Origin of the sequence: Nocardioides luteus, from assembly GCF_015752315.1 — a bacterium.
Classification (GTDB): Bacteria; Actinomycetota; Actinomycetes; order Propionibacteriales; family Nocardioidaceae; genus Nocardioides.
Window position 1 is genome coordinate 1,824,782 of the sequence record NZ_JADOVJ010000001.1, and the last position, 55,736, is coordinate 1,880,517.

Annotated in this window: 51 protein-coding genes and 1 pseudogene (1 of these 52 cut by a window edge); 31 read left to right on the forward strand and 21 right to left on the reverse strand. The window is 68.7% G+C overall.

Annotation, left to right across the window (positions count from 1 at the left end):
* On the forward strand, nucleotides 1–240 hold the 3' portion of the coding sequence (locus HD557_RS08760) for a CU044_2847 family protein (protein WP_196873600.1). The gene continues 93 nt to the left of window position 1, outside the view; 240 of the gene's 333 nt are visible here — the last part of the coding sequence; its start codon lies off the left edge, out of view; it ends in the stop codon at nucleotides 238–240.
* The gene (locus HD557_RS08765) at nucleotides 240–1,862 is read left to right on the forward strand and encodes an STING domain-containing protein (protein WP_196873601.1); all 1,623 of its coding nucleotides are present in this window, start codon (nucleotides 240–242) and stop codon (nucleotides 1,860–1,862) included. The genes HD557_RS08760 and HD557_RS08765 overlap by 1 nt, the downstream gene beginning before the upstream one ends.
* Before the next feature lie 32 nt (nucleotides 1,863–1,894).
* On the opposite strand, the gene HD557_RS08770 is transcribed toward HD557_RS08765, so the two are convergent.
* Genes HD557_RS08770 through HD557_RS08790 form a run of 5 tightly spaced genes read right to left on the reverse strand, consistent with a single transcriptional unit; the run spans nucleotide 1,895 to nucleotide 8,931 of the window.
* Nucleotides 1,895–3,490 carry a long-chain-fatty-acid--CoA ligase gene (locus tag HD557_RS08770; protein WP_196873602.1) on the reverse strand — a complete coding sequence of 532 codons (1,596 nt, stop codon included), beginning with the start codon at nucleotides 3,488–3,490 and terminating at the stop codon, nucleotides 1,895–1,897.
* Between the two features lie 35 nt (nucleotides 3,491–3,525).
* Nucleotides 3,526–4,890: a flavin monoamine oxidase family protein gene (locus HD557_RS08775; RefSeq protein ID WP_196873603.1), complete on the reverse strand. Its 1,365-nt coding sequence runs from the start codon at nucleotides 4,888–4,890 to the stop codon at nucleotides 3,526–3,528.
* A 4-nt stretch (nucleotides 4,891–4,894) separates the two neighbouring features.
* Nucleotides 4,895–5,956, reverse strand: coding sequence for an alpha/beta hydrolase (locus tag HD557_RS08780; protein ID WP_196873604.1), 1,062 nt, complete (start codon nucleotides 5,954–5,956; stop codon nucleotides 4,895–4,897).
* Nucleotides 5,953–7,473, reverse strand: coding sequence for a flavin-containing monooxygenase (locus HD557_RS08785; RefSeq protein WP_196873605.1), 1,521 nt, complete (start codon nucleotides 7,471–7,473; stop codon nucleotides 5,953–5,955). The genes HD557_RS08780 and HD557_RS08785 overlap by 4 nt, the downstream gene beginning before the upstream one ends.
* A 15-nt stretch (nucleotides 7,474–7,488) precedes the next feature.
* Complete coding sequence (locus HD557_RS08790) at nucleotides 7,489–8,931, reverse strand: APC family permease (RefSeq protein ID WP_196873606.1); 1,443 nt, start codon at nucleotides 8,929–8,931, stop codon at nucleotides 7,489–7,491.
* 220 nt (nucleotides 8,932–9,151) lie between these two features.
* Between HD557_RS08790 and HD557_RS08795 the strand changes: the two genes are divergently transcribed.
* The 7 genes from HD557_RS08795 to HD557_RS08825 are packed head-to-tail and all read left to right on the forward strand — an operon-like array spanning nucleotide 9,152 to nucleotide 16,919.
* The gene (locus HD557_RS08795; RefSeq protein WP_196873607.1) at nucleotides 9,152–9,811 is read left to right on the forward strand and encodes a hypothetical protein; all 660 of its coding nucleotides are present in this window, start codon (nucleotides 9,152–9,154) and stop codon (nucleotides 9,809–9,811) included.
* Nucleotides 9,804–11,147 (forward strand): glutamine synthetase family protein, encoded by a 1,344-nt coding sequence (locus HD557_RS08800; RefSeq protein WP_196873608.1) that lies wholly within the window; start codon nucleotides 9,804–9,806, stop codon nucleotides 11,145–11,147. The genes HD557_RS08795 and HD557_RS08800 overlap by 8 nt, the downstream gene beginning before the upstream one ends.
* Nucleotides 11,144–11,956 (forward strand): gamma-glutamyl-gamma-aminobutyrate hydrolase family protein, encoded by an 813-nt coding sequence (locus HD557_RS08805; protein ID WP_196873609.1) that lies wholly within the window; start codon nucleotides 11,144–11,146, stop codon nucleotides 11,954–11,956. The genes HD557_RS08800 and HD557_RS08805 overlap by 4 nt, the downstream gene beginning before the upstream one ends.
* Nucleotides 11,953–13,560: a class I adenylate-forming enzyme family protein gene (locus tag HD557_RS08810; protein ID WP_196873610.1), complete on the forward strand. Its 1,608-nt coding sequence runs from the start codon at nucleotides 11,953–11,955 to the stop codon at nucleotides 13,558–13,560. Before HD557_RS08805 ends, HD557_RS08810 begins: the two co-directional genes overlap by 4 nt.
* A gap of 2 nt (nucleotides 13,561–13,562) precedes the next feature.
* Nucleotides 13,563–14,336 (forward strand): enoyl-CoA hydratase/isomerase family protein, encoded by a 774-nt coding sequence (locus tag HD557_RS08815; protein WP_196873611.1) that lies wholly within the window; start codon nucleotides 13,563–13,565, stop codon nucleotides 14,334–14,336.
* Entirely contained in the window at nucleotides 14,333–15,430 is a 1,098-nt protein-coding gene (locus HD557_RS08820; RefSeq protein ID WP_196873612.1) for a zinc-binding dehydrogenase, read from the forward strand. Before HD557_RS08815 ends, HD557_RS08820 begins: the two co-directional genes overlap by 4 nt.
* A gap of 25 nt (nucleotides 15,431–15,455) precedes the next feature.
* A complete protein-coding gene (locus tag HD557_RS08825; protein WP_196873613.1) occupies nucleotides 15,456–16,919 on the forward strand; it encodes an aldehyde dehydrogenase family protein in 1,464 nt (487 codons plus the stop codon).
* An 18-nt stretch (nucleotides 16,920–16,937) separates the two neighbouring features.
* Here the strand turns inward: HD557_RS08825 and HD557_RS08830 are convergent, their stop codons facing one another.
* Nucleotides 16,938–17,546 carry a TetR/AcrR family transcriptional regulator gene (locus HD557_RS08830; protein WP_196873614.1) on the reverse strand — a complete coding sequence of 203 codons (609 nt, stop codon included), beginning with the start codon at nucleotides 17,544–17,546 and terminating at the stop codon, nucleotides 16,938–16,940.
* Nucleotides 17,547–17,742: 196 nt separating this feature from the next.
* Here HD557_RS08830 and HD557_RS08835 point away from each other — a divergent pair, with 196 nt between their 5' ends.
* The 3 genes from HD557_RS08835 to HD557_RS08845 are packed head-to-tail and all read left to right on the forward strand — an operon-like array spanning nucleotide 17,743 to nucleotide 21,272.
* Complete coding sequence (locus HD557_RS08835; RefSeq protein WP_196873615.1) at nucleotides 17,743–19,212, forward strand: MFS transporter; 1,470 nt, start codon at nucleotides 17,743–17,745, stop codon at nucleotides 19,210–19,212.
* A 36-nt stretch (nucleotides 19,213–19,248) separates the two neighbouring features.
* The gene (locus HD557_RS08840; RefSeq protein WP_196873616.1) at nucleotides 19,249–19,941 is read left to right on the forward strand and encodes a transporter; all 693 of its coding nucleotides are present in this window, start codon (nucleotides 19,249–19,251) and stop codon (nucleotides 19,939–19,941) included.
* Nucleotides 19,938–21,272: an NAD(P)/FAD-dependent oxidoreductase gene (locus tag HD557_RS08845; protein ID WP_196873617.1), complete on the forward strand. Its 1,335-nt coding sequence runs from the start codon at nucleotides 19,938–19,940 to the stop codon at nucleotides 21,270–21,272. Before HD557_RS08840 ends, HD557_RS08845 begins: the two co-directional genes overlap by 4 nt.
* Here the strand turns inward: HD557_RS08845 and HD557_RS08850 are convergent.
* Nucleotides 21,262–22,440, reverse strand: a complete 1,179-nt coding sequence (locus tag HD557_RS08850) for an alcohol dehydrogenase catalytic domain-containing protein (RefSeq protein ID WP_196873618.1) — start codon at nucleotides 22,438–22,440, stop codon at nucleotides 21,262–21,264. The genes HD557_RS08845 and HD557_RS08850 overlap by 11 nt on opposite strands.
* Nucleotides 22,441–22,581: 141 nt before the next feature.
* Here HD557_RS08850 and HD557_RS08855 point away from each other — a divergent pair, with 141 nt between their 5' ends.
* Entirely contained in the window at nucleotides 22,582–23,580 is a 999-nt protein-coding gene (locus HD557_RS08855) for an NAD-dependent epimerase/dehydratase family protein (RefSeq protein WP_050800630.1), read from the forward strand.
* A 15-nt stretch (nucleotides 23,581–23,595) separates the two neighbouring features.
* On the opposite strand, the gene HD557_RS08860 is transcribed toward HD557_RS08855, so the two are convergent.
* Nucleotides 23,596–23,967 (reverse strand): nuclear transport factor 2 family protein, encoded by a 372-nt coding sequence (locus HD557_RS08860; RefSeq protein ID WP_196873619.1) that lies wholly within the window; start codon nucleotides 23,965–23,967, stop codon nucleotides 23,596–23,598.
* Nucleotides 23,968–23,998: 31 nt separating this feature from the next.
* A complete protein-coding gene (locus HD557_RS08865) occupies nucleotides 23,999–24,709 on the reverse strand; it encodes an SDR family NAD(P)-dependent oxidoreductase (protein WP_196873620.1) in 711 nt (236 codons plus the stop codon).
* A gap of 63 nt (nucleotides 24,710–24,772) precedes the next feature.
* Here HD557_RS08865 and HD557_RS28935 point away from each other — a divergent pair, with 63 nt between their 5' ends.
* The 4 genes from HD557_RS28935 to HD557_RS08885 all read left to right on the forward strand — a co-directional run bounded on the left by HD557_RS28935 (nucleotide 24,773) and on the right by HD557_RS08885 (nucleotide 27,156).
* A complete protein-coding gene (locus tag HD557_RS28935; protein WP_196873621.1) occupies nucleotides 24,773–25,393 on the forward strand; it encodes a TetR/AcrR family transcriptional regulator in 621 nt (206 codons plus the stop codon).
* A 101-nt stretch (nucleotides 25,394–25,494) separates the two neighbouring features.
* Complete coding sequence (gene wrbA / locus HD557_RS08875) at nucleotides 25,495–26,112, forward strand: NAD(P)H:quinone oxidoreductase (protein ID WP_196873622.1); 618 nt, start codon at nucleotides 25,495–25,497, stop codon at nucleotides 26,110–26,112.
* A gap of 14 nt (nucleotides 26,113–26,126) precedes the next feature.
* On the forward strand, nucleotides 26,127–26,423 hold the full coding sequence (locus HD557_RS08880) for a muconolactone Delta-isomerase family protein (protein ID WP_196873623.1): 297 nt from the start codon (nucleotides 26,127–26,129) through the stop codon (nucleotides 26,421–26,423).
* Nucleotides 26,424–26,547: 124 nt separating this feature from the next.
* Nucleotides 26,548–27,156, forward strand: a complete 609-nt coding sequence (locus tag HD557_RS08885; protein WP_196873624.1) for a flavodoxin family protein — start codon at nucleotides 26,548–26,550, stop codon at nucleotides 27,154–27,156.
* A gap of 10 nt (nucleotides 27,157–27,166) precedes the next feature.
* On the opposite strand, the gene HD557_RS08890 is transcribed toward HD557_RS08885, so the two are convergent.
* Nucleotides 27,167–28,015: an SDR family oxidoreductase gene (locus HD557_RS08890; RefSeq protein ID WP_196873625.1), complete on the reverse strand. Its 849-nt coding sequence runs from the start codon at nucleotides 28,013–28,015 to the stop codon at nucleotides 27,167–27,169.
* Nucleotides 28,016–28,199: 184 nt separating this feature from the next.
* Between HD557_RS08890 and HD557_RS08895 the strand changes: the two genes are divergently transcribed.
* Together HD557_RS08895 and HD557_RS08900 are read left to right on the forward strand one after the other, a co-directional pair.
* Nucleotides 28,200–29,156 carry an MEDS domain-containing protein gene (locus tag HD557_RS08895; RefSeq protein WP_196873626.1) on the forward strand — a complete coding sequence of 319 codons (957 nt, stop codon included), beginning with the start codon at nucleotides 28,200–28,202 and terminating at the stop codon, nucleotides 29,154–29,156.
* A gap of 74 nt (nucleotides 29,157–29,230) precedes the next feature.
* Nucleotides 29,231–29,530 carry a putative quinol monooxygenase gene (locus HD557_RS08900; RefSeq protein ID WP_196873627.1) on the forward strand — a complete coding sequence of 100 codons (300 nt, stop codon included), beginning with the start codon at nucleotides 29,231–29,233 and terminating at the stop codon, nucleotides 29,528–29,530.
* 16 nt (nucleotides 29,531–29,546) lie between these two features.
* Here HD557_RS08900 and HD557_RS08905 read toward each other — a convergent pair whose 3' ends face one another.
* The 3 genes from HD557_RS08905 to HD557_RS08915 are packed head-to-tail and all read right to left on the reverse strand — an operon-like array spanning nucleotide 29,547 to nucleotide 32,454.
* Nucleotides 29,547–30,410 carry an alpha/beta fold hydrolase gene (locus HD557_RS08905; protein ID WP_008357590.1) on the reverse strand — a complete coding sequence of 288 codons (864 nt, stop codon included), beginning with the start codon at nucleotides 30,408–30,410 and terminating at the stop codon, nucleotides 29,547–29,549.
* 47 nt (nucleotides 30,411–30,457) lie between these two features.
* Entirely contained in the window at nucleotides 30,458–31,153 is a 696-nt protein-coding gene (locus HD557_RS08910; protein WP_008357589.1) for an alpha/beta fold hydrolase, read from the reverse strand.
* Nucleotides 31,150–32,454: a YhgE/Pip domain-containing protein gene (locus tag HD557_RS08915; protein ID WP_196873628.1), complete on the reverse strand. Its 1,305-nt coding sequence runs from the start codon at nucleotides 32,452–32,454 to the stop codon at nucleotides 31,150–31,152. Before HD557_RS08915 ends, HD557_RS08910 begins: the two co-directional genes overlap by 4 nt.
* A 30-nt stretch (nucleotides 32,455–32,484) precedes the next feature.
* Between HD557_RS08915 and HD557_RS08920 the strand changes: the two genes are divergently transcribed.
* On the forward strand, nucleotides 32,485–32,730 hold the full coding sequence (locus tag HD557_RS08920) for a hypothetical protein (RefSeq protein WP_040755013.1): 246 nt from the start codon (nucleotides 32,485–32,487) through the stop codon (nucleotides 32,728–32,730).
* Nucleotides 32,731–32,751: 21 nt separating this feature from the next.
* On the opposite strand, the gene HD557_RS08925 is transcribed toward HD557_RS08920, so the two are convergent.
* Nucleotides 32,752–34,002: an MFS transporter gene (locus HD557_RS08925; RefSeq protein WP_008357583.1), complete on the reverse strand. Its 1,251-nt coding sequence runs from the start codon at nucleotides 34,000–34,002 to the stop codon at nucleotides 32,752–32,754.
* A gap of 292 nt (nucleotides 34,003–34,294) precedes the next feature.
* Here HD557_RS08925 and HD557_RS08930 point away from each other — a divergent pair, with 292 nt between their 5' ends.
* Nucleotides 34,295–37,426, forward strand: coding sequence for a BTAD domain-containing putative transcriptional regulator (locus tag HD557_RS08930; RefSeq protein WP_196873629.1), 3,132 nt, complete (start codon nucleotides 34,295–34,297; stop codon nucleotides 37,424–37,426).
* 145 nt (nucleotides 37,427–37,571) lie between these two features.
* On the opposite strand, the gene HD557_RS08935 is transcribed toward HD557_RS08930, so the two are convergent.
* The 3 genes from HD557_RS08935 to HD557_RS08945 are packed head-to-tail and all read right to left on the reverse strand — an operon-like array spanning nucleotide 37,572 to nucleotide 40,132.
* Nucleotides 37,572–38,411 carry an MBL fold metallo-hydrolase gene (locus HD557_RS08935; RefSeq protein WP_008357580.1) on the reverse strand — a complete coding sequence of 280 codons (840 nt, stop codon included), beginning with the start codon at nucleotides 38,409–38,411 and terminating at the stop codon, nucleotides 37,572–37,574.
* A gap of 29 nt (nucleotides 38,412–38,440) precedes the next feature.
* Nucleotides 38,441–38,923 carry a PaaI family thioesterase gene (locus HD557_RS08940; RefSeq protein ID WP_008357578.1) on the reverse strand — a complete coding sequence of 161 codons (483 nt, stop codon included), beginning with the start codon at nucleotides 38,921–38,923 and terminating at the stop codon, nucleotides 38,441–38,443.
* 42 nt (nucleotides 38,924–38,965) lie between these two features.
* Nucleotides 38,966–40,132, reverse strand: a complete 1,167-nt coding sequence (locus tag HD557_RS08945; RefSeq protein ID WP_196873630.1) for an acetyl-CoA C-acyltransferase — start codon at nucleotides 40,130–40,132, stop codon at nucleotides 38,966–38,968.
* Nucleotides 40,133–40,234: 102 nt separating this feature from the next.
* Here HD557_RS08945 and HD557_RS08950 point away from each other — a divergent pair, with 102 nt between their 5' ends.
* Nucleotides 40,235–40,780 (forward strand): winged helix-turn-helix transcriptional regulator, encoded by a 546-nt coding sequence (locus HD557_RS08950; RefSeq protein WP_008357575.1) that lies wholly within the window; start codon nucleotides 40,235–40,237, stop codon nucleotides 40,778–40,780.
* Nucleotides 40,781–40,907: 127 nt separating this feature from the next.
* The gene (locus HD557_RS08955) at nucleotides 40,908–41,795 is read left to right on the forward strand and encodes a hypothetical protein (protein ID WP_196873631.1); all 888 of its coding nucleotides are present in this window, start codon (nucleotides 40,908–40,910) and stop codon (nucleotides 41,793–41,795) included.
* Here the strand turns inward: HD557_RS08955 and HD557_RS08960 are convergent.
* Entirely contained in the window at nucleotides 41,770–42,249 is a 480-nt protein-coding gene (locus HD557_RS08960) for a DUF6326 family protein (protein WP_231380236.1), read from the reverse strand. The two genes, HD557_RS08955 and HD557_RS08960, sit on opposite strands and share 26 nt — an antisense overlap.
* Before the next feature lie 162 nt (nucleotides 42,250–42,411).
* Here HD557_RS08960 and HD557_RS08965 point away from each other — a divergent pair, with 162 nt between their 5' ends.
* The 3 genes from HD557_RS08965 to HD557_RS08975 all read left to right on the forward strand — a co-directional run bounded on the left by HD557_RS08965 (nucleotide 42,412) and on the right by HD557_RS08975 (nucleotide 44,491).
* Nucleotides 42,412–43,551, forward strand: coding sequence for a sensor histidine kinase (locus HD557_RS08965; RefSeq protein WP_196873633.1), 1,140 nt, complete (start codon nucleotides 42,412–42,414; stop codon nucleotides 43,549–43,551).
* Nucleotides 43,548–44,204, forward strand: a complete 657-nt coding sequence (locus HD557_RS08970; protein ID WP_196873634.1) for a response regulator — start codon at nucleotides 43,548–43,550, stop codon at nucleotides 44,202–44,204. The genes HD557_RS08965 and HD557_RS08970 overlap by 4 nt, the downstream gene beginning before the upstream one ends.
* A gap of 62 nt (nucleotides 44,205–44,266) precedes the next feature.
* Nucleotides 44,267–44,491 (forward strand): DUF2630 family protein, encoded by a 225-nt coding sequence (locus HD557_RS08975; RefSeq protein ID WP_196873635.1) that lies wholly within the window; start codon nucleotides 44,267–44,269, stop codon nucleotides 44,489–44,491.
* A 70-nt stretch (nucleotides 44,492–44,561) separates the two neighbouring features.
* Here HD557_RS08975 and HD557_RS08980 read toward each other — a convergent pair whose 3' ends face one another.
* Nucleotides 44,562–45,155: a hypothetical protein gene (locus HD557_RS08980; RefSeq protein ID WP_196873636.1), complete on the reverse strand. Its 594-nt coding sequence runs from the start codon at nucleotides 45,153–45,155 to the stop codon at nucleotides 44,562–44,564.
* A 237-nt stretch (nucleotides 45,156–45,392) separates the two neighbouring features.
* On the opposite strand from HD557_RS08980, the gene HD557_RS08985 reads away from it, so the two are divergent.
* Entirely contained in the window at nucleotides 45,393–46,202 is an 810-nt protein-coding gene (locus HD557_RS08985) for a mycofactocin-coupled SDR family oxidoreductase (RefSeq protein WP_196873637.1), read from the forward strand.
* Nucleotides 46,203–46,227: 25 nt separating this feature from the next.
* On the opposite strand, the gene HD557_RS08990 is transcribed toward HD557_RS08985, so the two are convergent.
* Nucleotides 46,228–46,908: a hypothetical protein gene (locus tag HD557_RS08990; protein WP_196873638.1), complete on the reverse strand. Its 681-nt coding sequence runs from the start codon at nucleotides 46,906–46,908 to the stop codon at nucleotides 46,228–46,230.
* 1,260 nt (nucleotides 46,909–48,168) lie between these two features.
* Between HD557_RS08990 and HD557_RS08995 the strand changes: the two genes are divergently transcribed.
* The 4 genes from HD557_RS08995 (at nucleotide 48,169) to HD557_RS09010 (ending at nucleotide 53,913) form a co-directional block, all read left to right on the forward strand.
* On the forward strand, nucleotides 48,169–49,635 hold the full coding sequence (locus tag HD557_RS08995; RefSeq protein ID WP_196873639.1) for an APC family permease: 1,467 nt from the start codon (nucleotides 48,169–48,171) through the stop codon (nucleotides 49,633–49,635).
* A gap of 142 nt (nucleotides 49,636–49,777) precedes the next feature.
* Nucleotides 49,778–50,617, forward strand: a complete 840-nt coding sequence (locus HD557_RS09000; RefSeq protein WP_196873640.1) for an SDR family oxidoreductase — start codon at nucleotides 49,778–49,780, stop codon at nucleotides 50,615–50,617.
* A gap of 56 nt (nucleotides 50,618–50,673) precedes the next feature.
* On the forward strand, nucleotides 50,674–52,173 hold the full coding sequence (locus tag HD557_RS09005) for a long-chain-fatty-acid--CoA ligase (RefSeq protein WP_196873641.1): 1,500 nt from the start codon (nucleotides 50,674–50,676) through the stop codon (nucleotides 52,171–52,173).
* Nucleotides 52,174–52,851: 678 nt separating this feature from the next.
* Nucleotides 52,852–53,913, forward strand: a complete 1,062-nt coding sequence (locus tag HD557_RS09010; protein WP_196873642.1) for a phosphotriesterase family protein — start codon at nucleotides 52,852–52,854, stop codon at nucleotides 53,911–53,913.
* 604 nt (nucleotides 53,914–54,517) lie between these two features.
* Here the strand turns inward: HD557_RS09010 and HD557_RS09015 are convergent.
* A pseudogene (locus HD557_RS09015) lies at nucleotides 54,518–55,674 on the reverse strand (IS3 family transposase).
* Nucleotides 55,675–55,736 lie beyond the last annotated feature (62 nt).

Sequence of the window (55,736 nt, forward strand, 5' to 3'; positions counted from 1 at the left end):
GAGTTCGGCACCACCGAGACCAGCAGCCGGATCGAGGACGCCTACGGCTCGCTCAAACGGGTACTCCAGGACGTCGCGGCGGACCTCGGCAGCGCGCTCGCGGCCTCGCCCGACGGGCCCAGCACGGTGTCGCTGGAGCTGGCGTTCTCGTTCACCAGCGGCGCCGACGTCTGGGTGATGAAGGCGCAGGGTCAGGGGTCGGTGAAGGCCACGCTGACCTGGGACTTCGACCGGTCGTGATGGAGGTCGGGGAGCTCCTCGCACAGGCGACCTGTGCCGTGCTGGCGGGTCCGGACGGACGTACGATCGGCACGGCCTGGCTGGGCACGGAGGAGGGTCATCTGCTGACCGCCGGCCACGTGGTGGCGCCGCTCGCCGCGCAGGGCGAGGTGTGGGTGAGGTTTCCCGACGCCGATGCCGACGAACGGGCGACGTTCGTGATCCCAGCGGTCCACGACAAGCCCGCCGCGCAGGACTTCGCGGTGCTGAGGCTCGACCGCCCGAACGGCCGGCGGCCGCTACCCTTCACCCTCGTCACGCAGGCCGACGGTCGGGTCCGCGCACGCGGCTACGGCGACAACCTCCGCAGTGCCCAGAGCGGCGGTACGGGCGTACTGACACCGGCCGGCAACTACCTGCGCACCAGCAGCTCGTGGGCCTACTACTTCCAGTACGAGACGACGACCCTGGCGGTCACCGGGTTCAGCGGCGCCGCGGTCTACAGCGATCTCGCCGGCGCGGTGATCGGCATCCAGGTCGAGGCCGAGGGCGGCCGCCAGGCGTTCGCGATGCCACTGGCCCGGATCGTCGACTACTGGGAGGAGATGGTCAGCGCCGCCGTGAGACCGACGCGCGGTCGCTGCGTACTGCTGCAGCCCAGCACGACCACCGAGGCTCAGCGCGACGTCGTCCGGGAGCGGATCCTGCGGCCGGTGCTCGAGCAGCTGAACCTCGCCCTGTACGTCTCGGAGCCCTCCGGGATGCGCGGTGAGGATCTCAAGGAGCTCGAGCTCGCCGACGTCGTGGTCGCCGACATCACCGACGCCGATCCCGCCGTCGTCTACGAGCTCACCGTCGCCCAGGGCCTCGGCACCCCGGACGTCGTCATCCGGGACCGGAGCGCCGAGTCACCGGCCGGCCGCATCTTCGACGTGCTCGACCTGGACCTCGACGATGTCGAGGGGTCCCGGCGTACGGTCGAGCAGCGGTTGCTCGCGGTGAGATCGATCTTCGAGGCGCTGGGGGAGAACGCCACCGCGAACCCGGTGACCACCTTCTTCAAGGCACCCCTGACCCAGATCTCGGTGGCCAACGCCCTCGCTGCCGGATACGCCAGGAACTTCGTGCTCCCCGTCGCCAACGCGCTCCTGGAGATCAGCACCGGGCGAGGGCCGGGCGGGGTGACCGTGGACGGTGTCGAGCTGTCCGCCGAGCGGCTCCGGGACGCCACCGTGACCGTCGTGCTGCCGAAGCGGCTGGAGTGGTGCAGCGACGACTTCATCGACCTCGAGCTCGCCCAGCCGGGCCTGGTCGTCCCGGCGACCGTGTCCTACCCGGACTTCTCCCGGCCGCGGCCGATGAAGTGCCTACCGCTCGTCGATGGCGAGCCGGTGCGACTCCTCGACGTCTTCCCGACCACCCTGGCCGTCGTCGCCGAGTCGATCGACGAGCGCTTCGACGTCGACCCCCACCGGCGTACGAGCGACCACTGGGCTGCGCTGGAGCAGAAGGAGATCGACCGCTTCCAGAGCAAGCTCATCAAGCGCCTCCGCTCGGCCGGCGACCGCCGCGTCGGCCCCCGGTTCCTCCGCGACGTCGTCCGCGTCTCGACAGCCGCCGCGGTCTTCCCGGACCTGACCTGATCCATCGGATGCTGCCGCGGCGGCCCGCCCGATCATCCCTGGGCGGCCCGGTGTCGTGGCGATGCCTGGGTCATCCGTGCCAGCTCGCGCTTGAGGATCTTCCCGGTGGCGGTCATCGGCAGGCTGTCGACGAGCTCGACGATGCGCGGGTACTTGTACGAGGCCATCTGCGCCTTGGACCAGGCGACGAGGTCGGCCGCGGTGAGGGTGGAACCCGGCTGGAGGATCACGAACGCCTTGATCTCCTCCCCGTGACTCTCGTGCGGTACGCCGATGACGGCGGCCAGGCTCACGTCCGGGTGGGTCACGAGGACCTCCTCGACCTCGCGGGGATAGACGTTGAAACCGCCTCTGATGATGAGGTCCTTGGACCGGTCGACGATGTAGTAGAAGCCGTCCTCGTCGCGCCGGGCGAGGTCGCCGGTGCGGAACCAGCCGTCCTCGTCGATCACCTCGGCGGTCGCCTTCTCGCGTCGGTAGTAGCCCTTCATCACGTTGTGGCCCTTGATGGCGATCTCGCCGATCGCGTCGGGCGACCACTCGATCTCCGCCCAGGAGGCCGGGTCGATCAGCTTCATCGCGGCGCCGGGGATCGGCTTGCCGATGGAGCCGGGGCGCGGCGGCTCGCCGTACGGTGCGAACGATGCCACGGGGGACGTCTCGGACAGGCCGTACCCCTCGGCCACCGTGACGCCGAGCCGCTTCTCGACCTCGCGGTGGATCTCGACCGGAAGCGCTGCGCCGCCGGAGACCGCCATGCGGAGGTGCTTCGCCAGGGTTTCCACCTCGGGGTCGCCGTCCAGCGCACCGAGCAGCCCCCAGTACATCGTCGGCACCCCTGCGAAGACGGTCACCGACTCCCTCAGCATCGTCTCGATGACAGGACCCGGCTCGAACCGGGGCAGCATCACGACGGTTCCGCCGAAGGCGAAGCCACCGTTCTGGATGACCGTCTGGCCGAAGGAGTGGAACAGCGGCAGCACGCAGAGGTAGGTGTCCGGCCGGGTCGCGTCGCACCTGAACAGGTCCTTGCTCGCCAGCGCGTTGTCGCGCATGTTGCGGTGGCGCAGCTCCGCACCCTTGGGCTGCCCGGTCGTGCCGGAGGTGTAGAGGATCACCGCGGTGTCGTCCTCGTCGGTGGCGACGGTCTCGAACGAGGACGGCTGACCGGCCACGGCCTGGGCGAAGGTGTCCGCGATCGGCGAGGACGCGGCCGGGTCGGCGGTGATGACGAAGAGCTCCCGGCACGCGTCGACCTGGTCGAACCCGGCCTTGGCCTCGGCGCCGATGGGCAGCTCCGCGGTGCCCTCGAAGGCGAACAGCACCTTCGCGTCGGAGTCGTCGAGGTGGTAGGCGACCTCGCGCGCCTTGAGCAGCACGTTCAGCGGAACGACGACGGCACCCGCCTTGAGGATGCCGAAGTACACGATCGAGAAGTACGGCAGGTTCGGACACATCAGGGCGACCTTGTCGCCGGGCGCGACCCCGCGTTCCACGAGCAGGTTCGCGACGTGGTTCGCCGCGGCGTCCACCTGGCTGTACGTCAGGCGCGTGGAGCCCAGAACCAGGGCGTCGCGGTCGGGATACGTGCGGGCCGATTCCTCGAGCAGGATCGACAGGTTCAGCATGGTGACTTCCTCGGTGGCTTCGTGTGGGAGTGGTGTCAGTGGGAGGAGAGGCTGGCCAGCACCTTGTGCGCGGCCTGCTCGCCGGAGGCGGCGGCGTCGGCCAGCGATGGCATGTCGAGGGCGTAGTCGCCGGCGAGATGGACCGGCCCGAGGTTCTGCTTGAGGGTCTCGAGCGACGCGCGGCCGCCGGGTCCCCAGAACGGCACGACCCGCGGGTGCCGACGGAGGATGCCTGCGTCGACCTTGCCCTCGAGCTCCGGGTAGACCGCGAGCAGGTCCGCGGTGAACCGCGCGACGATCTCCTCGTCGGTGAGCTCGAAGAGCCTGTCGGCCTCGGCGCCGCCCGCGAAGCAGGCCAGCGCGCCGCCGGGCTTGCGGACGTCCCCGCGGCGTACGGCGGCGGCGTGGTTGAAGATCGCCTGGAACGAGCGACCCGGGGTCGAGACCGCGAGGAAGTCGTCCCAGCGCTGTGGCGTGCCGTCCTCGTGGGTGAAGAAGCCGACCACCACGTAGCGGCCGTAGTGGATCGACTCGAAGGCTTTCCGGTACGCCGCCGGCAGCCCGGGCATGATCTTGACCGCGACGTCCGCGGGCACCGCCACGACCGCCCGGCGCGCCCGCAGACGGACGGGCCCGTCCGCGTCCTGATAGTCGACGACCACGCCGTCATCGGTCCACTCCACGGTGCTCACCGGCGAGCTGAGCCGGATCCTGTCGCCGAGGTCCTCGGCGAGGATGTCGGTCAGCGTCTGGTTGCCGCCCTCCGGCAGCGTCAGGTTCGGCACCTTCTCCGGGTCGGTGAGCAGGATGCCCATGGAGAAGACGAACTGCCGGGCGGCGGTCTCCTCGGGCTCACAGCCCATCCACTGACCCGACCAGGACCGCACCATCTCGCGGGTGAGGTCGGAGGAGACGCCCCGCAGGACGAAGTCCGCGCGCCGGCGGTCGAGCTTGGCGCGTACGCGGTTGGCCCACCGGTTGTGCTCGCTCATCTCGAGGAACGGCACGTTCGCCAGGATCCGTGCGCCGACCACGGCGAGGCCGTAGCGGTCGCGCCAGGTCATCTTCGACTTGAACATCAGGGCGAAGGGGTTGGACGTGTCGACCTGCTTGCCGCCGAGGTTCAGGGCGACCGATTTCCCCTCCAGGGTGCCGAGCGGGACCCGGTGTCGGTGGAGGGCGTCGATCAGCGGACCGGTGCCCTCGGTGAACTGGGTGCCGACGTTGATCCAGTAGTCGCCCTTGCGGACGGTGTCGACGCGGCCGCCCGCACGATCGGACGCCTCGAGGACGACGACGTCATGGTCAGCCAGCGTGGTCGCGGCCATCAGGCCGGCCATGCCGGCGCCGATCACGACGACCTCATGGGTCTCCTCGCGGAGCTCGGGTGATGCGGACATGTCGTCAGCTCGCTTTCGTAGCAATGTGTTCGGTGCGGTCGAGTGCCGCCGAGACCGAGGCGACGAGTCGCTCGGTCGCCTTCCGGCAGCTCGGGCTGACCGCGGTGTAGGAGATGTAGCCGTGCACCAGACCTGCCTCGCGCGTGACCTCGACCGGTACGCCGGCCTCGAGCAGCGCGGTGGCGTAGGCCGTCCCGTCGTCGTGGAGCGGGTCGAACCCGGCCAGGTTGACGATCGCCGGCGGAAGCCCGGCCAGGCTGGAGGCCCGGTACGGCGAGACGCGCGGGTCCGCCGTGTCGGTCCCCTCCGGGAGATAGTTCTGGACGAACCAGCCGACCTGCTTGGCCGACAGGGCGGGCGATCCGGCGAACTCGTCCTGCGACGGGCGGTGCTCCACGAGGTCGGTCACCGGCTGGATGAGCACCTGGGCCATGGGCTGCACGGCCTCGCCCCGCACCTGCTGCGACAGGACGGCGGCGATGTTGCCCCCGGCGCTCTCGCCCGCGACGACGATGCGGTGCGGATCGACGCCCCAGTCCGCAGCGTGTGCGACGACGTACCGCCAGGCCACGACCGCGTCGTCCTGGGCGGCCGGAAACGGGGCGTCCGGCGCCAGGCGGTACTCGACCGAGACGACGTCGGCACCGGTGCCGTGCGCGAACATACGCGCCGGCGCGGTGTAGCTCGCGCGGCTGCCGATCACGAAGCCTCCGCCGTGGAAGAAGAGGATCAGCCCTCGCGACGGGGTGCCGTTGCTGTAGCGGGTGAGCTGGACCTCGTCCGAGACCGCGATCTCCTCCTCGACCGCGCAGGGCTCGATACGGGACGCGAAGAGCATCAGGTCGCGCTCCGTCGTGGCCCGGGCCTCGGCTGCGGGAAGGTCGCTGTAGTCCGGTCCGGACTCCCCGAGCTTCATCAGCAGCGCGACATCGGGCGCCATGGTCTCGCCCGCCGCGTTCGTGGCCGGCCTCGCCAGCATCCGCTGAAGACTCGCGGGCAGACGGCTCAGGAAGACGAGGAACGCCCGCTGGAGGCGCTGGCTCGAGGTGACGTGTTCCGTGCTCATGAGGCCACCTCGACGCTGGTCAGGTGAGGGGTCGAGCGCTTCTCGGAGAACCGGATGTCCTCGTGGAGCAGCTTCCCCTTGAAGAGTCGGTTGTCCTTGACGAAGGTCGTGTGCATCTGCCAGGGGACACCGGTGCCCTGGCGCGGGAGCTCCGCCCGGGCCCGCTGCATGTAGCCGGCCGAGAGATCGAAGAGGTCCTGCTTGGGCATGCCCTCCGGCGCGACGGGCAGGGCGATGTCGTAGCCCTTCTCGTCCATCTCGCGGATCACCTCGATGGCGAGGGTGGCGACGTTGCGGATGCGGAGGGTCCAGGTCGCCTTGGTGAAGCCGAGCATCATCGCCCAGTTGGGCACGCCGGAGATCAGCGCGCCGCGGTACAGCACCTGGTCTGCGATCTTGATCGGGGCGCCGTCCACGGTCGGCTGGATGCCGCCCAGCATCTGCATGATCAGGCCGGTCGCCGTGACGATGACGTCGGCCTCGAGCGTCTTGCCGGACAACAGCTGGATGCCCTCGGGGACGAACCGCTCGATCTGGTCGGTCACGACGTCGGCGCTCCCGTTGCGGATCGCCTCGAAGAAGTCGCCGTCGGGCGTCGCGCAGAGGCGCTGCTCCCAGGGGTTGTACGGCGGTGCGAAGTGGGAGTCGACGTCGAACCCCTTCGGCAGCTCCTTGACGGTCATGCTGCGCAGCAGCTTGCGCCCGAAGTTCGGGAACTTCACCAGAACCGTCACGAGGAAGTGGTCGCGCCAGATGTTCTTGAACCGCGTGAGGCGGTAGCCGAGCTTCTTGCCGAAGACCTTCAGCAGGAACTGGGCGATCTTGTCCACCTGGGGCATCGACGCGACGTAGCTCGGGGTGCGCTGGAGCATGGTGACGTGGGCGGCTGCGCCATCGCCGGTCAGCATCGCGGGGAGCATCGTCACGGCGGTCGCACCGCTGCCGATGATGACCACGCGCTTGCCGCTGTAGTCGTAGTCCTCGGGCCAGTGCTGCGGGTGGAGGATGTCGCCCCGGAAGTCCTCGCGGCCCTCGAACCGTGGCTCGAAGCCCTCGTCGTAGTTGTAGTAGCCGGTGCCGCTGAAGACGAACCTGGCCCGGACGACCTTCTCGGACTCGTTGCCCGCCTCGTCGGTCACGGTGACGTGCAGGGTCCATTCCGCGTCCTCGCTGGACCAGTCGGCAGCGGTGACCTTGTGACCCAGGCGAAGGCTCTTGTCCAAACCGAACTCGTCGACGGTTTCCCGGATGTACCCGCGGATCAGGTCGCCGCCAGCGATCGCCTCCTTGTGCAGCCACGGCTTGAAGTCGTAGCCGTAGGTGTGCACCGAGTCGTCGGAGCGGATGCCCGGGTAGCGGAACAGGTCCCAGGTGCCGCCGACCGAGGCGCGGGCCTCGAGCAGGAGGAAGTCCTTGTCGGGGAACGCCTCCGTCAGGTGCTTCGCCACGCCGATGCCGGAGAGGCCGGCGCCGATGACGACGATGTCGGCGTACTCCGTCGCGATGGTCTGGTTCATTGCTGCACTTCCTTCTCAGTGATGGGTCTGGTGACTGGTGGTACGACGGGGGTGGGCGAGGCGGTCGACGGCGATGAACGCGACGAACACCACGGCCACGGCCACGACCGCGACGTACGACATCGCGTCGAGCGGTGGCGCGGGCGGGTTGACGATGCCGTTGAGATACATCCAGACCATCGCGGCGGCACCGAGGACGGCTCCGATGACGGTGAGCGGTCCGAGACGTCCCTCGCGCCGGAGCAGCCGAAGCGCGCCCGCGCAGATGAGCAGGTACGGGACGACCCAGAAGTAGACGATGAGCGTCGCGACCGAGTTGTAGACGCCGACGATGTTGTCGGGATTGAGGGCGACCATGATCAGGATCGCTCCCAGGCCGAGGACGCAGATCGTGACGACGGCGGCCGCGGGGCTGTGGTGGCGTGGGTGGATCCGGCCGGCGCGGGCGGGCAGCAGGCCGTCGGCTGCGAGGGTGGCGACGAAGCGTGACCCGTAGTTGACGAACCCGATGAGGGCCGCGAAGGTGGCGATCGCGAGCACCAGGTCGGTCGCGGTCGCCACCGTGCTGCCGAGCCCGCCCTCGACGGCGAGTGCGGCAGCGGGGGAGGTGCCGGTTGCCAGGGCGTCGCTCGCGGCGACGAGGGCGGGCACCTGCAGCAGGGTCGCCACGACGTACAGGGCGCCCAGGCCCACCGGCACGCACATGACGGCGAGTGGGACGGAGCGTCGTGCGTCTCGGGTCTCGGCGGCGAGCGCTGTGCTGCTCTCGAAGCCGACGAGGAACACAGCGCCTGCGGCGACCCCCTGGAAGATGCCGCTCGGCGTGGCTCCCTCGAGGGACAGCTGGGTGCCGAGGTCGAGACCTGCGCTCGCAGCGGCGGCAACGGTGATGACCAGCATCAGCGGCACGGAGATGACGGCCAAGGTGACCGCGGTGCGCACCGAGGTGTCCAGTCCCCGGTAGGCGAGCGTCCCGGCGATCAGCACGGCGACGCCGTAGATCAACATCTGTACGCCGACGTCGAAGCTCGCCTCGAAGCCGAGGGAGAGCAGGAAGCTGCCGGAGAAGAGGCCGACCAGGAAGGCGATCGCGCCGATCTGGGCGACATATCCGAGGAAGAGCGTGGCGCCCACCAGGATGCGTGCCCAAGGCCCGAAGACGTGCGGGATGTAGGAGTAGAGCGACCCGGTGACCACGTAGCGCCGGGCGAAGGCGATGACCGAGAGGCCGACGAGGCTCGTCGCGACCGCGGCGATCAGCGCCCCCAGCCAACTGCCGTTGCCGGCGGTGACCAGCACCAGGGCCGGGACCGAGGCCAGCCCGACGGGCGGGACGTACGACGCCAGGGCCAGCCCGACGAGCTGGTTGCGGCTCAGGTGCTCCCGGTCGAGGCCGTCGACCGAAGGAACGTCCGCCGGGGCGACCGGCTCCTCGGCTGGTGCGTTGCTGGGCGTCATCCCGGGTCCCTTCTGGCAAAGAAGTTAGTCATTTGATTGGGTCGGATGACTAAGTGTGTGTCAGGGATCACGTCGCGTCAAGGGGTCGGGTGGCGTTGCTCGCCGATCGATCAATCTCGCTCAGGCTGTTGACAAGGGAGTTCTCCGGGTCCACGATCTTAGCCAACCGATTGAGTCATGTGACTAAGAATGACATCGGCGGACCCAGGAGGGCCGAGAGATGACCGAGAGCACCACGATCGAAGCGCCAGATGTGCGCTTCGACGCGACACGCGTCGCGATCGAGGACGACGCGACGCCGCTGGTCCGCCTGATCGGGCGCACCCTGAGCCGAGCCTCGGGACCGGGGCGTCCCGCCGAGGATCTGACCGCCGGTCTTGCCGGCACCGTCGCGATCCGATCCCACGACACCCCGCAGACGGCGACCGTCGCCCTCGGCGCCGGTGTCGTGGAGGTGACCAGCGGAGTCTTCGTCGAGCCTGACGCGACACTCGTGGTCGACCTCCACGCCCGGTTCGCGCCGACCCAGGAGCCGGCCGGTGACGCCGACCTGGCAGCGCGCGTGCTGCGCGCACTGCGCCCGCCGTTGCCGCACTGGCGCGACGCCGCCGTGCGGTTCTGGGAGATGACCCGCGACATCGCCGGAATCCCAGACGTCCTGCTCGTGGAGGCTGCTGGGCCGGACGGCATCGAGCGGGGCCGGTTCGGGGAGGGGACGACGACGTACCAGATCGCCGGTCCTGCCGACCTTCTCGCGGGTGTCTTCAGCGGCGCCGACGACTTCCTCGCCTCCCTGGCCGAAGGGCTGCGGGTCCAGGGCACCTTGTCCCAGCTGTCCGTCATGACGGCGGCTTCCTGGAAGGTCCGCTTCGATGTCTGAGCTCGCACAAGCCCGGGGGGCCGTACGCCTCGAGGCCACGAACCACGAGGGCAGCCTCCTCGGCAAGAACGTCTCGCCGCAGAAGTTCGAGGCAGGAAAGGACGCCGGCTTCGCCTTCGCCGACATCCTGTTCGCCATCGACCTCAACAACGAGATCGTTTTCGGCGACGCCTTCCCGGAGTGGCGAGGCAACCTTTACGACATCCAGATGATCCCGGACATGTCGACCCTGGTGGAGTGGAAGCCCGGCCTGGACTCGGTGATCGGTGACTACTGGCTCAAGGACGGCACCCCGGTCCCGATCTGTCCGCGCAACCTCGTGCGGAAGCTGGTGGCCAGCCTCGCCGACAACGGGTACGCCGCCACGGTGGCCGTCGAGATCGAGGCCACCTTGTTCGAGGAGTCCATCCAAGAGGCCCGGGCACGCGGTTATCGCGACCTCACGCCGCTGGGTGGCAGCACAGGGGCGACGTACCACCTTGCCCGCTCCAAGGACTGGGTCGACTACATGGAGGCGGTCGTCGAGAGGCTCGACAGCGTCGGCATCGCGTGGGAGGCCTGGACAGACGAGGCCGCCCCGGGCCAGACCGAGCTGAACCTCGCTCCGACCGACCCGGTCCGGCTGGGCGACAGCTGGGCGCGCACCCGTCAGGTGATGCGCGAGGTCGCCTTCGAGCGGGGCCACACGGTCTCGTTCATGGCCAAGCCGACCGCCGGATTCGGTCAGGGGGCGCACATCAACGTCTCGCTCCAGAGCGACGGTGTGAACCGGTTCTTCGCCGAGGACGGTCCCTCCGAGCTCATGCGGCACGCGGTCGGCGGGCTGATCGCCACGATGGAGGGCAATACCTCGATCGCGCTGCCGCAGATCACCTCGTACCGACGGCTGGTCGACCTGACCGGGCCGCCGACGACGGTCAGCTGGGGCGTGAACAACAAGACCGCCGCGGTGCGGGCCATCACCGGCCACTCCAAGTACTCGCGCCTCGAGTACCGGCTCCCTGGCGCCGACGTGAACCCCTACCTGGCGCTGGCCGGCGTGCTGGCCGGGGTGCTGGCCGGGATCGAGCGACGGATCGAGCCGCCCGAGCAGGTCACGGACATGGCCTGGTGCCTCCCCGAGAGCGCCGGGGTGAGGCGGATCCCCGACACGATGTCGAAGGCCGGCGCGGCGCTGGACGCCGATCCGCTGCTTCGCGAGTACCTCGGCGACGAGTTCGTGGACTTCTGGGTCGCCTCCCGCCGATGGGAGTGGATGGAGTTCCACACCAAGGGTGGCGACCCGTTCGTCGAGCTGTCCGCGTGGGAGTCCCAGCGATACTTCGAGTTCCCGTGAGCGCGCGCGAGGAGGCCGGAGTGATGCGGCCGCTGATCGGCATCACCGGACGCCGTTTCCAGCTGTCGGTGCTGAACGGAGCCGACCCGCGCTACGGCGACCGCTGTATCGACACGTCCATGTCGGACTTCGCGACCCGGGTCGCCGAGGCCGGTGGACTGCCCGTGCACCTGTCCTACGACACCCACGCGGCCGCGGTCTGCGCCTGGCTCTCCGGCGTCGTCATCACCGGAGGCCAGGACGTACACCCCGCTTGCTGGGGAGGCGACACCTCCGTGGTGCGCGACGTCGACCCGCGGACGAACCCGATGGTGCACGACGCCGAGCGAGACAGGTACGAGATCGCGCTCGTCCGCGCGGCGATCGAGCGGGAGATCCCGGTGCTCGGCGTGTGCCGTGGCCTGCAGGTGATCAACGTCGCCCTCGGTGGCACCCTCGTGCCCCATCTTCCGGACGGTCCGGTGAGCCATCTCTCGGCCGAGATCGCGCCCACGGATGGCACCGTCGACCACGTCGTGAGCTTCGCACAAGGCTCGATCTCCGCGGACCTGTTCGGTGAGGACACGATCACCAACTCCTGGCACCACCAGGCCGTCGACCGGTGCGGCGTCGGGGTGGTCGTGACCGGTCGGACCGACGACGGGGTGGTCGAGTCGATCGAGGTGCCGGGGCGTCCGGTTCTCGGCGTCCAGTGGCACCCGGAGTGGATGAAGAGCAACGACCCGGCGCTGACCTGGGTCGTCGAGCAGGCGGTGCAGCGGCTCGCGAACCACCAATCCGTCGGACGAGAGCAGAGGAGCCCCCAGTGAGCACACACGTCACGGCCGGACCCGTCGTCGCGGCTGAACGGATGAAGGAGGACCCCGACGTTCCGACGCTGAGCCGGCTGTTGACGCGGCGCGCAGAGGACTCAGGAGCTCGGGAGTTCCTGCGCTTCGACGAGCGGTCGTGGAGCTTCGCGGAGATCGACGCCTGGACCTCCAGGTTGGCCCACCGGCTGATCGAGGTCGACGACGTACGCCCGGGCGACCGGGTCGCGATCATGCTCCCGAACGTCGTGCACTGGCCGGTGGTGTGGCTGGCCGCGCTGAAGGCCGGCGCGGTCGCCGTGCCGATCAACTGCTCCTACCAGCGCTCCGACCTCACCTTCGTCCTGAAGGACTCGGGCGCCCGCGTCATCTTCACCGACGACGTACGTTCCGGCCTGGTCGCCGAGGTGCTGGCGGCCGAGGCCGACCTGGCCGGTGTTCGCGTCGTCCAGGTCGCCGACGACGGGTCGGAGCCGTTCCCGGCCAAGGCCCCGGACGTGCCGGTCGCGGGAGAGACGCTCGCGAACCTGCAGTACACCTCGGGCACGACCGGGTTCCCGAAGGCATGCATGCTCAGCCACGACTACTGGGTCCGGCTGGGCTGGATCTGCGCGGCCGCCACGGGCCTCGGAGCCGAGGACGTACTCCTCACCTCGCAGCCGTTCTCCTACATGGACCCGCAGTGGAACACCGCGCTCGCCCTGACGCTCGGCGCACCGCTGGTCGTGCTGCCGCGGTTCTCCGCGTCGACCTTCATGGCCGACGTACGCCGCCACCGGGCGACCTTCTTCTACGTCCTCGGCTCGATGCCCACCCTGCTGTTCAAGCAGTCGCCCACGGCCGAGGACCGGGAGAACGATTTGCGGATGGTGCTCTGTTCGGGCATCCCGGTCGCGCTCCACGCCCAGCTCGAGGAGCGGTGGGGTGCGCCGTGGCGCGAGGTCTACGGAATGACCGAGTCGGGGATCGACCTGGTCAGCTCGTTCGACGACGCCGCTGCCGTGGGCAGCGGCAGCCTGGGGCGGCCGGTGCCGACCAAGCAGGTGCGCGTCGAGGATCCGGTCGAGCCGGGGGAGGAGGTCCCACCCGGTGAGCCGGGCGAGCTCGTCATCTCGGGACAGCCGATGATGGGCGGCTACTGGAACCGCCCCGACGCCACCGCCGACGTACTGCGCGACAGCTGGCTGCACACCGGCGACCTCGTCGTGCGTCGCCCCGACGGCGGCATCCAGCTGGTCGGCCGGATCAAGGACATGGTGCGGCGCGGTGGCGAGAACGTCGCCTGCGCCGAGGTCGAGGCGGCCCTCGAGCGTGACGACCGGATCGTGGCGGCGGCCGTCGTCGCCGTGCCCGACGAGGTCATGGGCGAGGAGGTCAAGGCCTTCGTCCAGCTCAGGGAAGGGGTGGCGGAGGACCGAGCCACCGCCCAGGAGCTCCTCGAGCGCGCGGGTGCTCAGCTCGCGCGGTTCAAGGTGCCCCGCTACGTCGAGTTCGTCGCCGACTTCCCGCGCACTCCCTCCGAGCGGGTCTCGAAACCCGCGCTCAGGGCCCGGGCCGCCGCCGAGCCCGGCACCACCTACGACTTCGCCAGACCGAGGAGCTGACCATGACCATCCCTGCAACCGGTGAGGACCACCTCGACGTCGCCATCGTGCGCGACGTCGCGGTGCTCACGCTCGACCGTCCCGAGAAGCTCAACGCTCTCACCGTGGCCACGCGCTTGCGCCTGGCGGCGCTGGTGCGGGAGCTCGGCACCAGCGAGTCCGCTCGAGGCATCGTCCTCACGGGCCGCGGGCGCGCCTTCTCCGCCGGCGAGGACCTGAAGCAAGCGCCGACCACGGAGGCCGAGGTCCACGAGGCGTTCGAGAGCTTCCACGACGTCACCCGCGCGATCCTGCAGACACGGGTCCCCGTGGTCGCGGCGGTCAACGGCATCGCCGTCGGTGGAGCCTCCGAGATCACGCTGTGCTGCGACGCCCGGATCGGCACGCCGGCGACCGAGTACTTCCAGCCGGAGAACGCCCGCGGCCTCACCATCTCCAACGCGACCAGCCTCTTGCTCCGGCGTCTGGTCGGCAATCACGCGATGCGCATCGTCCTCGGGTCCCCGCGGGTCCCGTCGGCGGAGGCGCTGCGGATCGGTCTCCTCGACGAGGTGGTCGAGCCTGACCAGCTCATCGAGCGCGCCGTCGACATCGTGCACGCCTGGACCCCCGAGGGGAACACCACGGCGCTCCACCTCGCGCTGCTGCGGCCCCTGCCCGCTGAGGTCGAGGCCGCCTTCGAGCGCGAGGACCACGCAGCCCACGAGGCCTGGGCTAGCGGACTGCTCACTGCCGGCGTCGCCGGCTTCTGGAACACGAGGGAGACCACCGCATGATCACCACCCGAGCCGCCGTGCTGAACGAGATCGGAGCACCGCTGGACCTCACCGACATCCGCGTCGACGACCCCGAGCCGCACGAGGTCCGGGTAGCGGTCAGTCACGCGGGGCTGTGCCACAGCGACCTCCACTACATGACTGGGACCGTGCCGACGGAAGTCCCGGTCGTCGTCGGACACGAGGTGGCCGGTGTGGTCGAGTCCGTTGGCTCGGCCGTGACCTCGCTGCGTCCCGGCGACCGGGTGACCGGCGCCCTCACCCCCTCCTGCGGCGGGTGCGTGAACTGCGACGCCGGACGCTCCACCCAGTGTCTGCGCCTGGACGACGTACGCCGTCGGCACCGCTCCGCGTTCGAGACGCTCGACGGGCTGCCGATCGAGCGGCTCGCCGCCATCGGAGCGTTCTCGCAGCACATCCTGCTGCGGGAGAGCGCGCTCGTACGACTGCCGGACGACGTCCCTCTGCACGTCGGGTGCCTGCTGTCCTGCTGCATCGTCACCGGCGTCGGCGCTGTCTTCCGTGGTGCTCAGGTGCGCCCGGGAAGCACAGTCGCGGTCGTCGGCTGCGGTGGCGTCGGGTCGGCGATCATCCAGGGTGCGCGGCTGGCCGGCGCCTCGGCGATCGTCGCCATCGACCTGGACGAGGACCGGCTCAAGGCCGCCCGGACGTACGGCGCCACCCACGTCATCAACGGCGGCGACGGCGACACGGTCGCCGAGCTCCGCCGCCAGCTCGGCGACGGCGTCGACTACTCGTTCGAGGCGGTCGGCTCCGCTCGGACAGCGGAGACCGCACTCGCCCTCCTTCGGCCGATGGGCACCGCGTGCCTCGTCGGCATCGCGCCGGCAGGCACCGAGATCAGCGTGCCCGCCCTGGACTTCTTCTTCGAGGAGAAGCGGCTCATCGGCTCCTACATGGGATCGGGCCAGGCGCGAGAAGACATCGCCCAGTTCGCCCGCCTCTACCAGCAAGGACGCCTCCTCCTCGACGAGATGGTGACCCGGGTCATCCCGTTCGCCGAGATCAACGAGGGCTTCGAGGCGATGACGTCCGGTGATGTCACCCGCATCGTCGTCGACCTCCGATCCTGACCCACGAATCCGTAGAGGAAGTCTGATGTCCAGCAAAGAGATCACGATCGCCCAGCCGGTCAACTACATCGCCGACGAGTGGAGCGAGTGCACCACGGTCGACGACGCATGGAACCTCGACCCCAACACGCTCGAGCCCGTCCACCGGACCGTCAGCACCCCGCTCGACGACGTCGAGCGCGCCCTGCGGCATGCGGAACGGAAGTACGACGTCGGCCCCTGGGACGAGGAGGGCAGGCACGAGCGGGCCGAGATGCTCGAGCGCGTCGCCGAGCTCCTGGAGAGCAGGACCGAGGACATCGCGCGCACGGATGCGCTCACCAGCGGTACGCCGATCAGCGCCACCCGCACGGTGGCGTCCTTCCTGCCCTACCGCATCCGGGCCACGGCCGCTGACCTGCGGGAGATCCCGCGGGTCACCGCCCTGGCGGCCGGTGGCCGCGACGTACGGCTCTACAAGGTTCCGTGGGGGCCGGCGGCGGTCCTGACCCCGTGGAACGGGCCGAGCTTCATCCCGGCCGCCAAGGTCGTCAGCGCCGTCGCGGCCGGCTGTCCGGTGATCCTCAAGCCCTCGGAGCATGCGCCGGGCAGCGCCCAGATCGTGGTCGAGTGCTTCGTGGAGGCCGGCCTCCCGTCGGGTGCGCTGCAGCTTGTCCACGGCGCCGGTGAGGTCGGCGCCCGACTGACCGCCGACCCACGGATCAAGGTCGTCTCGTTCACCGGCGGACCCGGAGCGGGCCGCGCCATCGCCCGCGCGGGGGCGGAGGACTTCAAGGTGCTGCAGCTGGAGCTCGGCGGCAACAACCCGGTTCTCGTGCTCGACGACGCCGACCTCGACGTCACCGCCCACGGCATCCTCGACGGCATGACCAAGCTCAACGGTCAGTGGTGCGAGGGGCCCGGCAAGATCCTCGCCCACCGCAGCCTGGTCGACCCCCTGCTGGACGCGCTGACCGAGCGGATCTCCAAGCTCACCGTCGGCCACTCGCTGGACGAGGACACCCAGGTCGGACCGATCTCGAACGGGCTGCACTTCCAGACCCTGCAGGGCCGCATCGAGGGGTTGCGTGAGCTCGGGGCGAGGATCCACCAGCCCGCAGCTCTCCCCGAGCTCGGCGGCTACTTCCTCTCGCCGACCGTCGCGTCCGGTGCTGATCCGGCCCGGGCGACGGCCGAGCTGTTCGGTCCGCTCGTCTCGCTGCACGCCGTGGACTCCGACGAGGAGGCGCTGCGGATCACGAACGCCCGTCCCTCGGGCCTAGATGCGTACGTGTTCGGCACCGACACCGATCGGGCGATCGAGGTGGGCTCGCGAATCGTGGCCGGTGAGGTGCGGATCAACGGCGCGAAGATCGCCGACCTCGGCGACGACTCGGCCCAGAGCTTCTGGGGCCCGGCAGGCATCGGCGGCCACGGGCCGGCCGAGTCCGTACGCGTCTTCTGCGGCGACCGGGTTGTCGGTGTGGACTCCCCGGACCTGCCCCTGTGAGAGCCGGCGCGGCGGCGCTCAGGCCTTGGCCGGCGCCGCCGCGAGCCTGGTCGTGAGCCAGGTGTCGAGCACGGAGCAGTTGAGGTCCATCTGCGCCCGGGCGACCGTGGCGTCGCCGTAGGTCAGCCAGTTGACGCCGAAGCCGTCGGCGAGAGTCGCCAGGACGTAGGCGACCTCGTCGATGAGGTCGGGCGTGACCGGGTCGCCGGCGGACGCCTCCTGGAGCGCCTTGCGTACCGTTTCGAAGGCCTGGTCGTAGACGGCGATGCCACGGTCGCCGTGCTGACGCCGGGCCCAGTTGACGAGCTCGAAGGTCGCGGCGGTGAAGCTCGGCGACTCGAGGTAGCACTCCATCACGCCGCGCAGGATCTGTCGGGCCGCCTCGGGCAGCGTGGTGTGCGGATCGCTGCCCTCGATGACGTCGCGGTACTTGCCGGCCACGAAGGTGTAGACGTCCGCGAAGAGGTCCTCCTTCGAGTCGTAGCAGTAATGCAGCATCGCCACGTTGGCCTTGGCCTGCTCGGCGATCCGGCGCGTCGTCGCGCCGTCGATGCCGTGGGCGGCGATGACCTCGACGGCGGCCTCGATGAAGTCGCGACGTCGCTGGGCGACGGGGATGCGTGCCATCAGGTCCTCCGAGGGTGTAGGTGCGTCCCTACCGAGTTGGGCGCTTGATTTAGTCACCCCGACTATATCAGTGCCGTCCTGTGGATTCTCGCCTCAGAAAACTTAGTCAAACATCTTAGTCATAGATCTTGATCACATGACTAACTAAGTCGTAGCGTATGAGCCGGATCACACATCCCCGGATCGGAGACAACCCATGGCGCAGATCAACCAGCAAGCGGCAGCACGCCGCCGGGCAACGGCAGGACACGGGCCCGGCAGGGGTCTGCTCATCGGCATCGGCGCGCTGATGGTCGTGCTGACCAACGCCGTGATCTTCATCCTTCCGCCGCTGCTGCCGGTGATCCAGGCGCAGTACGGGCTCGCCACGGTCGCCGAGACGACCTGGCTCTACACCGCCCTGACGCTCGGCGGGGGAGCGGGATTCATCCTGCTGCCGCGCCTCGCAGACCTGTACGGCGACCGGAACGCGTCCGTCGCCGCGTCCGCCTTCCTCGCGGTCGGCGCGGCGGTCCCGGCGGTCGGCGACTCCTACCCGACGCTCCTCGTCGGGTGCACCCTGATGGGCTTCGGCTGCGCGGCGCAGCTGCTGCCGCTGGGCTTCCTGCGACGCAACCTCGGCGAGTCCGGCATCACCATCGGCGTCGCCGTCCTGGTGATCGCCACGGGCGCCGGCATCGTCGTCGGCATGATCGGCGGCGGACTGATCGTCGAGACCCTGTCCTTGCGCAGCTTCTTCGCGATCCTCACCGCCGCCTGTGCTGTGACCACCCTCGCGACGTACCTTCTGGTCCCGCACGCCCCGCCGGCCGAGCGCACCGGTCGGATCGGTGTGGTCGGCACGGTCTGGATGATCGGCTGGGTCGCGGCGATCCTGCTGACCCTGACCCAAGGACTCGTCTGGGGCAACGCGGCCCTCATCCCGCTGGCGATCGGCGTCGTCGGCGGCATTGCCTGGATGCGCGCCCAGCGCCGGTCGTCGACGGCCGTCTTCGACGTGGCCCTGATGCGGGCGCCGCTGGTCACCGCCTCGTGCCTGTCCATCGCCCTGTTCGCAGCGGTGAACTCGGCCTTCCTGCTCCTGCTCAGCACCTACGCACAGGTCATTCCCGAGGCGCTCCGCCCGGTCGACGCATACGGCCTCGGGCTCTCGGCCCTCCAGACCGGCTTGCTGATGGTGCCCTTCGCCGTGACGTTCCTGGTCGGCGGCGCGGTGGTCGACCGTCCCGTCGCCAACGGTCGCGGCGTGCCCGTGTTCGTCGTGGGTGCCCTCATCAGCGCGGCGGGCCTGGCCTGGCTGGCGATGATGCACGACCAGCAGTGGCACTACCTGGTCGGCGCCGCCGTCATGGGCCTGGGCTGCAGCATCGGGTACGCCGCCGGCTTCACTCTGGTGCAGACGGCCGTGCCCGAGGAGAAGGCCGGGATGGCGGCCGGCGTCGCAGGCACCTTCATGGCGGTCGGTTTCGCGTTCGGCACGGCGCTAGTCAGCGCTGACCTCAGCGCCTCCCTGGTCCCGGTGCCCGGTACGACGCTCGAGGTGGCTGCCGAGGGTCTCTACGGCACTGGCTACTGGATCTCCGGCGTTCTGTCCCTGCTCGTCGTCGTGACCGTGCTGGTCTCGAGCGTCCGCTCGCGCCGGCGTACCAGCCGGGTCGCTGCCTGATCTGGTCCTCTCCAACTCACCCAAAGGAAATCTGACATGAAAGAGCTGCTCTTCCTGCTGGCCGATCTGTGGATGATCGTCGTCGGCTTCTATTGCGGATGGAAGTTCATTCGGCGCTACGACAACTACCTGCTCGGCCTCGAGTGGATGGTCGTCGCCACGTCGGGGTCGAACTTCCTGCTCTGGTCGCTCATCAGCGGCGACGAGGGCCACGTCCTGTACGACATCGCCTACTTCTTCGACGCCTTCTCGCGATCGGTGGGCATCACGCTGATCGCCGTCCTCGGCCTGATGCGTGTGACCCACCGCTACAAGCCCAGCGTGACGGTCGAGGTCGGCGTCTTCGGGCTCGCGATCGCCGCAGGGCTGTATCTGCAGCAGTTCCGCGGCCACGAGCTGCACGTGGGGCCCGCGTCGTACTACCTCGTCGTCAATCTGCTCACCACTGCGTTCCTCGCTTACTTCTCGTGGCGTCTGTGGACCATCGGAGCCCGGGGCCACGCGGTCGCCGCCGGACTGGCGAGCGCCGCGGCGACGGCGATCGCCCTGATGTACGACTTCTTCCCGTTCCCGGACGACGCGCACCGCACCGTCTTCTACATCCTGGCGCTCAGCACCTGGGGCTTCCAGATGTTCGTCTACTTCCGCGCCTACGGTGCCTTGAACGACCACAACGTCGCCACGGGTCTCGAGCCGGCCGGCGGTGACCGCAAGGTGGTCCGCGCATGAACACCGACCACGTCACCTACAGCGCCTTCACCGGGTGGGTCGACCCACCGGCCGACGTCCAGGGCCAACTCGAAGCCGACCTCGACTGTCAGGTCGCCGTCATCGGCGGTGGCATCAACGGGATGTCGACCGCACTGCGGCTCGTCGAGCGCGGCCAGGACGTCGTGCTCCTGGAGGCCGAGTTCTGCGGCCACGGCTCCAGCTCGCGCAACGCGGGGCAGCTGGCGGGTGCCCCCGGCGGCGACATCCAGCTGCTCAACCTGCTCTCGCGCAAGAAGATGCCGGGCATGATGCGGCTGGCCGAGCACGCCGCGCACCATGTCGAGGACTTCATCGCCAAGCACGACATCGACTGCGAGTACGAGGCGACCGGCAACGCGTTCGCCGCGGTCTCGCGCGGTCAGATGGGCCGGGTCCGTCGAGTCGCCAAGATCATCACCCGAGCCGGCGGCCACGTGGAGGTCGGCACCGCCGAGGAGCTGGGGATCCCGCGCGGGTTCGTCGGGGGCATGCGCGAGGTCGTCGGCGGGAGGATGAACCCGGGCAGGTTCAGCCTCGGCATGCGACGGGTCCTGCTCGACTCGCCCGCGCGTGTCTTCGAGCAGACCAAGGTCACCGACGTGGCCCGGGAGAGCGGCCGGGTCGTGCTGACCACCCCGCAGGGCCGGGTCCGGGCGGACCGGGTCGTGCTGGCCACGAACGCCTTCGCGGGGGAGTGGGACATCACTCCGAAGCACCTCTCCGTGCCCATCTACGTCATCGAGGTGGAGACCGAGCCGATCGCTCCTGAGCGGCTGGCCGCGCTGGGCTGGACCAGCGGCATGGGCCTCGTCACCCAGCACGCGATCATGGAGAACTACCGGCTGACGCCGCGCAACACCATCGTGTTCGGCGTACGCCGCCTCGAACGCGGCACGAGCTACCCGCTCCCGGAGAAGGTGCCGGACCCCGGACTCGTCGAGGAGCTGGCCGGTGCCTTCGCGACCCGGTTCCCGTCGTTGGCCGATGTGGCGATCGAGCGCGCCTGGGGCGGATGGATCGCGATCACCTCCTCCTGGCTCCCTCTCGCCGGCCGGATGGGGGAGGACATCTACTACTCGATCGCCTGCAACGGCCACGGCCTCGCCCAGGCGCCGTACGTCGGGACGCTCATCGCCGACGCGATCGTCGACGGTGAGCTGCACGAGGACCTGCGGACCCTGTGGCAGGACAAGCCGAAGTTCCCGCGACCGATGATGATGAGTCGCGCCGGTCTCAGGACGATCTGGGCCGTGGACCGCTTCAACGACCTGGTCAACGGCAGCAGGCGCAACGCCCGGCTCAGGGGTTGAAGACGACCTTCACCATCCCGTCGGACTTCTCCTGGAAGGACTTGTAGGCCTCGGGAGCCTCGACGAGGGGGAGGTGGTGGGTGGCGAAGGAGTCGACGCCGAGCGGGTCGTCCTCGCCGACGAGGAACGGCAGCAGGTCCTCGGTCCAGGCGAGTACGTTGGCCTGGCCCATCCGGATGCTGACCTGCTTGTCGAAGAGCTGCATCATCGGGAACGGGTCCAGCGCGCCGCCGTAGACGCCGGCGATCGAGACGGTGCCGCCGCGGCGGACGGCGTCGAAGGCGGTGTGGAGCGCAGCCATCCGGTCGACCCCGGCTGCCTGCATCACCGCACGGCCGGCGGCTCCGGGCATCCGGGACACCAGCTTGGTCATGCCCTCGATGATCGGCGAGCCGTGGGCCTCCATGCCCACGGCGTCGATCACGGCGTCGGCTCCGCGCCCGTCGGTCAGGTCGCGTACCTGCTCGGCGATGTCACCGGACTCGAGGGCGATCGCCTCGGCGCCCTGCGACCGGACCCGGGCGAGGCGCTCGGGCACACGATCGACGCTGATGACCCGGTGGCCGGCGGCGAGCGCGAAGCGGCTCGCCATGTCGCCGATGGGCCCGGCCCCGAGCACCAGCACGGTGCTGTTCCGGTCGGGGTCGGCGTACTGCAGCGCCTGCCAGGCGGTCGGCAGGACGTCGGAGAGGAACAGGAACCGGTCGTCGGGAGGACCGTCCGGCACCTTGATCGGCAGCTGGTTGCCGAACGGGACGCGCAGATACTCCGCCTGTCCGCCGGGGACCTGGCCGTAGAGCGAGCTGTAGCCGAAGAGGCTGGCGCCGGTGCCCTGGTCGCGGTTCTGGGTGGTCTCGCACTGCGAGTGCAGGCGGTGCTGACACATCCAGCACGTGCCGCAGCTGACGTTGAACGGCACCACGACGCGGTCGCCGACGCTCAGCTCGGTGACGGCGGGGCCCACCTCCGCGACGATGCCCATCGGTTCGTGCCCGACCACGTCGCCGGGCGTCATGAAGCCGGTGAGCACCTCGTAGAGGTGAAGGTCGGAACCACACAGTCCCGTCGAGGTGATCTCGACGATGATGTCGTCGTCATCGACGATGTGCGGGTCCGGGACCTCCTCCACTCGGATGTCGCGCTTGCCTTGCCAGGTGACCGCCTTCATGGGATGTGCCTCCTCGGTATCGGGTCGCCTTCGCGGTACCCCGATCCGTACCTGCTAGCCATCGGGCAGTGCTGAACCCGGTGCAGGTGGGTACCGGTGGGTCACATCGCAGATCCGTCCGGCCGCAGGGAGGCGTGGAACATGAAGGTCGTCGTCATAGGCGCGTCGGGGAACCTCGGCACCGCCGCCATCCGGGCGCTGACCGCGGACGGCGCCGCCATGGTCGTGGGCGTGGCCCGCCGAGCCCCGAGCCCGCCGTCCAACGTCCACGCGTCCGTCGAGTGGCGCGAGGCCGATGTCTCGACCGATGACCTGGTGCCGCTGATGGAGGGCGCCGACGCGGTCGTCCACCTCGCCTGGAAGTTCCAGCCCACGCACCGCCCCGAGGAGACCTGGGCCACCAACGCCGTCGGTACGCGCCGTGTGCTCGAGGCCGTGGCCCGGGCGGGCGTCCCGGCGCTGGTGTGCGTCTCGTCGGTGGCGGCGTACTCGCCGGCGCATCACGACGACCCGGTCGACGAGACCTGGGAGACCGACGGTGCCTCGGCGGCTGCGTACTGCCGGGAGAAGGCGTACGTCGAGCGTGCCCTGGACGCCTTCGCCTGCAACCATCCCGAGGTCCGCCTGGTCCGGGTCCGGCCCGCCTTCGTCTTCCAGCGTTCCGCCGCCAGCGAGCAGCGGCGCATCTTCGGCGGCCCGCTGCTCCGTCCGTCCTTCCTCGACCGCCGGCGGATCCCGGCGGTGCCGGTGCCCGCCGGGCTCCGGTTCCAGGCCGTGCACGCCGGCGATGTCGGCCGAGCGCTGGCCGCGGCGGCGACCACCGACGTGACGGGTGCGTTCAACCTCGCCGGAGCCGGTGTCATCGGCCGCGAGCAGATCGGTGAGCTGATGGACGCCCGGACGGTCGAGATCCCACCCAACCTCATGCGCCACGGCCTTCACTCGGCCTGGCACGCCCGGCTGGCACCGGTCCCAGGCAGTCTGCTGGACGCGGTCATGCAGCTCCCGCTGATGTCGACCGCCCGTGCGGAGCTGGAGCTCGGCTGGCGGCCGCGCCATACGGCCATGGAGGCGCTCGAGGCGGTGATCTCCGGGATCCCGGAGAAGGCCGGCAGCGATCTCCCGCCCCTGCGTCCCTGACGCCCAGGAGAACGATCAGATCTTCGAGACGTGGTAGTGGCTCAACGCCCAGCCGGTGTGTCCACGCCGAGCGATCACGGTGAGGTAGACCGCCACGTCTCCGTCCGGCCGTTCGAACAGCACCCGCGCATATCCCACGAGGGCGTCCGTGGCGATCGCGCGTGTGGAGAGGAGCTCGTACTCCGCGCGGAGGCCGATCGGCTGCTTGGCGTAGTAGCTGCTGATGTAGCCACGCCCGGTGCCGGGTGCGGGGTCGAAGCCCTGGAAGAGGGCGTCATCGGTGAAGAGGGCGGCGACATCGGCCGGCCGGTGCTCGGCGATGGCGTTGGCCCACTGGTCGAGTACGTTGCGCAGCTCGTGCTCCGCGCTGATGGTCTCGCTGGTCATGGAAGTTCTCCTTCGGGTGAGGTGGGACGAGTCAGCGGCCGGCGCTCTGGCCGCCGTCGATGTGGAGGAACTCGCCCGTGACGAAGGGGGACTGCTCCAGGTAGAGCACGCCGCGGGTCACGTCGCCGACCTCGCCCAGCGTCTCCATGGGGTGGAGCGCAGCGAGGAAGTCGTGGGTCTCGGGCGCGTGCATGGGGGTCTTGATGATGCCGGGCGAGACCGCGTTCACCCGGATGCCCCGGCTGGCGTACTCGACGGCGAGCGACTTGGTCGCGGCCGCGACCCCACCCTTGCTGAGCGACGCCAGGACCGAGGGCACCGCCGCGGATGCGCTCTCGACCAGGGTCGTGGTCACACTGACCACGTGCCCGCCCTCGCCCTGCTCGAGGAACTGTCCGAGGGCCGCCTGGGTGATGTGGAAGAACCCGTCGAGGTTGGTGCTCTTGATCGCCTCGTAGTCCTCGACGGTGTAGTCGGTGAACGGCTTGGCGACGAAGATGCCCGCATTGTTGACCAGTGTGTCGACCCGGCCGAACCGTTCGAGTGCCGTCGCGATCACGCGCTGTGCGACCGCGGCGTCGCCGATGTCACCGGCGACGGTCTCGATGGTCTCGGTCGAGCTGGGCTCGATGGATCGAGAGTTGGCGACGACGGCGTAGCCGAGGTCCTGATAGGCCGTGACGAGCGCGGCTCCGATTCCCTGTGAAGCGCCGGTGATGACGGCGACCTTTCGTGTGCTCATGCCGGTCCGAACATAGACGGTCGGTCAACTATTCCGCTAGACGACCGGTCTACAATCGAGACCGTGGGACGGACTTCAGATGCGCGCGAGCGGCTTGTTGCCGCAGGCACCGAGCTGTTCAGTGAGCGGGCCTACAGCTCGGTCGGCGTGGCGGAGCTCGCCGCCCGTGCCGGGGTGCAGAAGGGCTCGTTCTACTACTTCTTTCCGTCGAAGGAGGCCTTGGCGCTGGCCGTCATCGACGCCCACTGGGTGTGGCAGCGCGGCGAGTGGTCCGCGATCCTGGCGCGACCGGGCACGGCGTTGGAGCGCCTTCGGGGAATCTTCGACGCAACCGCAGAGATGCAGACGTCGGCACTGCGCGGCAGCGGTGCGGTCACCGGCTGCCTGTTCGGCAATCTCGCCCTCGAAGTCAGCTCGATGAACCCGTCGATCCAGAAGAGGCTCCAGGAGATCTTCGAGGAGCAGGTCCAGATCATCGCCGAGCACCTGACCGCGGCGGTGGACGACGGCGAGATCGAGCTCGTGGACCCACGGTTGGCCGCGAAGTCGATCGTGGCCCAGCTCGAGGGACTCGTTCTTTTCGCCAAGCTGTTCAACGACCCGAGCGAGCTGGACGCCCTCTGGGGCAACAGCCTGCGACTGATCGGCATCGCCTCGCCGGCCGGGCAGTCGGCGGCCCTGTGAGGGGCCGGCGCCTCTAGGGGCGTGGGGAATAGGGTCCGAGCTTCGGCGTTTAGTAGATGGTCGGTCAACTATGAATCGGCCATCGAGAAAGGACTCACCCCATGTCTGACAACGTGAAGGTCACGATCGTCTACTACTCCTCGACCGGCACCACGGCCGAGGTCGCCCGCGAGCTCGAGAAGGGACTGCTGGCCACCGGCGCCGAGGTCCGTCTCACCAAGGCCCCGGAGCTTGCTCCGCTCTCGGCCATCGAGTCGAACCCGGCCTGGGCAGCGAACCACGCCACCACCTCGGACGTCCCGGAGGCGTCGCCCGAGGACGTCGCGTGGGCCGACGTCATCCTCTTCGGCACTCCGACGCGGTTCGGGAACGTCTCCGCCCAGCTCAAGCAGTTCATCGACACGCTCGGTGGGCTGTGGGCCGAGGGCAAGCTGGTCGACAAGGTCTACAGCGGATTCGTGTCGTCCTCCAGCCTCCACGGCGGCCAGGAGACGACGCTGCAGTCCCTCTACACCTCGGTGCACCACTTCGGGGGGATCCTCGTCGCGCCCGGCTTCACCGACCCGGTCAAGTACGACGACGGCAACCCGTACGGAACCTCGCACGTCGACGCCCAGGGAACCAACCCGGTCGGCGACGTCACCCGGGCCTCGGCCAAGCACCAGGCCCAGCGTGTGGTCGAGATCGCCCGGCGGCTCAAGGCCGGACAGGCAGCCTAGGAAGGAGTGGACCGATGGCTGAGTTCATCGTCGAGATCACGACCGTGATCCCTGACGGCACCCCGCAGACCGAGGTCGATCGACGGCGGACCGCCGAGGCGGCCCGGGCTGCGGAGCTGGCGGCAGCCGGTCACCTCGTCCGGATCTGGCGACCGATCGGCGAGATGCGGAGCATCGGCCTGTGGGTCGCCGCCGACGAGGCGGCCCTGCGGGCGGACGTCCTGGAAACCTTGCCGCTGGCTCCGTGGATGACCTTCGACGTCACCGCAGTGGCATCGCATCCGAACGACCCGGCGGCTCGCGACCGCTGAGCGACACGCGTACGTCACCCCGACCCGTCGGCTCCCACCGTTCCTCAGGACGGCGCCGGCGAGGTCGCGGTGACGGCGCGTGCGATCAGGGCATGGGGGCGATGCCCTACGGATACCGGTCGGCATGACGTCACTGAGCTGTCTGATCCTGAACTGCACCCTCAAGCCCTCGCCCGGCGAGTCCAGCTCCGCGCTGCTGGGATCCCAGATCCTCTCGGCGCTCATGGACCACGACGTGAAGGGCGAGATGGTCCGGGTCGTCGACCATGACGTCCGGTTCGGCGTGAGCACCGACGAAGGCGAAGGCGACGCCTGGCCGGAGCTGCGCGAGCGGATGCTCGCCGCCGACGTGCTCGTCCTGGTCACCCCGATCTGGCTGGGCCAGCCGTCCTCGGTGTGCAAGATGGTGCTCGAGCGCCTCGACGCTGAGCTCAGCGATACCGACGAGGACGGCCGGATGCTGACCTACGACAAGGTCGCCGGGATCGGCGTCGTCGGCAACGAGGACGGTGCCCACCACGTCACCGCCGAGCTCTGCCAGGCGCTCAACGACGTCGGCTTCACCATCCCCGCCGCCGGGTCGACGTACTGGGTCGGCGAGGCCATGCAGGGCGTCGACTACAAGGACAAGGAGCCGACTCCGGAGGCGACCGCGGGGACGACGAAGACCATGGCCCGTCACCTGGCCCACCTCGCCGGGCTGCTCGCCGAGGCGCCGTATCCCGCGGAGTAGGGACCTGTCGTCAGGTCATGTCGCGCTCGCGCAGGGCCCGGGCGAGGAGTCGTCGCTGGGTGCGGCGTCCCTGGGCCACCACGAGGGGCGCCGCGCCGAGACCGAGCCGCGGGATCGCGTCGGCCAGACGTGCCTGGACCCCTCGCCACCCGGGCACCGTCTTGACCGGCCGAGGCCTGTCGAGCACCGTGCCGACCGCCGCCACGACCTCCTCGGGCTGGAGCAGCTTGCCGGAGAACGAGAGCGCGGCGGCGGGGTCCTCGAGCTTGTCGTAGAGCATCGGGGTCCAGATGCCGTCGGGGCAGATGCAGGAGATGTCGACGTTCTCGACGCCGGCGAGGCGCAGATCCGCGAGCGTGCTGAGGCTGAAGCCGATCGCCGCGTGCTTGGAAGCGGCGTAGACGGCCTCTCCGGGGACCGCGGTGATGCCGGCCAGGGACACGATGTTGACGATGTGGCCACCGGTCCGGGCGCGCATGGCCTCGATGGCACTGACGGTGCCGTTGATCGTGCCGAGGGCGTTGACCTCGAGCATCAGCCGGCGGGTGTCGGGGGCCTGCGTCCACGCCGGGCCGCTGATGAGCACGCCGGCGTTGTTGACCCAGACGTCGAGCCTGTCGGCGTGGCTGAGCAGCGCGTCGCGGGCGGCGTCGACGGCGTCGGCGTCGCGTACGTCCAGGGCCCGGGGGATCGCGTTCGGGCCCAGCTCCTCGGCGGTGGCCTTCGCGGCCGCCTCGTCGAGGTCGGTGACCAGCACGGTATGACCACGCTCGATGAGCAGCGCGGCGATCTGCCGGCCCAGACCGCGGCCTGCTCCGGTGACGAGGGCGCCGGAAGCGGGGCGCGTGGCCGTGGTCATGATGCTCTCCTTCTCGTCGGCGAACGGAGGCTAACACCTCGCCTGCCTGCTCCGATGGACCCCTCAGGAGGGCGCGACCCGTGCTGACGTGCTCGGTCCGGTCCACCCGCCGAGGGAGAGGCGACGCTCACGAACTGCGCGTAGTGTCGAGTCCGTACCTCGGATCCGGCGAACGGTGGACACCATGAATGGTCTGAGCCTGGGGATCCCTGGGATCGGCGCTGTCAGGTCAGGAACGCACTTCTGCGCGCTCTACTCTGGCCCGGTCGAGCGCGACCGGCTGCTGTACCCCTTCCTCGAGGAGGGGCTGCGGCAGGGCGACAAGTGCCTGTGCCTGATCGACGATGTCGAGCCGATCGTCGTCCGTGACAGGGCCCTGGGACAGCCCGGCCCGGCGTACTCGCGACGATCCGGTCAGCTCGACGTGGAACGAACATCGGACGCGTACCTCCGCTCGGGGGAGTTCAACGTCGAAGACATGATGAGCTACCTCTCCGAGAACCTCGACGCCGCGGCCGAGGAAGACTTCGACCTTCTCCGAGCCGCTGGTGAGATGTCGTGGGTCCTGCCCGGGCCGCTCGGCTGGGACGACCTGTTCCGCTACGAGTCGGGCCTCAACGCGGTCGTCGACGAGATGCCGGCCATCCTCATCTGCCTCTACGACCTGCAGAAGTTCGGTGCCGACATGCTCGTCGAGGTGCTCCGCACCCATCCCAAGGTCCTGCTGGACCGAACGGTCATCGACAATCCCCACTACCTGACCCCGACGGAGTACCCCGCCGACAGCGTCGCCGAAACCTCCCGTCGTGCCGTGTTCGGGGCAGGTTCGCCCGGCGAGGCGGGCACCGCCCCAGGATGGGCCGCCCTGACCGACGGCGAGCTGCGCGTCGTGGCCGGGGTGGCGCGGGGGATGACCAACCGCAGCATCGCAGCGGAGCTCCGCCTCTCGCGGCACACCGTGGACGCCCATCTCAAGCACGTCTACCTCAAGCTCGACATCCACTCGCGCGTCGAGCTGACGGTGCGGGCCCTGCAGCACCCCGTCCCCGCTCGCCGGCCCAGGACCGGTGCGGCTCGGCCGGGAAAAGCACCCGTTCACGGGATGCCGGACGACCACGCACCTGAGGATCATGGGCGGTGACAACCATTCCGGGTGAGCCGCTCGCGGTCGACCGGGCTGCAGCGGTGCACCCTTCTGAAGAAGGAGTCCGACCTGTGCTGACCAAAGCTCTCCTCGTGCGCCTCGAGGCGCTTCCGGGCAAGGAGTCCGAGCTCGCGGACTTCCTCACCAAAGCTCGGACGATCGTGATGGAAGAGCCGGGTACCGTCGCCTGGTTCGCCATCCAGTTCGGCCCCTCGAGCTTCGGCATCTACGACGTGTTCCCCGACGACGAGGCCCGAGACGCCCACCTCGCCGGCGGAGTCGGTCAGGCGCTCGGCCCGAACACCGGCGTCCTCTTCTCCGAGCCGCAGGTCGAGAAGATCGACCTCCTCGCCGACAAGGTCCCGGGGTAGTCGCGGCGAGGACCGCTCAGCGGACCGAGCGAATCGCGTTCTCGATGAGAGCGAGCGTCTCGTACGGGTGGGACTGCATCGCCACGTGCGAGGACCTCACCCTCACGATCTTGGCGCCGGCCCGGTTCGCCATGAACTCCTGAGCCGCGGGCGGGATCGCCTTGTCGGCTGTGGCCAGCAGGTACCAGGAAGGGACGGACTTCCATGCGGGCTCTCCGGACGGTTCGGTGAACGCCGCCAGCGAGAACGGACGCTGGGAGGCCTGCATCACGGTGGTCGTGCTGCGGGGGAGGTCGCCGGCGAAGGCCTCGCGGAAGATGTCTGCCTTCAGATACAGATCGACCCCGACGCCGCCATCGGGCAGCGGGTAGGGGCGGGGTTCCAGGGCGTCCTCGGTGACCAGCGTGCCAGGAAACTGCTGGGCGAGCTGGGCAACCGGTTCGCCGGCGTCAGGGACGAATGCCGCGATGTAGACGAGGGCCTTGACGTTCGGTAGGCCGGTCGCCGCGTTGCTGATCACGGCGCCGCCATAGGAGTGGCCGACGAGGACGACGGGGCCTGGGATCGTCTCGAGGATGCTGCGCAGGTACGCCGCGTCGGAGGAGAGCCCACGCAGCGGGTTCGCCGGGGCGATGACCGGGTAGCCCTCCTTGGTGAGCTCCGCGACTTCGCGCTGCCAGCCAGAGGCGTCGGCCCACGCACCGTGGACCATGACGATCGTGGGCTTGGCGCCCGTGCTCGAGCCGTGCTGCCCTGCTGTGGAGAGGGTGCGTCCGGTCGCCGAGGCGCCGCTGCCTGCCGTCGCGAGCATGGTGGCCGCGACCAAGAGGGTCACGAGCATTGCCGCGAGCGCTCGGCTGCGGCGGAGAGTGAACTTCATGTCAGTTCTTCCTTTCGATCTTGGGACGATTTCGTCGGGCTCGGAACCTAGGAGGCGATCGCCTTGGCAGCGCGCTTGATCAGGTCGGCCACCGCTTCGGGCTGTGAGATGAAGACGGAGTGGCTGGCGGCGACCTTCTCGACCGACGCTCCGGCCCGTGCGGCCATGCCCTCCTGCGCGGAGGGCGGGATCATCCGGTCACCGGTGGCCACGACGTACCAGCTGGGCTTGGACCGCCATGCCGGTTCGGTGACGGCGGTGCTGAGGGCGGCACCGCCCCACGGGGTCTGGGAGTCGGCCATGAACCGCGCCAGCCCGGGCGGGAGGTCGGCGGCGAACGCGTCCTGGAAGCGGTCGCGTTCCAGGACGAGCGACCCGTCCTTGCGGGGAACGATGGGCGGGGCCGGCGCGTCCGGGTCGGGCTCGGCGAGCATGGATGCGACGGACTCTCCGGCGTCGGGGGCGAACGCCGCGACGTAGACCAGGCCGGCCACCTGCGGGTGCGTGCCCGCCTCGGTGATCACGACACCGCCGTACGAGTGGCCCACGAGCAGGACGAGCCCGTCCTGGGCCTCGATGATCTGATGGACCTCGGTCACGTCCTCGGTGAGAGATCGGGTCGAGTGCTGGGTGACGGCGACGTCGAGACCGTCGTCGGTGAGGAGGTCGTGGACCGGCTGCCATCCGGATCCGTCCACGAACGCTCCGTGGACGAGGATGACGGTGGGGTTGGCGTTGCTCATCTGTTCTCCTTGATGTCGGAATGGTCGAGAGGTCGATGTCCGGTGGCCGTGATGCGATCAGGGACCGGGTCGCGCGGGTGCCTGCTGAAGGCATGGACCCGGCCGTAGGCCGTGGTCACGCCGAGCCCCAGCAGGAACCCGAGCGCGCCGCCGAGAGCGACGCTGATCCAGGCGCTGCGTAGTCCGGCCGTGGCGTCGCCGTCGAAGTAGAGCAGCGAGCGGGTGCCGTCGATGATGTGTCGGAACGGGGAGATCTCGGAGAACCAGCCGAAGAAGGCCGGGGTGGCCTCGAGAGGCACGGTTCCGCCGGAGGAGACCATCGCGAGCGCGACGAAGAAGAGTGTGTTCACGAGTGCGCCGAACCCAGGTCCCAGGGCTGCGAAGACCGCCAGGGCGCTGGTGCCGATCGCGGCGATGACGGCCGTGGAGTAGAGCCAGAGCGTGATCCAGTCGGCTGCTGTGACGCCGAGCAGGGCGGCGACGAGCTGGACGGCAGCGGCGGCGAGGGGTGCGGCGGTCACGAGGATCGCGGTCTTTCCGAGGAACGTGCTGCGCCGGGAGATGGCGGTGTAGGGCCGGCGCGCGACGAGGGGACCGATCTCGCTGGGGATGAAGCCCAGGGCGGAGTCGACCAGTGGGCCGACGAGCGAGGCGCCGATGAATCCCAGGAGGACGAGGATCAGCGAGTAGTAGAAGGCGCTGGTTCCCATCCCGGCATGGTCGGGAAGCGGTTCGTACGGGCGCGAGACGATGTCGAAGGGCTGGGACAGCAGCGCGACGTTCGCGGCCGGCGGTGCGGTGGCCGTGTCGCTGTCGAGCAGTTGGTCGCCGAGTGCGTCGGCGGCCCTGTGGAGCACGGGGGTGAGGGTGGCGACCAGCAGCCCGTTGCTGAGGCCGCCGTCTCCGGCGTTGGTGAGGATCGTGACGGTGGGGACGGTGGTGCTGACGGCCCCGGGAAGCAGGCTTGCGATCGAGTGGTCGAAGTCGGCGGGGATCACCACAGCACCCGCAACCCGGTCCTCGCGGATGGCGGTGGCCAGGTCGTCGTGGCTCATCCGGGTGACCGCCAGCGCCACACCCGCGCCGTCCTCGATCCCGGTGGCGACGCTCTCTGCCGCGCCGACCTGGGTCATGCCGGTCTGCGGCTCGATGACGAGCCCCACGGGCAGGTTGCGGAGGTGCCCTCGGGGGTCGACCGTCCCGGCCAGGTAGACCGCCGGAAGGACTGCGGCCAGGCAGACGATGAGGAGGATGGGCGCCAACCAGGTGCCTCGTGCGGCGAGCGGACGGCGCGCGTTCATGCCGGGTCCTCGCGGTTGAGGATGGCCCGGGTGGCTCGACGACTGAGTATCGAGCAGTTGCTGAGCGAGCTGAGGATCGAGCAGTTGCTCCGCGAGCTCAGGATGGAGCAGTTGCTCTCCGAGCTCAGCATCGACAGCGCCGACATCCAGGATCCGATCGAGCCGACGGAGAGTACGCCGCCGATGCATCCCACCGAGGCGATCGATCCGATGCTGCCGATGGACAGGATGGACCCCTGGGAGCAGATCGACAGGAACGAGTTCTCTGAGCGGTAGGACAACATGCTCGTGGCCCCCTCAGGCCGTCGCGGAGACGGCGGCCAGTGGCTGCGGTGGGGCCACACGAGGAACGGTGACCGCGAAGAGCAGGAGACCGGCAGCGGTGAGCACCAAGCCGGCCCAGGCGGTCGAGAGAGCGCCCCAGCCGGCGTTCAGGACGAGGGCGCCGCCGATCGCGCCGAGCGCGTTGGCGAGGTTCAGGGAGGCGAGGTTCACGGCCCCCATCAAGGTCGGGGCCTCGGGTGCGTACCGTGTCAGGAGGACCTGGATCGTCGGGATCGCCATCATGGTGGAGGCACCGACTCCGAGCAGGCAGGGCAGCAGGACGGCGAGGTTCTCTCCGCCGACCGCGATGACGGCCAGGAAGGCCAGCGCGACCGCATAGCCCAGGACCAGGCCTCGATACTCGTACTGGTCTGCCAGGCGACCACCGATCCAGTTGCCCAGCGCCATCCCTACCCCGAAGACCGCCAGCGCGACCGGGATCCAGGCTTCGTCGACCGCGACGGCGTCGGTGATGTACGGGCCGATGAAGGTGTAGACGGCGAAGATGCTCGAGATGCCCAGGGCGGCGATGGCCGTCGTGGCCCAGACCATGGGCCGTCTCAAGGCACCGAGCTCCTGCATGACGGATCCGCCGGCGAGCGCGCTGGTCCGTGGGACGAAGACCCAGATGGCGATCCCGGCCAGCAGACCGACCACCGACACGACGACGTACAGCGCCTGCCATCCGACCTGTTGCCCGATGAAGGTGCCGAGCGGCGAGCCGAAGATCGTCGCGATCGTCAGACCGGCCATCACCGTGGCAAACGCCTTGCCGCCCTTGCCCGGGCCGTAGGCGTACGCGGCGACCACCGCCCCGGCGCCGAAGTACGCTCCCTGGACCGTGCCGGTGATGAAGCGGGCCACGATGAGGACACCGAGGCCGGACGCCGCGGCGGACAGCAGGTTGCCGACGATGAAGAGCACGACCAGCCCGAGAAGGAGCGTCCGCCGGTTGAGTCGGGCGGCCGCGATGGTGAGCACCGGTGATCCGATGACGACGCCGAGGGCGTAGGCGGTGATCGCGTTCGTCGCGGTCGGCACCGAGGCACCGAGATCGGCCGCGAAGAGCTGGACGATGCCGTTGCTCCCGAACTCGCCCGACCCGATGGCGAAGGTGCCCAGCGCCAAGGCGAACAGGATGAGCGCGTCACGCTGTCTCGACGCCTGTGCCGGATGTCGGTTCTCCGCGGCTCTGCATTGCGCGTTGTAGGCCTGTTCGTGCATCGTCTGTCCTCTTCCACGCGGAGGTCCGCATGCCCGGCCTTCGACCACGGGCACACGCTCGGTCGATCGGAATCTACGAAGGCGTACTGGACGGGCCGTGGAGATTTTGTGGAGCCCGGCTCGCCCCAGAGGGCTGCGGCGGATTCGATGGGCGCCTAGGCTGGTGCCGAGGCCCGGTACGTGTCGGGGTGTGGGCCAACCGCCTGCGCCCATAGGACTCACGATGGAACACTCCTCGATCGCCGAGAGATCGGATCCGCGGAGTTCCCTGCGCCTGCAGATTCTCGGCCCGTTGCGTGCCTATCGCGACGACGTCGAACTGGAGACCGGCCCGCGGCAGCAGGGGTACCTGCTGGCTCTGCTCCTCGCGCGGGCGGGCCGGCCGACGAGCATGTCGGAGCTCGTAGATCTCCTCTGGGAGGAGAACGTCCCGATGTCGGCGGTCAACACTGTCCAGAAGTACGTTGGGACCATCCGCCGCATGCTCGAGCCCGACCTTCCGGCGCGCGAGTCCGGGCGCTTCATCGTCCGCAGAGGCGGCGGCTACGCCTTCGTCGGAGGGACCGCCGCGGTGGACCTGATCGACTTCAGGTCGCATGTCGACAGCGCCAGAACCCACCTCTCCTCAGGCCGACGTGACGAGGCGGTCGACCAGTACGCCCAGGCACTCGGTCTTTGGCACGGTCCGGCCGGCGACGGCCTCGGTCCGAGCGCGACCACCTCACCGTTGTTCGCCGGCATCAACGAGGAGTTCTTCGACGCCTGCGTCGCGGTGGGGGAGCTGGCCCACACGCAGCGGCTCTCCACACAGATCCTTCAGCCGCTGCGCCTGGCCGCCTGGATGGCACCGCTCAACGAGCCCGTTCAAGCCAGCCTGATGACCGCCCTTGCCGCCGCGGGCAAGCAGGCCGAAGCACTCTCCGTCTTCGAGGCCGTTCGGGCTCGGCTGGCCGGCGACCTCGGGGTGACCCCCGGCGAGGCGCTGCAGGCCGCCCGGACGCGCGTCGTGAAGCAGGCCCGCGTCCGGAGCGACCAGCAGAGCGACCAGGGAGAGAGCGCGCCACTCGTCGGACGCGGCGAGGAACGCGCCCTGCTGGCGCGTTCGCTCGAGTCGGCGGCGGCGGGCAACGCCGCCCTGATCATGGCCGAAGGCGAACCCGGGGCAGGAAAGACGTCTCTCTTCTCCGAGTTCACCCAGGATGCCGAGCGGCTTGGTGCACTCGTCGTGTGGGGACGGTCCCTGAACCACGAGGGAACGCCGGCCCTGTGGCCATGGAGCCGTCTCATCTCCGACCTCGTGGCGAGCCAGCCGGAGCCCACCCGCGCAGGGTTGGCCAGCGGCGAGATCCGACGCCTCCTCGACCCGCGCCCGGAGAACCTCCTCGGTGGTGCGGTGCTACCGGACAGCGGCGCTCAGTTCCGTCTCTTCGAGCAGACCGTCGACCTCATCCGGAGAGCCGCTGCCGAGCGTCCGGTCGTGCTGGTGATCGACGACCTGCAATGGGCGGACGTCGCGTCGTTGCAGCTGTTCAGACATGTGGCAACCCAACAGCCGGACGGCGTCGTCCTGGCTGGTCTCCTGCGCGATCGCGCTCCCGCCCCTGGCGATGGGCTCGGGGGAATGCTCGCAGCGGTCGGACGTCTGCCCCATCACCAACGCATCCGCATCGGCCCGCTCCAACCGACCGAGGTCGGCGAGCTCGTCCGGCGCGAGACCGGACGGACACCGAGCCCGTACGTCGCTCGTTGCATCCAGGCGCGCACCGAGGGCAACCCGTTCTTCGTACGTGAGCTCGCCCGCCTCCTGGCCGACAGCGATCTCGACGTCGCGGCCGGTGAGGACGCCCTGGTACGCACGGGCGTTCCGTCCACGGTGCGTGACATCGTGCGAGACCGTCTCGCCGGTCTCGACCAGGAGACGAGGCGGCTCGTCGAGATCGCAGCGCTCATCGGGCGGGAGGTGGATGTCCGTCTGCTCGCTCGTGCAGCCGGCGTCGGGATGTCGGCCTGTTCGGCACTGCTCGCCACCGCCGACTCGCAGGGCCTGCTGGAGCCGGCCGAGGACAGACCGCTCTCCGTGCGGTTCGTGCACGACCTGGTTCGTGAGTCGGTGCATCAGACGACCTCGCGACTGCTCTCGACCGGTCGGTTGCACCTGCAGATCGCCGATGCGTTGGAGGGGATCCACGGGGACGACGACGCGGTCACCGAGCGACTTGCTCACCACCTGTGGCTGGCCGGGCCGTTCGCAGACCCCACACGAACCACGACCGCCCTCGTCCGCGGCGGTCGACGAGCCGTTGCCCAGTCGGCCTTCGACGCGGCGGTCCCGCACCTCGAGGCCGCTGCCAGCATCGCGCACTCGGCCGGTCTGCTCGAGCTCGAACTGTCCGCGCTGTCACAGCTCGTAGCGGTGATCGGGATGCAGACGGGCTACATGGGAAGCGCCGACGCCACCTTCGACCTGCTCGAACGCGCGGAGCGGGCCGCCCGCGGCCTCGGGCGGGAGCGAGAGGCGGCCGACTTCCTCTTCTCCCACTGGGCCGCTCACTCCCAGGCGATCCAGCTCGACCGCAGCGGTCAGCTGGCCCACCGGCTCCTCGCGGACAGCGAACGATCCGAGGATCCGGTTGTGCGGGCGTACGGGCGACACGCCTGGGGGATCCATCAGTGGGACGTCGGAAATGTCGGTGAGGCGTATCGGCACCTCAGCGAGTCGAACGCCGTCGTCGCCGAACGGGCGAAGTCCCTCGAGCAGGACCAGCTGCGGCACGACCTTCAGCTGCTCTCACCGGCGATGCTCGCGCTCAACGCCGCCCTGCACGGCAAGGACGACGAAGCCCGTCGCATCTTCGGGCGGATCGAGAGCGACGCCGGAAACCACTCCTATGACGTCACGGTGTGGTCCGCGTTCGCGGTCACAGCCGCGGCGCTGATGGCCGACCCGCACTGGGCGCTCCGTGCCGCAGAGCGAGGCATCGCAGCGGATCCTGAGTTCGCGTTCCGTTTCCTGGGCGCCTATCAACGGCTGGGCCGATGCTGGGCACATGCGGTCACCGGCCGGGACGCCGATCGGTCTCTGGCCGAGGCAGAGGCACTGATCGAGTCGAACCTGACCGACCCGCCACGCTCCGGTCTGACGACCTGGCTGGCGCTGCTCGGCGAGATGTATCTCGCGAACGGGCGGGTCCAGGAGGCCGCAGACGCTCTCAGGCGCGCCGACGCGTCCATCGAGGCACACGGGCAACGCTATGCGGCCGCCTTCGTCCAACTGATGCACGCGAAGCTGAGACGAGCACTCGGGGACCCGCTCGAAGCCGTCCACGAGGCCGCGGGACGTGCCCGCGCGACAGCGATCACCCAGCAGGCGTACCTGTTCGTCCATCGCGCGGACGACTTCCTCGGGCTGGCTCGCAGCTCGTGAGCCGCAGTGGCGGGCAGTGGATCAGCAGTGCCGGCAGCGCCATCGCCGATCGCGGCGAAGGAGGGATGTCTGTGCCCAGCCTTCGCCGTGAGATCGCGGCAGGTTCGGGCCTTGGCGCGGAGCGTGGCCCTCGGGTGGCTGCATCTCAGGTGTAGAGAGCCGTCGCCCCGCCCCACAGCGCGCCCGGGTTCAGGCGAGCGGGATAGCGCTCCAGCATCGCGTTGAAGAAGTCGAGGGCGGTGGTCTGTTCGGTCAGGAGCGTTGCCGCGGAGGTGAGGTAGTCCCGCGTCTCGCGAATCGTCCGCTCCGCGTCGTCATCGAGGGCCTTGTTCTTGTGGCCGGCCACGATGAGCCGTGGGTGGAGCGACTCGACGGTGTCGATCGCGCGGAGCCAGGCGTTGATGCCGTCACCCTGCGCCTCTCGCAGGAACTGGTGCACCCCGTTGTAGATGACGTCGCCGGCGACGACCAGGTCGAGGTCTGGGACATGGAGCACGCTGGTCTCGTCCGTGTCGGTGTGCCCGACCTCGATCACCGTGAGCGGGTGCCCCTCGAGGTCGATCGTGTTGTCGACGACCTTCGTCGCCACGACGTCGGTCGCGGGGATCTGGCCGGGAAAGAGTGCATCCCAGAAGAACTCGCGAATGGCGAGGTTGCCGTGCATCTGCTCGATCGTCCCGGCGGTGGCGACCACCTCGGCGCCGAATCGCTCGGCGAGCTCGGCGGAGCCGAACCAGTGGTCGCCGTGGCCGTGGGTGGCGAAGATGTACGTCAGGTTCTTCCCGGTCGACTCGACCCAGTCGCCGACGGCGGCGGTCTGGGCGATCGTCATCGGCGGATCGACGAGGACGGCGTCCCGGTCGCCGGAGATCAGCGTGATCGACAGCGGCGAGAACTCGCGCTTGTCGCCGTTCGGCACGAGGTCGGTGACGTTCTGGGGGATGGGGTCGGCGATGAAGACCTCGTAGGTCAGGTTTCCAGGCATTGGTGCTCCACGTTGTTCGGTGAGTGTGGTCATGTGAAGAGCAGGCAGGTGGCGATCGCATGCGCCACGACCCGCCCGTTGCTGTCGATGACTCGCGCCTCGGCAGTGGCGGTGCGGCGCCCGATGGTGACGACCTCGGCTCGGCAGCGGAGCAGCCCGCTGTCGAGGTTGGCGGCCCTGGTGAACTTGATGTTCAGATCGAGCGACGTGTATCCGGTCCCTGCGGGGAGCTTCGTGTGAACGGCACAGCCAAGAGCTGAGTCGGCAAGACCCGCGAGCATTCCGCCGTGCACCGACCCGATCGGGTTGTAGTGCCACTCCTCGGGCTGCATCTCGAACTCCGCCCAGCCGTCACCCACGGCGACCGGAAGGATGTTCGTCGTCGCTCCGGCGGGAACGAGTGGCAGCTCTCCGCTCCCGATCTTGCCGAGGAACTCCAGTCCGCTCAGGCCGGCGGCGGCATCGACGAAGACCTTCGGGTCTTCCCAGGAGTACGTGCGTTCCCGGCTCATGCGCGGCTCCGTGCTCTGCGTGTGCCGTGCATCTGCGGCATGTCAGATCCTCTCGATGATGGTCGCGTTGGCCAGTCCGCCGGCCTCGCACATGACCTGGAGGCCGAACCGGCCGCCGGTCTGTTCGAGATTGCTCAGCAGGGTGGTCATGAGCCGGGCGCCGGAACCGCCGAGAGGGTGGCCGATCGCGATGGCGCCGCCGTTGATGTTGACCCGGGCGAGATCGGCGCCGGTCTCCTTCTGCCAGGCGAGCACGACGGAGGCGAACGCCTCGTTGACCTCGAAGGCATCGATGTCGTCGATGGACAGTCCGGCCTTCTGGAGCACCTTCTGGGTGGCCGGGATGATGCCGGTGAGCATGTAGATCGGGTCGTCGCCGGCGATGGCGAAGGAGTGCACGCGTGCCCTGGGGGTCAGGCCGAGACGCGCGGTGGCCTCTTCGCTCGCCACCAGGATGGCTGCGGACCCGTCATTGACCGGCGAGCTGTTGCCCGCTGTGACACGCCAGTCGAGATCGGGGTAACGCTCGACCCAGTAGTCGTTCTTGAAGGCCAGCCGGAGGCCGGCGAGCGTGTCGATCGAGGTTTCGGGGCGGATGGTCTCGTCGGTGCGTAGGTCGTTGACCGGTGCCACCTGAGAATCGAAGAGCCCGTCCTTCCACGCGCGTGCGGCGCGGTGATGGGACTCGGCGGCGAACTCGTCGAGTCGGGTGCGGGAGAGGTTCCACTTGTTGGCGATCAGCTCGGCGCTGATGCCCTGGGGCACCAGGCCGTGGTCGTATCTGGCCCCGACCTTGGAGCCCACGAAGTCCTTGCCGAGGGTCTGCGAGCCGATCGGAATCCGGGACATCGACTCCACGCCCGAGGCGATGGCGACGTCGTACGCTCCGGCGATCACGCCCTGTGCGGCGAAGTGCAGGGCCTGCTGGGAGGAGCCGCACTGCCGGTCGACGGTCACGCCGGGGACCGACTCGGGGAACCCCGCCCCGAGCAGCGCCCAGCGGGCCGTGTTGCCGGACTGTTCGCCGACCTGGCCGACCGCACCGGAGATCACGTCGTCCACCACGGACGGGTCGATGCCGGTGCGGGAGACGAGGGCCGCCAACGTGTGGGCGTGCAGGTCGACGGAGTGGATCTCGGAGTAGGCGCCGCCTGGCTTTCCCTTGGCGATGGGAGTGCGGACGGCGTCGACGATGTATGCGCTGGTCATGACGGGGAGTTCCTTTCAGAGGCGCGACCCTGGCTCAGGGAAACCATAGTCAGAACGTACACCCTGACTTGTGACAAGCAAAGCCAGAGGTACGATGGCGCCATGGATCACGACGACAGCGCAGCTGGCTCGACCGACGTCCTCGAGCGCCTGGGAGCCTTCTCGGACCGTGACGACTGGCCCGCGAAGGGTTGGTGCCGGATCGAGCGCTCGCTCGACGTCATCGGTACCCGTTCGGCGATGGTGGTGGTCCGAGAGCTGTTCTACGGCGGGAGCAGGTTCGACGAGCTCGCCCGCCGAACCGGGCTGAGCGAGGCGGTCGTCGCCGGGCGGCTCAAGCAGCTGTACGCCGACGGGATCGTCGACCGCAGGCCGTACCGAGAGGCGGGCAAGCGCACGCGCGACGAATACGTCCTGACGGAACGCGGGCGTGGACTCTTTCCGATCGTCGTCGCCCTGATCGAGTGGGGCGAAGGATTGCGGGACGACCATCGGACAGGCGTCGAGCTGATCCACCGCGACTGCGGCACATCGCTGTCTGCTGTGGTGACGTGCGAGAAGGGCCATGACGTGCCCGTGGAGCGCGCGGCCGTGCGGCTCAGGGACGAGGAGTACGCCCTCGCCGGTCGCCGCCGCCCGAAGAAGTAGGGATGCTCGAGGCCGAGATCCACGCCGAGGAGGAGGCTCTCGCCGCGAGCGCCAGGCCGTTGGTCCGCGGCGCGGAGGACCAACGGCACTGAGGCCGGGGCGGACGCTCGGACTACGTTGGCCGCGGGTGAGTCCTGTGACCGAGCCAATTCCTGACGGCAAGCCGCATGAGTCCACGAGCACCAGCCGCCGGTGGGCGTGGGCGATGACCGCCGTCGCGGCGGTGCTCGCGGTTGCGGTCGTCGTGTTCATCGCCCTTGCGGTGCGCTCGGAGGACGGTGACCGTCGTGCGGACCCGAGTCCGTCGGCGAGCAGCACCGCGACGCCGTCGCCTTCCACGAGCACGACTCCTACGGAGTCCGCCACCCCGAGCCCGACACCTACGAGACCGACGCCCACGTCGCCCTCGCGGTTCGGCTTTCAGCCGCTGTGGCCGTTCGCCGGCGTCGAGGAAGCGGCGGTGTGGCAACAGGCATATCGCGAGGGCGGGCACCAGCCGTGGCACCTCGATGCGGGGCTGGTCGCGCTGCGGTTCACCCAGAGCTACCTCGGGTACCAGGAGGTCGACCGGGTGTTGCGGGTGACGATCTCCGACGACCAGGCATGGGTCGACGTCGGGTTCCGGCTGCCCGACGGCAAGGCCAGCACGTCGGCGATCCTGCACCTGGCGAAGATCGGAACCGGTTCGTACGCCCCGTGGGAGGTCGTCGGAACGAAGGACAGCACCCTGTCGCTGACCACCCCGCGCTACGGCGCGACGGTCACGTCCCCGATGGCCGTCGGCGGCCGGATCACCGGGGTGGACGAGAGCCTCGTGGTCCGGGTCCTGCGCCTGGGCACCGGCGAGGTCGGCCATTCCCCAGGTGTCCCCGCCGGTGGGCAGGACCGTCCGTGGTCGACCACGATGCCGTTCGCCGCACCCGCGGGCAGCGTACTGACCATCGCGGTGTCGACCGGTGGTCATGTCGCCGGCGTCGAGCGGTTCGCCATCACGGGCGTCCGCGTCGGGCCATAGCGCTGTCTCCGGCCGGGGCGGTCGCGGCGGTGGCGGTGCGGGGCCAGGTCCAGGCGTACCGGACGATGAGCGCGAGAAGGCCCAGTTCGAGCACGACGCCGAGACCGTAGAAATACAGCCAGGACGCGCCCGCCAGGTTGAAGGCCGTGACCGGGACGTAGAGCGCGGCCACGACGAGGTTGGTGATGCGGTTCGCCCGGGCGGGCAGTGTCATCGACAGCACGACCATGAGGGTCGGGACGGACACGAGGGCCAGCGCCGCGGTCGAGAAGGTCTGGGAGAGGTCGAACTCGAAGACCTTGCCGGCGAGGATGTCGTCGACGACGCCGGGCGTGAAGAAGTTGAGGATGTCCACGTAGGCGTAGAGGAACATGAAGCTCGTCCATGCTGCGGCGAGCTTGGCTCGCACGGAGGTCGGCTGGTCGTCCAGAGTGGCGGTCTGACGTGTTGTCATCATGGGCTCCGTTGTCGTGGTGAGGATCGGTGGGTCAACGCTCGCCGAGCCCGGCAGCGGGCACATCGGACCGGAGGCCGGAGTCCGCCCGGCCGATGGAACGATCTCCGTCTCGTACTTTCGGCCGGTACGCCGCGGCGTACCGATCCCTAGGCTGGGGCCGTGAACACTGTCCGCCGCGCCATCTGGCACGAGCCGCGGCCTGCAGACGCCCCGGCTGTGGGTCGTCTGGACTGGCTGCTGGCGGGCGTCTTTGCCGCCGCCACCCTGGTCGAGGGCATCGTTCGGCCGGGCCTGGCCTGGCGGCCCCTGGTGACGGTGCTCGCCCTGGCACTGGTGCCTGCCCTGCTCTGCCGGCGGGACCGCCCCCTGCTGGCGGCCCTCGTCGGTTGGGGCGTCGCCGGGCTGCTCTCGGCCCTCCAGTTGGCTGTGCACGCCGGGGATCTCGGCCTCTACTCGATGATGGCCGACCTGATCCTGCTCTACTCCCTGGTGCGGTGGGGCTCGGGACGGGAGATCGTGCTGGGGACGGCGTTCGTGGTGGTGGTCGTCGTGCTGGGGATGTACGCCTCCTCCGCGGGCTGGGCTGATCTCTTCGGCGGCAGCGTCCTTCTGCTGCTGATCGTCGCCCTCGCGGCCGTGTTCCGCTACCGAGCCGACCTCTGGCAGCGCCAGCAGCGCGAGATCCGCAACCAGGAGCGGGTGGCGCTCGCGCGCGAGCTGCACGACACCGTGGCCCACCACGTCTCGGCCATCGCGGTGCAGGCGCAGGCCGGTGGCGTGGTCGCGGGCATCCAGCCCGAGAAGGCCGTCGAGGTCCTGGCCGCGATCGAGTCGGAGGCGTCGCGAACCCTGGCGGAGATGAGATCGATGGTGCGGGTGCTGCGGGAGGAGGAGGCCGTCGCCTACTCGCCGCAGCCGGGAGTCGCGGACCTGCCCGCCCTGTCGCGCGCCGACGCGACGCCCGCCGTCGAGGTGTCGCTGAACGGTCCGTTGACCCGGCTGGCCGGACCCGTCGACGCCGCGCTCTACCGGCTCGCGCAGGAGGCGCTCACCAACGCCGTGCGGCACGCCCGGGGCGCGACCCGGGTCGTGATCGACGTACGCCGGGAGGGTGAGGTCGTCAGGCTGCGCGTCAGCGACGACGGACACACCGAGCCGGGGCCGGCCCCAGAGCCTGGGTTCGGCCTGCTGGGCATGACCGAGCGGGCCCAGCTCCTCGGTGGATCGCTCCGGGCAGGTCCGGCGCCCGAGGGCGGCTGGCTGGTCGAGGCCGTTCTGCCGGCGGAGGCGCCGGCATGAGCATCCGTGTGGTGGTGGCCGACGACCAGGACCTGGTACGTACCGGGCTGGCGATGATCCTCGGCGCGCAGCCCGACCTCGAGGTCGTGGGGGAGGCGGCAGACGGGCTCGCCGCACTCGACCTGGCGGCCCGGCTGCGACCCGATGTCCTCCTCGTCGACATCCGGATGCCCGGGCTCGACGGCGTCGAGGTCACCCGGCGCCTGGCCGGGCCGGACGTGACCGACCCGATGGCGGTCGTCGTGATCACCACCTTCGACCTCGACGAGTACGTCCTCGGCGCCCTGCGCGCCGGCGCCCGCGGATTCCTGCTCAAGGATGCCGGGCCGGAGCTCCTCGTGCAGGCCATCCACGCGGCGGCCGACGGGGACGCGCTGATCGCCCCCAACGTCACCCGCCGGCTGCTGGCGACCTTCGCCGACCAGGCTCCGGCGGTGCCGGTCCAGCCCGTCGATCCGCTCACCGAGCGCGAGGAGGAGGTGCTCGCCCTGGTGGCGCGGGGCCGGACCAACGCCGAGATCTCCACCGAGCTCTTCGTCAGCCTGAGCACGGTCAAGACCCATGTCGCCTCGTTGATGACCAAACTCGGCACCCGCAACCGCGTCGAGATCGCGATGTGGGCCTATGACACCGGGCGGGTGCGGGCCGGTTAGGGAAGCACCCTGTTGACCCCAACGCTGGTGACGAACCTTGTTGGAGGTGCCATGGTGGACCCATGGCCGACGAAGACATCATCACCAGGATCAGCGCGCTCGTGGATGAGGAGCACCAGCTCCGGTCCGGGTCGGGCGGCGACACTCAGCGGCTCGGCGAGCTCGAGACGCAGCTCGACCAGTGCTGGGATCTGCTCCGCCAGAGGCGCGCCAAACGAGAGTTCGGCGAGCCCGAGTCCGAGGCGCACGTGCGTCCTCCGGAGACCGTGGAGAAGTACCTCTCCTGACGCAAGGACGGGCGTCGAGGTGGTGCAGCGACCGAGGAAGGTCGGCACCTGCACTCGCAACCGCGCCGAATCACTTCCGACGGCACGCGGCGGGGTTCTGGTGCAGGTCCACGTTGTCCCTCACGATCCCGCGGTTCACCCAGCTGTTGCGAGCCACCGAGAAGTTGCCGGCGTAGGAGTTCCTGAGCACACGCAGGGAACGCACGTGATTGCCGACGACGCGGAGGTTGTTGCACGCCTTGTTGTCCCGGACCATCAATGTCCCGCGATTGTCGCGTACCACCAGATTGTTGGCGATCGACATCTCGCAGATCGCCACGTTGCGGGAGTTGCGGACCATGAGATTCCGTCCGGCGACCGGGTCCACGCGGCACCCTGCGGCCCCGATGGTGACGCGTTCGACGACGTTGCGGACGTGGATGTTCCGGCTGACGGCCGTGTCGGTGATGCTGACCACCCTCGGTGCACCGGTGGTGCGGACGTTGCCGGTGATCCTGGAATCGGTGATCACGCAGCGGGCGTCGTCCGGGATGACGACGTGGCGGAGCGTCCGGTGGTGGTAGCTGCCGTCGCAGACGAGGTCGGGCGGCAGCGCCTGGGCGCTGGGCACCTGCCCGAACACGGGTGCGAGCGCGCCGATGAGAAGGAAGACGACCTGTTTCATGTGACCCTCCGAGCTAGGGCGATGTGTGTCTTCATGACGCGCCAACGAGAACATGTGTTGCACTGGCTCGCCCATGTTCCAGATAGCCGATGCGTACTTCCCGCCGCGCGCTCCCGGCTAGCCTGGACAGGTGCCCTACGCCGACCCGACCGGAGCGAGCGCCGAGCTCGGCCAGCCGATCCTCGCCGAAACGGTCTCCGCCGCCTACGACCGCCTCCAGATCGGCGCGGTCACCCGATGACGCCCGACGCGATGGGCGCAGACGAGGCGGGCCGGGTGGCGCTGGTGACCGGAGCGGCACGTGGGATCGGGGCCGCCACCGTGCGGGGCCTGGTGGCCGAGGGCGTACGCGTCGTCGCGCTCGACTGGTGCGCCGGCGAGGACTCCCCGGCCGGCTACCCGCAGGCCACCAGGGCAGACCTCGACACGCTCGTCGCCTCGCTCCCGGCCGGGTGGGTGGAGCCGGTCGTCGGTGACGTACGGGTCCCTGAGGCCGTGGCCGCCGCGGTCGAGGTCGCGACCCAGCGGTGGGGACGGCTCGACATCGCCGTCGCGGCGGCCGCGGTGATCGCCGGCGGCCGCCCGCTGTGGGAGGACGACTCGCTCGACCTGCAGTGGCAGATCGACGTCGCAGGGGTCTGGAACACGGCGGCCGCCGCCGTCCCGGTCATGCTCGCCGGACCCGACCCCGCCGGGTGCCGGTTCGTCGCGCTCGCCTCTGCCGCGGGCTCGCGCGGGCTGTTCCACCTCGCCGCCTACAACGCCGCGAAGCATGCCGTGGTCGGGCTGGTGAAGGGCCTGGCCGCCGACCTCGCGGGGACCGGCGTCACCGCCTGTGCCGTCTCACCCGGCTCCACCGACACCGCGATGCTGGCCGCGACCGCCGACCTCTACTCGGTCACCCCCGGCGACCTCGCCGGCCACCAGCTCCTGCGCCGCCCGCTCACCCCGGACGAGGTCGCCGCCACCGTCGTGCACGCCTGCTCCCGTGCCGGCGCCGTGCTCAACGGATCGGACGTCGCCGCCGACGGAGGCTTCGGCGGATGACAGGTCTGGTGAGGCCGAGAGCCGGTCAGCGGGTTGGCGTGGGCCGGGGACCAGCTGGGCCGCCTGCGAAAGCAGGTGCGGCGATCACCGTGTCCGGCGCGGGGCACGCCGCGATACCGGCCTCGAGCAGAGCCCCCAGCCGTTGGTCACCGTCGGGGCTAGCGCTCGCCACGACCCCGTCGACGGTGCACCGGACCATCGTCGGCGCGCTCCGTCTGGCGAAGGTGCGGGCGTCGATCGGGCTCCGGATCCCAAGTCCGTCGACCCAGGCGACCGCCCCGGGAACCATCTCGAGTGCGAACCGGGCCTCCCGCCGGGTGGCCGCCAGATCGGGCTCGGCATCCGCGCACAGGCGCTCGGCTTGAAGCAGGCCGGCTGCCAGCGGTCGCTGCGTCGCTTCGGGGACGTCGAGGATGGTTTCCGCCGCTACCGCCACCGCGACCGTGAGCCAGGTGCGGTCGTTCCCGCGCCGGCCCACGACCGAGGGGACGAGTGGCAGCAGCTGCTGGCGTCCGTCGTCACTGGTGCGATCGTTCACCAGCCGTGCCAGATGCGCGAGCAGGGGATGGGTGCAGGAGGGATGATCGCTCCACCGCTCACCGGCGAGGACCGAGGCGAGCTCCATGAAGCACGCGCCGCGTCGTGGCGTTCGATGCCGGCCACGTGACAGAACCGGGATGCCGTCGGGAATGCGTGATGGGTTCATCGCAACCTCCTACTCCGAGGATGCGCCGATGTGCTGGCGCGATCAACCCCTTGGCCGGATGCTCGGACACCCGGCTCGTCCGGGTCGGCCGCAGGCATGTCCCCGGTGCGTACGGAACGGCCGAAGGCCCCGGGAGATCCCGGGGCCTTCGGCGTCGGACAGCAGAGCGGTCGGCTCAGATGTCGTAGTAGAGCTCGAACGCTCGAGTGATTGGTGGTCGCTTGCGAGCGTTGGTGGAACCGCAGGTCAGCGTGGCTTTGGTTGGTGGGCGCTGATGGCGTTATGCGGCTGAAAGCGATACTCCTGCGGAATCCCTGCGGAACGGAGTCTCCAACTGCTCGCCAGTGTCGGACTGATCCGACCATTCCAACTGTCGGTACCGCCCCAGCGGTGAGTCAAGGTTACTCCGAGGTTGCCCGCGCCGCTGGCCTGAATGTTGGGAAGCGGTCCCGCGGGGATGATTATTAATGGATGTCGACGGCAATGTGCGTCTGACCTGCGGAAACACGATTTCCGCCGACGGCTGCCGATGGTCCTGAGTGACTCTCGATCGGACAGTAGCGACCGGGGTCGGTCCCGACTCCATCAGCTCGCGAAGCAGAATGCACCTAGCCACGTCCCAAGGCTGAGGGGATGGCTGGGTGCTCTTGATCGTCGGAGCGGCGCAATTGACTTCGCACCGGCAGCCCGGGAGTCGACTGTGACCGTTGCGCCGAGATTTCTGGAGTCTCGAGGCTCATGTTCATGAGCTGCCCAGGTGCTCGAGCAGGCGGCCGCTCGCGGCATCCGCTTCATCGTCCCCGGCGACGCCGAGTGGCCCATCCAACTCGACGCACTCCGCGGCGCCGGCGCGCTGCACCGCCGCGGGGCTGAACCCATCGGGCGTGTGGGGTCCTCGGATCACACGACTCACGCCACCACGCCGGCAACGCCGTCGCGGTCGTCGGCTCACGAGCCGCCACCAACTACGGCAAACGAACTGAGCCGCGACCTCGGGTTGTGAAGCTCACGGCGCATCCTGAGGATCTGAAGACCGCTCTGTCGAGGACGTGTGGGTCCGAATTCGACACTGGGGTGGACACGTCGAGACCCACCCCCTATCGTGAAACACGACACAAGTCGCGTCTGTAGTTTTGTGTTCGATGCCGGGTCGCAGCCCCCACCGTTCGGTTGCTGGCCGCGACAGCGTGTCGCATCACAGCCTCGGGGCCGCGAACCAACACCCCGCGTCGAACGATGACTGGACACCGAAGGAACACCATGGATCGAACGATCGGCACCGACCACGGCGTGCCCGCGGCGGAGTCAACGCCAGCGCACGGGAAGCTAGAGGGAAACCTCGGCGTCTTCCACCTCGTCTTCACCGTCATGGCGTTCCAGGCGCCCATCGTGGCGTTCCTCGCCTACACCCCGGTAGCGATCCTGCTGGGTAACGGACTTGGCACTCCTGTTGCGTTCGCAATCGCCGGAGTCATCCTTGCTCTGTTTGCCGTGGGACTACTCGCAATGGCCAAGCATGTCCCCAACCCTGGCGGGTTCTACGCCTTCATCACCGCAGGTCTGGGACGACGGATCGGGCTCGGGTCCTCCCTGGTCGCCATCATCTGCTACTACTTCACGCTCGTCGGTATCTACGTTCTCATCGGGGTGTCGCTGAGGTCCCTGTGCACCGACTTGTTCAACGGACCCGAGATCAGTTGGTGGCTGTGGGCGTTGACGGCGTTCGTCGCGGTCACAGTGCTGGGGCACTTCCGCATGGACGTCTCCGCGAACGTGCTGACGGTGTTTCTTGTCGCCGAACTTGCATTGGTCATCGCCTACGACATCGCCGTCGTCGCTCGAGTTGGGATCGATGCCCTGTCGCTCCAGCCGCTGTCCATGCACAACATCTTCTCTGGATCGCTCGGCTTGGCGTTGATGTTCGGCGTCGGGTTGTACGGCGGTTTCGAGGCGACCCTGGTCTTCCGTGAAGAGGTTCGTGACCCGGATCGGACCATTCCTGCCGCCACCTATATCGTCATCGCACTCGTCGCCGCGCTCTTCTCCGTCTCGGCGCTGATCTTCATCAATGCCTACGGCGGCGAGGCCGTGCTGTCGGCCGTCGGGAACGGCATGGGCTCGTCGTTGGCGAGCATGCAGGAGTACGTGGGAGCGACTGCCATGAACATCGCCGAGATCCTGCTGGTTACCAGTAGCTTCGCCATCACCTTGGCTGCCCACAACATCTCGGCCCGTTATCTCTATAACCTGGGTGTCGACGAGATCATCCACCCGTCCGTGGGTCGAGCCCACGCGAAGCATGGCTCGCCCTACATGGCATCAGCTCTCGTTGGTCTCGCCGTGCTGGCAGTCCTCGTCCCGTTTACCGTCTCAGGATCGGACCCGTACGTCTTCTATGCCCACTTCGTAGGGGTGTACAGCTACTCGTTGCTGCTCCTGCTCTTTCTCACCGCCGTTGCTGTGCCAGCTTTCCTCCTGAGGAACAGAGCAGACGCAATGACAACCGTCGTCAACTCGATCGTCTGTCCCGTGCTGTCAATCATTCCGCTGGGTCTCGTCCTGATCATGGCGACAAAGAACTTCGACCTGCTGATCGGCGGCTCGAGGTCGCTCGCGACCATCATGCTGATCGGCCTCTACGGCGCCTTCGCGGGCGGCATCCTCCTCGCGACCTACTACAAGCGAGTACGGCCTGACGTCTTCGCGCGCATCGGGCGTCAAGAATGACGCACAAGTGAACTGAGGAGACGGTGCCCGGATCGCCCGCGGGTTCATCGGGTTTTCCGGGCAGCGTCTCCTCAATCGCAACGGCTCAAATCTTGGGTCCGTTGCAGTGTCCGGTGGACAGATCTGCATTGAGGAGAAACTGATGAACGACGCTGCACCGGCAGGCGACCTCGCCGGGCGAACCATCGTCATGTCTGGCGGAAGCCGTGGGATCGGGCTAGCGATCCTGATCACGGCGGCACGGCACGGCGCGAATTGCGTGCTGCTGGCCAAGACTGCCGAACCAGATCCCCGGTTGCCTGGAACGATCCACACTGCGGTAGAGCAGATCGAATCCGCAGGTGGCCGAGCGGTAGCGGTCGTCGGTGACGTCCGAAAGATCGAAGATGTCGAACGCGCGGTTAATGTAGCCACCTCGAGTTTCGGTGGAATCGACATAGTGATCAACAACGCCAGCGCGCTGAACACTCAAGGAACCGAAGACGTCACTCCCAAGCGCTTCGATCTGATGCAATCGATCAACTCACGCGGGACGTTCATGCTCACCCGCGCGTGCCTAGATGCGCTCAAGCGAAGTGATGACGGCCAGATCCTGACCTTATCTCCGCCGCTCAACCTTGACCCGGGGTGGATGGGCGCATTTCCGCCGTACATGCTCTCCAAGTACGGAATGTCCCTTCTCACTCTGGGATGGGCTTCTGAGTTCGCCGAGCACGGCATCCGCGCAAACTGTCTCTGGCCCCAGACCACCATCGCGACCGCCGCCGTGAAAAACCTTCTCGGCGGGGGACCAGCGATCTCCCAAGCTCGCCACCCACAGATCGTCGCCGATGCAGCGGTCTCGATACTGACGGATCCCGAGCGCCCAACCGCCCAGACCTTCCTCGATGAAGAAGTCTTGGTGCGCGCAGGCATCAACGAGTTCTCCCACTACGGCGGTGGCGCCGATCCTGCGGTCGACCTCTTTGTGGGCACACGATGAACGGTGTGTGCGGCGACGACCCGGTCCCTACCTCGACGGAAACAGGAAGCTGAGCGATGGCGAATCTAGCGACCAATCTGATCAAGACAGCTCGGGAACTGCCCGATCGGCCCGCGGTGAGGCTCGACGACCACGTCCTCACCTATCGCGAACTCCTAGACGCCGCGTCGACGATCGCCGAAGATCTGCGCGGACGTGGAGTAGGGCCGGGCGACCGCGTCGCAGTCTCGCTACCCAATGTTCCCGCCTTCCCCGTCGCGTTCTACGGCGCACTCCTTGCTGGTGCGGCGGTGGTTCCGATGAATCCCCTGCTCAAGAAGCGCGAGGTTGAGTTCTACCTCAGCGACTCGATGGCAAGCCTGGCCTACTGTGCTGCCGAGGGTAGCGACGCTCTGCAGGACGCCGCAAATGACCTCGGGGTCGACGCGATCCCCGTTCCCTTGAGCGGGCCAAGCCTGCGACACGTCGGTGCCTTGGAGGCCGTTCCGCGTCGCATGAGCGACACTGCCGTCATCCTCTACACATCGGGCACGACCGGGCAGCCCAAGGGTGCGGAGCTCACGCATTGGAACCTGATGTCGAACGCGGCAACCAGCGTCGAGACCCTGCTCAAGATTGATTCCGACGACGTCGTCATGGGCTGTCTGCCCCTGTTCCACGTGTTCGGATTGACGTGCGCCCTCAACGCGTCGGTTCTCGCCGGATCGTGCCTCACATTGATTTCGCGCTTCGACGCCGCCAAGGCGCTCGACGTGATCGCGCGGGACCGCGTGACCGTGTTCGAGGGCGTCCCCACCATGTATGCAGCGATGTTGCACTCCGCTGCAGCCGCCGAGGCAGACCTGCGGACCCTGCGGACCTGCATCACAGGCGGTGCCCCGATGCCTGTCGAAGTGTTGGTGGAGTTCGAAACGCGCTTCGGCTGCGAGATTCTCGAAGGCTACGGACTGTCCGAAACGTCACCGGTCGCGTGTTTCAATCACCCCGGCCAAGAGCGACGCCCAGGCACCATCGGTGTCGCCGTCCGAGGCTGCCAACTGAGGGTGGTCGACGACGCCGGGACGGACGTCGCGATCGGGGTTCCCGGCGAGATCGCCATCCGGGGGGAGAACGTGATGAAGGGATACTGGAATCGTCCCGGGGACACAGCGGCAGCAATCCCTGACGGGTGGTTCCGCACGGGCGACATCGCTACCAAGGACGTCGACGGATACATCACGATCGTCGATCGAAAGAAAGACCTGATCATCCGCGGCGGTTACAACGTCTATCCCCGCGAGGTCGAAGAGGTCCTCTACGAGCACCCAGCGGTGGCGGAGGCGGCCGTCGTCGGCGTAACCCACCCAGAACTCGGTGAGGAGATCACTGCGGCGGTCGCACTCAAACCGAATCGGACGGCGTCTCCAGAGGAACTTCGTTCGTTCGTGCGCGACCGACTGGCCGCGTACAAGTACCCACGGACAGTCTGGGTGCTCGATGCCCTCCCGAAGGGCCCCACCGGGAAGATCCTGCGCCGCGAGGTCCAGAGCATGGCGGCCGCCGGCACGCTCAAGTGAGCGTGGTCATGCAACCTGAAGTCGACACCTCCTCGATCTCAACCGCGTCCACGGTCCGGTCCGCGTAGAGGGCTCGACCAGGTCGTGGACGGATCGGGGGCCGATGTCAGCCGCGTCATCGGTCCAGAGCGCTCCTGATGTTCCTTGTGCCTGGACACCATCGGTTGTCGATAGTGAATTCGCACGCACAGAGAATCGGCCAGCACACCCACGAGCGCGCCGCTGATACCAGCCACGTCACGCAGCAGCGTGGGGAAGTCCTAGATTCCTGCGGCCACTCACTCGACCGAGATCGGCCGCGTCTCCACGACGTGTCCACATCGGTGCACGGGAACTCCCGAGGCGCACGATCTGGGCGGCGAGGCGGAGGTTCTCCGCCTCCGTACGCCAAGGGAGCCTGAAGTCGGTCGAAAGCGGTGCCACACGTGTCGATTCCATGCAGACATTCATCGACTCGGGGCCTTGGGCGGAACCCGGCCACTTCTTGCGTGCCAACCCTAGACAAGAAGAAGCCAACAAGTTAGATTCAAAACGCGACTCAAGTCGTGTCTCTCTGGGGTTGGCGAAGAGGGGCGCGTTGTTGCTTGACCGAGGTTCGTCAGAGGCGTGCTGGGCGTACGACTTCCTCGGCCCCTGGCAGAGGGCTGATGGGCCCTCGAGAAAGAAGGAAGAAGCTCCATGTCTCACCAACTGCGCACTGTCCTCGGTGACATCGATCCGTCTGCGATGGGTGGCACCCTTCCGCATGAGCACCTTCAGGGTGTCTGCGACATGTACTGGTACCCCGGCGACGACCCGCTTGCGGACTCGGATCCGGATGCCAGTCCGCGGCTCGACAACCTGTGGCACTGGATGGAGAACCCAGTGGCAAACCGGGGCAACATGCACATGACTGACGAACAGGACTCGATCGACGAACTCCGAGACCTGCCGGGTCTCGGCATCGGCACCGTCGTGAACCTGACGCCCATCGGAATGCACCGGAACGCCGAGGGCCTCCGTCGCATCTCCGAAGCCTCTGGGGTCAACATCGTGGCCGGCTCCACCTACTACGTGGCGGAGGCGCTTTCCAAAGAGGTGAAGGCCCTGATGGAGGAAGAGATCACGCGACGCATCGTCGACGACATCGAGGTCGGCATGGATGGAACCGCCATCCGCGCCGGGATCGTCGGCGAAGTCGGGCTTTCATGGCCGATCGACCCGGTCGAGGAACGTGTGTTGGCCGCGAGTGTCCAGGCTCACCTGCACACCGGCGCAGCACTGTCGATCCACAACCCCTACTACGTCCCGGGGTCTGAGGCGATGGAGCAGGTCGCCAAGCTGATTGCTGGGTTCGGCGCGGACATGAGTCGCGTGATCATGGGGCATTGCGACGGGTTCACCCGTGACCCGCGGTTCTACGACATCGCCCGCGAGTACGGCTGCTATGTTGAGCTGGACATGTTCGGATACGTGTCCGGCTACGAAGCCGAGATTGACTTCACCTATCCGGCTGACTCTGATCGTGTCGACGCCATCCTCCGCATGATTGAGGAAGGAATGGCCGACCGCCTGCTCCTCTCGCACGACATGGTGTTCAAGACGACACTGAAGAAGTACGGTGGATTCGGCCTCGGCCGCATCCACCGCGTCATCAAGCCATGGTTGGAGCGCCGAGGCGTCGACGCAGAGACCCTGGAGCAGATCCTCGTGCGCAACGCCCAGACCGTCTTGCCGATGCGCGTACCGGCCACTTCCTGAGCGGCGCGGTCGGGTCGGGTGGCCCCGACGCTGCCGCCTGGGCCACCCGAAGACTCGACGAACGCGTCGAGCTCCGGGCGCTAGTTCTGCGCGTTCAAGAAGACATCCTCAGAACGCGCATGGAGTCCCGTCGCATCTTCCGTGGTTCTGCACTGGCCTGGCTCACGATGGGAACGCCTTCACGCGCATTGGTCCAAGCCCACCGCTGCCAGTGACCGGCCCCACCCCGAGCGCCAAGACAGCCATGCCGGACCTGTATCGCTGGCATGATCGCCGAGAATCGCGAAACCTTGACCGATACCGGCGCCGGTGGCGTCGCCTACCCGCCACCTGGGCAGTTCGCAGACGCCCGGCGCACCGGGGCGTCGCCGGCCACCACCTCGACGCTGACCAACACCCGATCGTGCAAGGACTCGAACGTGCCAGACCAACCGTGTGACTGCCCCTGAACGGTCGCCTGCCCGCGCCGAGATCGTCGTCGCCCCGGGCACGATCCGGGACAACGTACGGCGGCTCCGCGACCTGACCGGCGTGGTGAATCGCCCCGGGTCTGATGGAGCCTCTGCTGTGTCCCGGGTTCCGCGTAGTCGCGGTTTCTGGAGTCTCATGCCACGGGGATGATGCGCTTGCGCTCGAACTCTATCGGCGTGAGCCACTCCAGTTGGCTGTGGCGGCGCTTCCGGTTGTGCCAGATCTCGAGGTACTCGAAGATCGCGTTGGCCAGCTCGAGCCGCGTGTTCCACCTCTTCCTGTCCAGCAGCTCGACCTGCATCCGCGACCAGAAGCTCTCGATCATCGAGTTGTCGTAGCAGTCACCGATGCTGCCCATCGACGCCAGCAGCCCGGACTCCTTCGCCCGACGAGTAAAGGCCCAGGAGCCGAATTGAACTCCCTGATCTGAGTGAATGATGGTGCCCGGGTTCTCGCGCTTCCCGAGCCTGGCGTCGATCGCCATCCCGAGGGCGTTAACGAGCGCAGCGGTCGGGGATGCGTCGATGGACCAGCCGACGACCCGATGCGAGTAGGTGTCGAGGACGACGCAGCAGTAGACCTTGCCCTCGCGGGTGGGGTGCTCGGTGATGTCGGTGACCCACAGCTGGTTCGGGCCGCTACGCGTGAAGTCGCGCTCGACGAGGTCGGTGGCGATCGTATCAGGCCGGATCCGCTTCCACTTGCGCCGACCGGTGACGCCCTGCAGGCCGGCTCGACGCATCAGGAGCTCGACCTGGTTGTGGCCGACCAGGACCCCGCGACCGAGCGTCAGCTCGGCATGAACGCGCTGGATGCCGTAGGTGCCGTTGGATTCGGCGTGGACCTCACGGATGAGGTCGGTCAGCATCGCGTGCCGGATGACACGTTCCGATGGCGCTCGGTCGCGGTGCTCGTAAAAGCCCGACTCCGAGACGCCGAGAACTCGGCAGGCGACTTGGACGGGGAGGTCTTCCGCGGCGATCACCTCGATCGCCGCGTATCGCCTTTTGGGCTCACCTCCTCCTCCTTCAACACCTCGACCGCACGGCGTGCCACCTTCAACTCCGTCTCGAGCTCGGCGATGCGCTTCTTCGCCGCTGAGAGCTCGCCTTTCTCAGCCGTCGTCAGACCCGGCTGCTCGCCGCGGTCGATGCGGTCTTGGCGGCGCCACGTGTAGATCGTCTGGTCGCTGATCCCGAGATCATACGCGACGCTGGCCACACTCCGGCCCTCGGCGAGTAGGTCGAGAACCTTGCGTCGGAACTCGGCCGGGTAGCCCGGTCGTCCCATCTGAACCTCCTGGTGTTGGGCACCAGAATCCAGAAACTCAGACGCCGTAGAACCCGGGACAC

Excerpts from the sequence above, each read along its gene's own strand:
- HD557_RS08825 (WP_196873613.1), top strand. The coding sequence starts at position 15,456 with ATGTCCAGCAAAGAGATCACGATCGCCCAGCCGGTCAACTACATCGCC.
- HD557_RS08960 (WP_231380236.1), bottom strand. The coding sequence starts at position 42,249 with ATGACAACACGTCAGACCGCCACTCTGGACGACCAGCCGACCTCCGTG.
- HD557_RS08910 (WP_008357589.1), bottom strand. The coding sequence starts at position 31,153 with ATGAGCAACGCCAACCCCACCGTCATCCTCGTCCACGGAGCGTTCGTG.
- HD557_RS08795 (WP_196873607.1), top strand. The coding sequence starts at position 9,152 with ATGACCGAGAGCACCACGATCGAAGCGCCAGATGTGCGCTTCGACGCG.
- HD557_RS08895 (WP_196873626.1), top strand. The coding sequence starts at position 28,200 with ATGAATGGTCTGAGCCTGGGGATCCCTGGGATCGGCGCTGTCAGGTCA.
- HD557_RS08790 (WP_196873606.1), bottom strand. The coding sequence starts at position 8,931 with ATGACGCCCAGCAACGCACCAGCCGAGGAGCCGGTCGCCCCGGCGGAC.
- HD557_RS08785 (WP_196873605.1), bottom strand. The coding sequence starts at position 7,473 with ATGAACCAGACCATCGCGACGGAGTACGCCGACATCGTCGTCATCGGC.
- HD557_RS08980 (WP_196873636.1), bottom strand. The coding sequence starts at position 45,155 with ATGAAACAGGTCGTCTTCCTTCTCATCGGCGCGCTCGCACCCGTGTTC.
- HD557_RS08775 (WP_196873603.1), bottom strand. The coding sequence starts at position 4,890 with ATGTCCGCATCACCCGAGCTCCGCGAGGAGACCCATGAGGTCGTCGTG.
- HD557_RS08975 (WP_196873635.1), top strand. The coding sequence starts at position 44,267 with ATGGCCGACGAAGACATCATCACCAGGATCAGCGCGCTCGTGGATGAG.
- HD557_RS08890 (WP_196873625.1), bottom strand. The coding sequence starts at position 28,015 with ATGACCACGGCCACGCGCCCCGCTTCCGGCGCCCTCGTCACCGGAGCA.
- HD557_RS08885 (WP_196873624.1), top strand. The coding sequence starts at position 26,548 with ATGACGTCACTGAGCTGTCTGATCCTGAACTGCACCCTCAAGCCCTCG.
- HD557_RS08985 (WP_196873637.1), top strand. The coding sequence starts at position 45,393 with ATGACGCCCGACGCGATGGGCGCAGACGAGGCGGGCCGGGTGGCGCTG.
- HD557_RS08780 (WP_196873604.1), bottom strand. The coding sequence starts at position 5,956 with ATGAGCACGGAACACGTCACCTCGAGCCAGCGCCTCCAGCGGGCGTTC.
- HD557_RS08970 (WP_196873634.1), top strand. The coding sequence starts at position 43,548 with ATGAGCATCCGTGTGGTGGTGGCCGACGACCAGGACCTGGTACGTACC.
- HD557_RS08800 (WP_196873608.1), top strand. The coding sequence starts at position 9,804 with ATGTCTGAGCTCGCACAAGCCCGGGGGGCCGTACGCCTCGAGGCCACG.
- HD557_RS08835 (WP_196873615.1), top strand. The coding sequence starts at position 17,743 with ATGGCGCAGATCAACCAGCAAGCGGCAGCACGCCGCCGGGCAACGGCA.
- HD557_RS08860 (WP_196873619.1), bottom strand. The coding sequence starts at position 23,967 with ATGACCAGCGAGACCATCAGCGCGGAGCACGAGCTGCGCAACGTACTC.
- HD557_RS08845 (WP_196873617.1), top strand. The coding sequence starts at position 19,938 with ATGAACACCGACCACGTCACCTACAGCGCCTTCACCGGGTGGGTCGAC.
- HD557_RS08820 (WP_196873612.1), top strand. The coding sequence starts at position 14,333 with ATGATCACCACCCGAGCCGCCGTGCTGAACGAGATCGGAGCACCGCTG.
- HD557_RS08905 (WP_008357590.1), bottom strand. The coding sequence starts at position 30,410 with ATGAAGTTCACTCTCCGCCGCAGCCGAGCGCTCGCGGCAATGCTCGTG.
- HD557_RS08915 (WP_196873628.1), bottom strand. The coding sequence starts at position 32,454 with ATGAACGCGCGCCGTCCGCTCGCCGCACGAGGCACCTGGTTGGCGCCC.
- HD557_RS08925 (WP_008357583.1), bottom strand. The coding sequence starts at position 34,002 with ATGCACGAACAGGCCTACAACGCGCAATGCAGAGCCGCGGAGAACCGA.
- HD557_RS08950 (WP_008357575.1), top strand. The coding sequence starts at position 40,235 with ATGGATCACGACGACAGCGCAGCTGGCTCGACCGACGTCCTCGAGCGC.
- HD557_RS08865 (WP_196873620.1), bottom strand. The coding sequence starts at position 24,709 with ATGAGCACACGAAAGGTCGCCGTCATCACCGGCGCTTCACAGGGAATC.
- HD557_RS08765 (WP_196873601.1), top strand. The coding sequence starts at position 240 with ATGGAGGTCGGGGAGCTCCTCGCACAGGCGACCTGTGCCGTGCTGGCG.
- HD557_RS08990 (WP_196873638.1), bottom strand. The coding sequence starts at position 46,908 with ATGAACCCATCACGCATTCCCGACGGCATCCCGGTTCTGTCACGTGGC.
- HD557_RS08880 (WP_196873623.1), top strand. The coding sequence starts at position 26,127 with ATGGCTGAGTTCATCGTCGAGATCACGACCGTGATCCCTGACGGCACC.
- HD557_RS08940 (WP_008357578.1), bottom strand. The coding sequence starts at position 38,923 with ATGAGCCGGGAACGCACGTACTCCTGGGAAGACCCGAAGGTCTTCGTC.
- HD557_RS09010 (WP_196873642.1), top strand. The coding sequence starts at position 52,852 with ATGTCTCACCAACTGCGCACTGTCCTCGGTGACATCGATCCGTCTGCG.
- HD557_RS08830 (WP_196873614.1), bottom strand. The coding sequence starts at position 17,546 with ATGGCACGCATCCCCGTCGCCCAGCGACGTCGCGACTTCATCGAGGCC.
- HD557_RS08850 (WP_196873618.1), bottom strand. The coding sequence starts at position 22,440 with ATGAAGGCGGTCACCTGGCAAGGCAAGCGCGACATCCGAGTGGAGGAG.
- HD557_RS08770 (WP_196873602.1), bottom strand. The coding sequence starts at position 3,490 with ATGCTGAACCTGTCGATCCTGCTCGAGGAATCGGCCCGCACGTATCCC.
- HD557_RS09005 (WP_196873641.1), top strand. The coding sequence starts at position 50,674 with ATGGCGAATCTAGCGACCAATCTGATCAAGACAGCTCGGGAACTGCCC.
- HD557_RS08995 (WP_196873639.1), top strand. The coding sequence starts at position 48,169 with ATGGATCGAACGATCGGCACCGACCACGGCGTGCCCGCGGCGGAGTCA.
- wrbA (WP_196873622.1), top strand. The coding sequence starts at position 25,495 with ATGTCTGACAACGTGAAGGTCACGATCGTCTACTACTCCTCGACCGGC.
- HD557_RS08815 (WP_196873611.1), top strand. The coding sequence starts at position 13,563 with ATGACCATCCCTGCAACCGGTGAGGACCACCTCGACGTCGCCATCGTG.
- HD557_RS08840 (WP_196873616.1), top strand. The coding sequence starts at position 19,249 with ATGAAAGAGCTGCTCTTCCTGCTGGCCGATCTGTGGATGATCGTCGTC.
- HD557_RS08935 (WP_008357580.1), bottom strand. The coding sequence starts at position 38,411 with ATGCCTGGAAACCTGACCTACGAGGTCTTCATCGCCGACCCCATCCCC.
- HD557_RS08945 (WP_196873630.1), bottom strand. The coding sequence starts at position 40,132 with ATGACCAGCGCATACATCGTCGACGCCGTCCGCACTCCCATCGCCAAG.
- HD557_RS08855 (WP_050800630.1), top strand. The coding sequence starts at position 22,582 with ATGAAGGTCGTCGTCATAGGCGCGTCGGGGAACCTCGGCACCGCCGCC.
- HD557_RS09000 (WP_196873640.1), top strand. The coding sequence starts at position 49,778 with ATGAACGACGCTGCACCGGCAGGCGACCTCGCCGGGCGAACCATCGTC.